The organism is Thermococcus sp. MAR1 (assembly GCF_012027305.1).
GTDB lineage: Archaea > Methanobacteriota_B > Thermococci > Thermococcales > Thermococcaceae > Thermococcus.
Map to the genome: position 1 here is coordinate 1,259,135 of NZ_SNUF01000001.1, position 53,846 is coordinate 1,312,980.

Here is a 53,846-nt window from a genome sequence, read left to right on the forward strand (position 1 = left end):
CCGATATATCGTTCGATATGTCATCCTTATAAACCTTCCCTCAGAGTACTCACGGGTGATGAGATGAGGCTGGTTCTCAAGCCCCTCTTTGAGGCCGAGCTGCCGGCCGATTTCAGCGAGGTCATAAAGAGCAAGCTCATGGGGGAAGAACTCAGGACAGGTGAGGAAATCGAAGTTGAGCTCCTCGGAAAGCCCCTCCGATTCGAGGTCGTCCTTGCGGAGCCCTCGCCGCTGAAAGTCAGAAGGAACACGAGGATAGAGTTCTCGCATGGGGAGGTTGAAGTCATTGATTTTGAGTTCGATGAACCGGTTAAGGAGGTTATCCCCTTCGATGGTGGCTTCGTTGTTGTGCTCGAGAGGAAGGTTCTGATTCTGAACCAGGACGGGCAAAAGATTTATAGCGATGAGTTCGAGAACCTTAACAAAGTTAGGGTTTCCAAAGGAAGGGTGGTGATAATCCATGGAGAAAGAAAAATCAGGCTCGTTAAGCCTTGAAAAGTTCACCTTCGATGAAAGCTGGGAGGAGAAGAGAAAGCGTGCGGAGAGAATCGTCGAGATTCTGATGGAAACTTATCCGAGGGAGAAGCTCCTCATCGGCGACCCCTACAGGACCTTAATCCACTGCATAATCTCACAGCGCATGAGGGACGAGGTAACCTACAAGGTCTGGGAGAGGCTGTTTGAGAAATACGGAGACATCCGGGAGATAGCCAACACACCGGTCGAGGAGATGCAGGAGTTTCTGAGGAAGAACGGGGTCGGCCTCTGGAAGACCAAGGGCGAGTGGATTGTAAAGGCCTCGCAGATAATCCTCGAAAAGTATGACGGAAAGGTTCCAGACGACATTAGAAAGCTGATGGAGCTCCCTGGAATCGGAAGAAAGTGCGCCAACATAGTCTTAGCTTATGGCTTCGGAAGGCAGGCCATTCCAGTGGATACACACGTGAACAGGATAAGCAAGCGACTTGGTTTGGCTCCGCCGCGCGTTCAGCCGGAGAAGGTTGAGGAGTATCTTGCAAAGCTGATTCCCTACGAGAAGTGGATTTACGTGAACCACGCAATGGTGGACCACGGGAGGTCAATATGCAAACCAATAAGGCCGAAGTGCGATGAGTGTCCCCTCAGAGAGCTCTGCCCCTACGCGAAGGGCCTGGTGACTGATGCGGACATAAAGGGAAATTCAAAGAAATGATTCACTCTTCCTCCTCCACTTCCTCGCCGGCCAGCTTCCTCAGCTTGTCGAGGTCGGAGCCAACCGCTATGAGAACGTCGCCCTCCTGTATTGTGTCGTTTCTGCCTGGATTGTAGATGTACCTGCTCCCGCGCTTTATTGCCAGTATCCTAGTTCCTATTTTACTGGGGAGCTTGAGCTGTTCAAGTGTCCTGCCGTGCAGAACCGAGCCCTTGTGAACAGTTACCCTGCCGAGCTCCTCCTCAGTGTCCTCCATAATCCTCCTGATTATCGGATGGGGCTCAACGTCCCTCAGCACGAGGTCAGAAATCTTGTAGGCGGCATCGCTTATCTGCTCGTTTATCTCGGCCATGTCCATGACGCTGAGAAGTCTGAGGGGGTCGTCCTCCTTCTTGGCCAGCAGGAGGGCCAGCTTCTTGACCTTGAGGGTCAGCTCGTCCATGCGCTCTTCGAGGAGATAGACCTCCTCAGCTATGTCCTCGCTGTTGTACATGACGGAGGAGAAGGCTAAATCCACCATTAGAGATGACAGGTCTTTCATCTCTATGAGGCAGTTCTTAATTTCCTCAAGCTCACTCATTGCCAATCACCTTGATGTTGCCCCTCGCTATCTCCTTAAGGTAGTCTATGGATGTGTTCGTACCCCTACCGATGAGTATGTCACCTGGGAAGATTTTGAAATCCCCGTCGGGGTCAAAAATCCAGCGTTTGCCTCTCCTCACCGCCACTATCCAGACGCCGGTGTTGGTTGCTAGGTCGAGCTCCTCAAGGGTTCTACCCACGAGTATTGAATCGGCGGAGACGTAGATTTTGCCTATTATCTCCTCGCTCCCCAGTATCGCCTCGGTGATCACGGGGTGGAGCTCGACGCCGTCGATGACCATTTTTGCGAGGTCAGCGGCGGCGTTCGACATGTCGTCTATGGCGTGCGCCATGTGGAGGATGGACGTTATCTGCTCCGCCTCCCTGGGGCTTCTCGCGGCCAGAACCGCGTGTACCATCAGGTGGTAGTTGAGCAGGTCGAGGTACTCCTCAAGCTCGAGTACCTCCTCGGCCATCTCCTCCTCGTTGAAGAGTATGGAGGAGTAGGCCAGGTCAACCATCAGCTCTGCGGTGTTCTTCATTTCAACGAAGATGTCCTTAACGTTCCTTGGAACCTCGATTTCGTCCCACTCTTCCACCCGGCTCTCACCGATGTGGGGAAGGAGGGGAAATCTTATTTAGTTTTCGCCTTCGAAAAGTTTAATACCCGCAAAGGTCAACGTCTACGGGGTGAGGGCTATGGAGAGTGATGGCAGTGATCGGCGAGATTACGGGGGAGCTGAAGGAAAAGGTCAAGGAAGCCTACAGGGTTACGCTACCGTCCCTGTTCACATCACAGATATTCGGCCTGTTCGGCGGTACGTTTCTGGGTAAGTACTTCGAGATCATGAGAACCCAGTTTCCAGGTCTTCTGGTGGTCCTGCCGGGTATAATGGGCCTTCGCGGCAACGTTTTCGGCTCGATGGCATCGCGCTTCTCGACCATGCTCTACCTCGGTGACCTCGAACCCTCCCTTCGGGACAGGAAGGTTCTCAAGGAGATAGTCCTGCGGATGCTCATCTCGCTCATCCCTATAGTTCTGCTGTGGGCCATAGGTGTTGCCACTGGGGTAAAGAAGAACGCCCTTGACGTCCTCCTCATAGTGGTCACCTCCACGATACTCGTGTCCTTCATCCTCGGCTACTTCACCTCCTTCGTCACGATATTCGCGTTCAAGCGCGGTACCGACCCGGACAGCGTTGCAGCACCGCTGGTCGCTTCAATGGGCGATTTCCTGACTGTTCCTTCACTGGTGCTGTTCATCCTCCTCATAGAACGCTCACCGGAGGGATTCAGGCTCTTCAACTACGCAGTGCTGGCTCTCTTTGCCGCCGTGGCTGCTATAAGCCGGGTCAGGAAGGCGGAGTTCGTTGAGCTCAAGCAGGTCTTCATAACGATAACCGGGCTGGCGCTCCTCTCGACGGTATCGGGTTCGATACTCGCGAGGTTCAGCGGGGTAATTCAGGCGTCGGTTATACTGAGCTTCATATACCCCTCTCTCCTCAGCAGCTTTGGAAACTATGGCTCTATAATAGCTGCAAAAACCTCTACCAAGCTCCACCTCGGTGAGATAGAGAGCTTCGTCTGCTGGAAGCCCCTCACAGACATCCTGGCGCTCTTCACGACGGCGCCCATCATTGGAGCGACGAAGCTCCTCATAGGTATCGCCCTGGTGAAGCTGACTACCGGGATGACGGTTCCGGGCTCCGCGTGGTTGATAGTTCTCACTTATCCGTTCATGGTACTGTTCATCATGCTCTACTCGTACACGGTCTCCTACTTCCTCTTCAGGAAGAACATAGACCCCGACCACGTGGCGATACCGCTCATCTCGAACAACAGCGATATATTCGGCACGATATACGTCGTGCTGATGGCCAAGCTCATGGTGGGTGGTTGAATGATAGGTCTCTCCATGACGGCCTATCCCGGAAGAAACCTCCTCGGATTTGAGGAATGGGTAGGCAGGGCGAAAAAGCTTGGCTTTGATTTCGTTGAGATCCTGAGTGAATGGCCCCACTACCTGACGGGGAACAGCTACCGCCTCTTCGCCGAGGTTCTTGATGGATGGGGTATGAAAAGAACGGTCCATGCACCCTTCAGCGACGTCAACATAGGCTCCTTCAACGACAGGCTGAGGAGAACCTCGCTGGAGATAATCCATGAAACAATCGAACTGGCGGCCGAGCTCGACGCACTCTCCGTCACGATACATCCCGGGCACTGTTCGCCGGTCAGCGTGAAGAACAGGAGAAAGTACCTGGAGATACACAGGAAATCCCTGAGGAAAATCTCCGAGTGGGGGCTTGAATACGGAATAAAGATTGGCGTCGAGAACATGCCCCGCTTCCCAATCCTCGATGCGCAGACCTGCGAGAGGCTGTGGGAAATACTCGATGACGTCGATATAGGGGTGACTTTCGACGTTGGGCACCTAAACACCACAACGAGGAACTTTGAACGTTTCCTCGATCTCTTTGGGGATAAAATCGTTCACGTCCACCTCCACGACAACTCCGGGGATAAAGACGAGCACCTGGCCCTGGGCGATGGAACTGTCCCCTGGGTCAGGCTGATTCCAAAGCTCCCAAGGGTGACGTGGGCGCTTGAAGTCAACGACATCGAATCTGCCAGGAGAAGCCTCGAATTTTTGAAAAGCCTGCATTGATGGACGTTTCAGTTCATTGGCGTCCAATTTTTACAAAACGCAACTCTTTTATACATTTAAAATGAAGTTCTTGCGAGAAGCAGTTTCTGACGGAGGGATACCAATGGCGGAAAAGATAGTTGAGGAAATGAGGCCCTTCTTCGACCCGAAGGCGGTCGCTATCATCGGCGCAACCAACAAGAAGGGTAAAGTTGGAAACGTCATCTTTGAGAACTTCAAGATGAACAAGGAGCGCGGAATCTTCAAGGGCAACATATACCCTGTTAACCCCAAGCTCGACGAGATAGAGGGTTACAAGGTCTACAAGAGTGTTGAAGAGCTCCCAGAGGACACGGACCTGGCGGTCATTTCGATTCCGGCCCCGTTCGTTCCAGATACAATGAGGCAGATAGCGAAGAAGGGAATAAAGTCAGTTATCATCATCACCGGCGGCTTCGGTGAGCTCGGCGAGGAAGGAAAGAAGCTGGAGCGCGAGATTCTTGAGATAGCCAGGGAGAACGGGATAAGGGTCATCGGTCCGAACTGTGTCGGTGTTTACGTCCCAGACACTGGCGTTGATACCGTCTTCCTGCCCGAGAGCAAGATGGACAGGCCGAAGAGCGGACCGATAGCCTTCGTCAGCCAGAGCGGTGCCTTTGCGGCAGCCATGCTCGACTGGGCGGCCATGGCGGGCATAGGAATAGGCAAGATGGTCAGCTACGGCAACAAGCTCGACGTTGATGATGCCGATTTGATGGACTACTTCATCCACGACCATGGCATAAACGTCGTCACCTTCTACATCGAGGGCGTCAAGGACGGAAGGAAGTTCATTGAAGCAGCAAAGAGGATAACCAAGGTCAAGCCGGTCATAGCCCTCAAGAGCGGAAGGACCGAGTACGGTGCCAAGGCAGCCTCTTCTCACACGGGTTCATTGGCTGGAGCCGACACTATTTACGATGCCGTCTTCAAGCAGACCGGAATAATCCGCGCCGAGGACTTCGAGCACATGTTCGACCTCGCAAAGGCCTTTGCCGCACTCAAGGACAAGCTCCCGAAGGGCGACAGGATAGGCATCATTACCGACGGCGGTGGAGCGGGCGTCATGGCCAGCGATGCGGTAGCGAAGTTCGGCCTCAAGATGGCCGACCTCAGCGAAGAGACGCTCAAGTTCCTCAGGGAGAACTTCCCGCCGCACGCCGTAGCTGGCAACCCGACCGACGTCGTCGGCGACACCGACGCCGAGAGGTATAGGATCGCCATCGAGGGCTTCGTCAATGACCCGAACGTCGATGCTATCCTCGTCATAGTCCTCTTCCAGGTTCCGCTCCTTGAGGAGGAAAAGATAATCGACATCCTAGCCGAGTACCAGAAGAAGAGCGACAAGCCAATCGTTGCCGTTGCCATGGGCGGTAAAAAGACCGACCACTACGCAAGGCTCCTGGAGGACAAGGGGGTTCCAGTTTACCCGACCCCCGAAAGGGGAGTTAGAGCCCTGGCGGGCCTTGTTAAGTACGCTGAATACCTCAGGAGGGGGGCCTAATCCCCCAATCTTCCGGTGGTGGTATCATGAAGGAGGAAGCCCTTAAAGTTATTGAAGAGGTTTTGAAGTCCGGAAGGACTTCGCTCGTTGAGTACGAGGCAAAGCAGGTTCTCAAAGCCTACGGACTCCCGGTTCCGGAGGAAAAGCTCGCCAAGACCCTTGATGAGGCACTCCGTTATGCGGAAGAAATCGGCTATCCCGTCGCTATGAAACTGATGTCCCCGCAGATTCTCCACAAGAGCGACGCCAAAGTCGTCCTTCTCAACATCAAGACCCCCGATGAGCTGAAGGAGAAGTGGGAGCTCATCCACGAGAACGCGCGCAAATACCGCCCGGACGCCGAGATACTCGGTGTCCTCATCGCACCGATGCTCAAGGTTGGAAGGGAGATAATCATAGGCGTCACCGAGGACCCCCAGTTCGGGCATGCAATAATGTTCGGCCTAGGTGGAATCTTCGTGGAGGTTCTCAAGGACGTCACCTTCCGTATAGTGCCGATAACCGAGCGCGACGCCAGGAAGATGATCCAGGAGATAAAGAGCTATCCGATTCTCGCCGGGGCGAGGGGCGAGGAGCCGGCCGACATAGACGCCATAGTCAACCTCCTCCTCAAGGTCAGCGACCTGGTCAACGACCTCAGGGACTACATCAAGGAGATGGATCTTAACCCGGTCTTCGTCTACGAGAAGGGCAAGGGTGCCGTTGTCGTTGACGCCAGGATAATCGTCAAGGAGCCGACCGAGAAGAAGGACGAGATAAACACTGAGTACAGGGAGAGGTGCGCCTGATCCCTCTTTTTTTCAGGTTTTCTTTCTTGAGCGGGAGAGAAGAAACAGTCCCAGTGAGAGGATTCCGAATATCCCTATGAACGTAAAACCTCCACTAAGGCCAAGGAACCCTATCAAAATCGGCCCCAGCGCCTGGCCGATGTCCTTTATGCTCTCCAAAAAGCCCAATGCAGTTCCACGAAGCTTCGAGACTTCCGTGGCCAGGGGCTTCGTTGAGGCCTCGCTTATCGAGGCGCCCACCGAAAAGACCACCGCACCCAGAACCACCAGCGGAAGGGAATCCGAGAGGGCAAGCATGAACATCGCCAGGCCAACCATCGTCATGCCCACCGCTATCGGCTTCGTCCTGCCAATCCTATCGCTGAGATACCCCGCGTAGGGTTTAACAACCGCCATTATGGCGATCTCCACCGTCAGTATCAGCCCGGAGAGCCATGCCTTGTTCTGGAGGTAGTAGAAGAGGGGCAGGAACGTTTCTATGCCCTGGTAGGCCATGTATACTGCCGCATCTAGGAGGCCAATCAAGAGAAGCTCCCCGCTGAACGTGAACTCAAACCTCTCGGGCTCGCCCCTAGTCTCAGGGAATCTGAAGGTGAGGACAAAAACGGCCAGTCCAGTCAGCGAACAGAGGATGAAGACGACGGAAAACCCAAGGAAGTAGATAATGCTCCCCGCGATGACGGGGGCAAGGGCGCGGCCGACGAGGGTTGACGAGCTCAGGAACCCCATAAAGGTGCCCTTACTATGGGGATAAAGGTCGCTGACCAGGGCAAAGGATACCGGGACGAAGATTGCGGTTGCGACGCCGTAGTAAACCCTGACAAGGGCGAGGGTTAAAGCATCGCCCGCAAGAAAGTACAGCAACGGTGCACTGAGAAAAACGAAACCGCTCATCTTGAGGAGCCTCTTTCTTCCGTAGAGATCGCTGAGAAGGCCCGATGTGAAGTTTATGAAGATCCCCGTCATGGTTGATGCGGCTGCAACGAGGCCAATTTCTCCCTTTCCGAGCCCTATGCTCTGAGCGTAGAGAGGAAGTGTTGGGGACTTGCTCATTGTGGAACCAAGTATCGCGAAGAATCCCGCAAGGAAGATCAGGTGAAGGGTTCTATTCCCCATCCACTTCATTTTCCGAGCTCCTTTCTGGCTCCTCTTCGGCTTCCTCTTCCTGTATCACCACCTTGATGTAGCTCAGGATGTCGTGGATTATGAAGAAGCTTATCGCCACCTCGACTAGGGCCATTGGGTTGCCGGCTATTAGGAACAGCAGGGAGAAGAAGAACGTTACACCGGCGTATATGAGGGCGACCTTGATTGCGGTCCTGTTTTCAACCCCCACACCGTATCCGAGTCCCATGTTGAATATCGCGAAGGTAAGATAAATCGGCGAGGCTAGGTAGTAGGTGTAGTAGAGGAGCAAAAAACCGCTGAGAAAAAGGAGAGAGGAAGCAACCCTAAGCCGTCTCATACCATCCCCAGGTAGCTTTCAAAGACCTCCACGTATTTAAACCCATCGTCCGGGAAGATGAGGACGTAGGTCTTCTCGCCGAGTTCTCCGGCGATCTTCCCATAGGCCCTGAAAACGGCACCGGAGCTTAGGCCTATGAGAAGGCCGTCGCCTCTGGCGACGCGGATAGCTCCTTCGATGGCCTCTTTTCTCGTTATCTCCACGACCCTGTCTATCTCAACCTGGAAGTACCACTTGGGCCTCGTCTCAAGGCGCTTGATCCCGGGTATCTTCTCACCCTTCGCTGGAACGACGCCGATAACCTGCGTGTCGTAGCGCTCCTTGAAGTAGCTCGCTATGCCTGCTATGTGGCCCGAAGTGCCTATGCCTGCTATTATGACGTCGGGGGTTTTCCCTATGCTCCTCAGCTGTTCCTCTATCTCCCTGGCGGTTAAGCGGTGAGCCAGAAAGTTGTCGTCGTTTTCGAACTGATTGAGGTTAGCTGCTCCGGCCTTCTTCGCCTCTTCGACGACGTACTGAACCATGGCAGGGTCTATGGTCTCGAAGTCACTCATGACGACCTCCGCACCGAGAACCTTCAGGAGAACCTGCGTGGCCTTGGGCGTTGGCTTCGGCAGATATGCCCTGAACTCGATGCCAAAAACGTTGCTCAAAGCCGCCAGAGAAATCCCGACGTTGCCGGAGGTTGCCTCAAAAAGTCTTTTCGTGCCGTTGATGTCCCCGCGCTCCAGGGCCTTCATAAGCATGTTAAAAACGGCCCTGTCCTTTATGCTCCTGCTGAAGGGGTTAAAGAACTCCAGCTTGGCAAAAGACATCCCCCCTCTCGGCTGAGAGTCTGACCAGGGGGGTCGGCTTGTACTTCTCGTAAAGCTCCAGTGTGCTGTTAAACACGTTCATTTGCCATCACCGGAAACGGGTTGGAAGGGGGCTTTAAAAACTTTCCTAAAACGAACAGTTATGGACAGAATTGGGTAATCAAAGCACCCCTTTCCTCACGAGCTTCTCCTTTATCCTCTCGAACTCTCCGAGCGAGCCCCTAACAACAGGATACCTTGGAACGAAGGGGCACGGCTCTTCAGGCTCGATACTTATCTCGAACGTCCCTATCTCCCTGGCGATTCCCACTATCTCCTCCTTGTCCAGCCCTATGAGCGGCCGCAGAATGGGCAAATCGCTCGCGATGCTTATTATCATGAGGTTGTCAAGTGTCTGGGAAGCCACTTGGCCAAGGCTGTCGCCGGTTACTATGGCCATGGCACCGATCTCATGTCCCACCCTGCACGCCTTCCTGAGCATCATGTATTTACAGAAGAGGCACGTCCACTTGGCCTTTCCCATCTCGGCGAGCTTTGAGAACACCGGAGCCTGCTCCTCGTAGGTATCAACTATAACTGGCTCGTTCAGTCTTCCGTACCTTCCAAGAATCTCGCAGAGCTCAAAAACCTTGGACTCCTTCTTGGAACTCTGCCTGAAGTGAACGGGGGTCACTTCAAAGCCCTTTCTAAGCATGAGATAAACTGCAACAGGCGAGTCAATGCCCGAACTTAAGAGCGCCACTGCCTTCATGATTGACGAAAGCGGGGGAATTATATATGAAGCTTTCCTCAACTTAAGGTTAAGGTCTCACGATACCCTCTTCAATCCTCCAGTCCTTTGACTCGTAGAGGGTTCCAAACATCAGGTAGAGCTCGTAAGGTACCTTCCACATTTTCAGAAACTCCTTGAAGCTGTAGGTGACCTCCACGGGGAGGAGAACCACCCACGGGGCGAGATAGCGTCCCCCCAGGTCTCTCAATATCCCAGTTTTTCCATCTCTACCCCTGAGTGCGAAGCTGAACTTGTTCTTTTCGTTTTTTGTCATTCCGCGGACATCGAGGATGAACAACGCATACCCCTCACCGTTCATCAACTCATGAAGGGGACGCCTCCTGATAAGCGAATAGCCGGTGATAATCAGCCCTGGAACGGCGAGGTAGTTCGGATCCCACATCTGCTCAAGGCTCATCGCCTTAACGTCCAGCCTTTCATGTGGGAATCCCCTGTCAATCAGCATCTCCTTGAACTCGAAGGCAAGTTCAAACCTCTCCACATCATTTGCTCCGGTGAGGAGCACCATGAAGTCGAGATCGTTTGGGGCTTCTTTCCCCTGAGTCACGGAGCCATAGAGGATCACGTCAAAGACCCTCTCATGCTTCCTCCTAAAGTCCTCCGCAACCTTTTCCAGTTCACTTAATCTTGTCGGCAAGTTTGAGAACCTCATTCCTCAACGCCCCCACCTCGTCCCTCGTGAGCCTCCTCTCATATGCATCCCTGTAGAAATCAAAGAACTTACTGACGATACGGTATAGGTCACGGTAATGGAGCCTCAAAATTGCAAATCGCTCACCGTGATTCTTGGGTTCTAGGTTCAAATCCCGCTTGATAATGTAGTCACATATTCCCACGAGAGCCTTGAAATACAGAATTGACGCGGAGTTGTACCTGCCCTTCTTGAAAGCGTCTTCTCCAGTTTCTATATACTCCCAGATGTTCTCCTTCAGGTCATCTAGGTTCACGGGCACGTCCTTCACCGTGTAGCCATTCCTACGGAATCACAGTATTTAAATGTTTCTGTAGGAATTCCTACGAACCTCGAGCTGGAGCAGGCCGATGTAGACGAACCACGAGAGTATTGTAAAAGCTCCAACCAGCTCTGGAATGGCTAAACCCCTGAAGACCCTCGCCTTAACGAGGTAGAGCATCAGGGCGAACGTAAAGACGGCCAGGGCAGACCAGATGTAGCCCGCCGAAATACCGCTCCGGCCGAGTTTTATTCCGACGAGGGCTATGTCCGCCAGTGCGAGGACGTAGAATAAGACCGCCGCCGGGGCGTGGGGTGCGTACTCCTCCGGAAAGACCCCCACAAGGAACAGGAAGACCATAGCGAGGGGCATCAGGTAGCTCAGGCCGTTTCTCAGGGCTCCGATGGCGGCTATGAAACCGAGAACCGCGAAGAGCATCAGGAAGCCGTTGAAGTAGTAGTTCACCGGGTTCCTTATTGAACCCATGTCGCTCAGGGCGTTGTCTGTGAAGGAGAACCATGGGTTCTGGCTGAGAACGATGAGCAGTCCCACGATGAAGATGAGAGGAAGGGAGAAGCTGATATATGCAGAGAGCTTGATTTGATCCATAACGTCATCACCCTATTTTACAAACTCCACATTTTCCATTCCTTCAAATTCCCTGTCGCCTGTCAGAAATCTAAGACCAAGGTCATTTGCTATGACATAGCCCAAGCAATCTATCAAAGACAATTTTTTGCCGTTACGTTTTTCTTTAAGTTTCATATCTGAGGCCTTTATATAGTGCTCCGTTGTCGGCGAGAGTATAATCAGCGTTGCCCTTACGAGAGTCAGAACACCCTTTGCCCGCTCCGACCCAAAGTCTCGTGTGAGAGCGTAAGAGAGTTCAAGGAGGTTGAATTCTGTGGAGTACAGTTCAAGGCCGGCGTATTTTGAATAGTTTGGGTTTCCCTTGAGAATTTCGATGAGCGCGTACGTATCGGCAAAGAACTTATCCATGAACCTCCCTCAGTTCATCTTTTACCCTTTGTGTGTCTACCTCCCATCCCCTCAGCAGGCCAAAGATTTCCACCCTGATGGTTACCTTCGTCTTGTCTGGAAGGTTGAGTTTTTTAAGGGGCTTGAACACTCCATCTTCATAGATTGCCTCAACGACGATTCCCATGCTCCCACCCGCCTCATTATCCGTAGAGGAATTATTTAACACTTAGCACTCTCTCTTCCCCGGCTCCTCTCCAAAGACGGCTTTGTAAATCTTCCTGAACTCCTCCCAGGAGCCCCGTATCACGGGGTGCTTCGGTATGAACGGAATCTCGTCCTCCGGCAGGGTTGAGAGCTCGAAGGTTCCTATCTCCTTCGCTATCCTCACGATTTCCTCCTTGTCGAGCCCAACGAGCGGGCGGTATATCGGCAGGTCCGTTGCCTGGCTGACTATGTACATGTTCTCAAGGGTTTGGCTGGCCACTTGCCCGAGGGAATCCCCCATGACTATTCCCTTCGCCCCGAACTCCCTCGCCACTCTATCCGCGTGCCTCACCATCATGTACTTGCAGAAGACGCAGGTGTACTTCTCCTTCTTCATCTCGCGCAGCTTCTCAATGATTCTCTCGCGCTCCTTAGGTTTAACCACTATCAGCTCGCCCTTTCCGCCGTAGCCGTACTTCTTCAGCTGGGCCCAGATCTTCCTGACCTTTTCGAGGGTCTTCTCGCCCATGTAGATGTGGACGGGAATAACCTCAACGCCGCGCTTCATCATGAGGAAGGCGGCAACCGGCGAGTCTATGCCGCCGCTTAGCAAAGCCACCACCTTGCCCTGGGTCCCTATTGGAAGGCCCCCCCAGGCGTAGATTTTGTCAACGAAGACGTAGGCTCTGCCCTCCATCAGTTCTATTCCTATCTCTATGTCGTACTCGTGCAGATTAACCTCGCTCCCCTCGTTCTCAAGGATGTATTCCCCAACCTTCGCCTGAACCTCAGGGCTCTTGAGGGGGAACTCCTTGGTGATTCTCCTCGCGGTGACTCTAAAGCGAGGCCTTTCAAGGCCGAGCTCGCGCTTCTTCCTCCTGAAGAGCTTGAGGGCCGTCCGGTTAATCTTATCCAGCTCGGCATCGACTTCCATCGCCGGGGAGAGCGACACTATGCCAAAAACCCTCCCAAGAACATCAACGGCATCTCTCGCTTTATTCGTCTTCACGAGAATCCTTCCGTGCTTCGCTTCGACCTTTTTGAACCCAATCCCCTCGCTCACCAAGGCCTCGCGGATGTTGTTCATGAGTATGCTCTCGAACCATCTCCTTGTCTGTCGGGATTTCGTTCCTATCTCCCCGTATCTGACTATGACGACGTTCATGCTCTCACCCCAGTGCGTGCGGGAACTTGATGACTATCTCCACGTACTTCTGTATGACGACGTAGAGAACCACCGATATCAGGTAGGACGAGAGAAGGATGAGCTCGTTCATCTCAAATATGTGCGCGGCTATGGCCTTGGCCCTCGGTGTGGCATCGACTATGGCGTGCATGTACTTCTCCTTGAGCCAGTGGTTTATCTGAATCGCCGCGACCAAGAGGAGCACACCCGCTAACCCCCAGGTCTTGCCCAGGGCCAGCATGAGGAAGAGGGTTGAGGCCACTATTATCCAGCCACCGATGACGCCCAGCAGTATCACGAACTCTATCATCCTTCCACCAGGAGGAGTTGAGGGGGAGGGAATAAAAACGTTTAGATGAAGACCAGCACCTCATCGAGGGTCTTTCTCCTCTTCCGGGGTTTGACTTTGCCCTTGGGATAGCCGACCGGGATGACTCCAACGAGGTAGTGGTTCTCATCGAGGCCCGAAAGCTCTCTGACCTCATCCTCTATTCCCGGGAAATTAGTAACCCCTATGTAAACCGTTCCGAGGCCGAGCTCAACGGCTTTGAGCATGAGGTTCTGAATCGCCATCGCAGCACTCTCAACGCTCCAGATGAACTCGGGCTCGTCGAATTCTTCCCCGGGGAGGAAGCGGACGTTCTTGTCGATAAAGACGGCGATGTATATGGGTGCACGATACATACCCTGTTCATACATACGCCTTCTGAGCTTCCCTATCTTCTCCTCCGGGAGGTTCACGGCGCGGTAGTATCGAGTCATACCCTCGGCTATGAGATTGTAGAGTTTTTCCCTCGCGTCCCTACTCTTGAAAACAACGAACTTCCAGTTCTCCAGGCCGCTCGCGGTGGGCGCCCTTATCGCCGCCTCGATCAGCGCCCTAATGTCCTCCTCCGGAACGTCTCTCTCTTCGAAATACCGCACGGAGGTTCTCTTCAGTATCGCATCCTCAAGCTCCACGGTATCACCCATGAAGCTTTCCCGCAGACCTTAATCAGCCTTTCCAAAACCAAAGGTTTAAGAGAATTCTAGAGTAATCCCAAGAGGTGAAAGCATGTACGGATGGAGAGGTAGGCTTGGACTCATAGTTCCCTCATCGAACACCACCATGGAGATGGAGCTTCATTCTGCAATTCCCAATGGGGTCTCGCTCCACACCGCGAGGGTTCCGCTGAGGAACGTAAGGGAGGAGGAGCTCATCAATATGAACGCCCTCTCCGTCGAGGCGGCGAAGCTTCTGCGCGATGCAGGTGTTGAGATGATCCTCTACGGTTGCACCAGTGGGTCGTTCATCGGTGGGAAGGATTACGAGAAGGAGCTTGAGTCCAAGATAGAGGAAGAAGTAAACGTCCCCGTTGTCAGCACCAGCACAGCCGTGGTGGAGGCCCTCAAGATGCTCGATGCAAGGGATGTGCTGGTCATAACCCCCTACATGGACGATATAAACGTCCGCGAGAGGGAGTTCCTGGAGGCAAACGAGTTCAACGTGCTCGACATAAGGGGACTTGGAATAGAGGACAACACCCAAATCGGAAAGCTCGAACCCTACGAGGCCTATCGCCTCGCCAAGGCCAGCTTCATGGACGAGGCAGACGCGGTCTTCATCAGCTGCACGAACTGGAGAACGTTTGAGATAATCGAGCCTCTCGAGGAAGACCTCGGCATTCCAGTCGTTACGAGCAATCAGGCATCTCTGTGGCTTGCTCTGAGAGAGATGGACGTCATGGAGCGGATCCCCTGGCTTGGAAGACTTTTCACAGAGTTCTGAGCCTTCAACATTTTCCCTCAACCGCTTCCGAAACCCTTTTAAGAATTCACCCGAATTTCTTAGACGTTAGTCACTGAGGGTGATACAAATGGAGCTCCTCGACGAGGCAAGGAAGCTTTCGATATATACCGCCTACAACACGAACGTTGATGCGATAACCTTTCTGACCGGCGAAACTGTGCAGAGGCTCATAGACGAGCTGGGGGCTGAAACCGTCAGGAAAAGGATGGAAGATTATCCTAGGGAGATAAACGAGCCCCTCGACTTCGTCGCAAGGCTGGTTCACGCCCTCAAGACCGGAAAGCCCATGGCGGTGCCCCTGGTTAATGAGGAGCTCCACACCTGGTTCGATTCTCACTTTAAATATGACATCGAGAGGATGGGCGGTCAGGCGGGGATCATAGCGAACCTCCTGGCCAACCTCGACTTCAACAGGGTAATCGTCTACACCCCCCACCTGGCCAGAAAGCAGGCCGAGATGTTCGTGGATAAGCCCAACCTCCTCTATCCAGTCATCGAGGACGGCAGGTTGGCCTTCAAACATCCCCGCGAGGCCTACAGGGAGGGCGACCCGCTAAAGGTGAACCGCATCTTTGAATTCCGTGCCGGAACGACTTTCAGGCTAGGGGACGAGACCATACAGGTTCCCTTCTCTGGCAGGTTCATCGTCTCGGCGAGATTCGAGAGCATAAGGATATACACCGAGCCCGAGCTTAAACCGTTCCTGCCAGAGATCGGCCTTCAGGTTGATGGGGCCATTCTCTCAGGCTACCAGGGGATAAAGCTCCGCTATTCCGATGGAAAAGATGCCAACCACTACCTAAAGGAGGCCAAAAAGGACATACTCCTGCTCAAGCGTGAGAAGGACGTGAAGGTTCACCTCGAGTTCGCCTCAATACAGAACCGCGAGCTCAGGAAGAAGGTGATCTACAACCTCTTTCCCCTGGTGGAGAGCGTGGGGATGGACGAGGCGGAGATAGCCCACGTCCTCAACGCCCTCGGCTACTCCAAGCTCGCGGAGAGGATATTCACTTACAACCGCATAGAGGACACAGTTCTGGGCGGAAAAATCCTCGTTGACGAGATGAACCTGGAGGTGCTCCAGATACACACGATTTACTACATCATGTACATCACCCACTCGGACAACCCGCTGAGCGAGGACGAGCTGAGGAGCAGCCTTGAGCTCGCAACAACCCTGGCCGCGGCGAGGGCTTCCCTCGGGGACATAAGGAGTCCTGAAGACGTAAAGGTCGGTATGAAGGTTCCGTACAACGAGTATGGAGAGTTCGTGAAGCTCCGCTTCGAGGAGGCGAAGAGGCGCTTGAGAACCAGGGAGTATAAGGTCGTGATTATTCCCACAAGGCTCGTCAAAAAACCTGTTTCGACGGTCGGCCTGGGCGATACAATCTCGGCCGGGGCCTTCACAAGCTATCTGGCAATGCTGGGGGAGAAGGGGGAGCTCTAACCCATATTACACTGTGGACAGTGACCTTTAAATACCATAACAGAGTATACTGTTAACAGTGGTACTATGAAAAAGAAAGTGCTTGCTATTCTGGTAGTCGGTTTAGTTTTTGGATTTTTCGTAAGAGCAAGCATTAATGAGCCTCCAGCAATAATGGCCATTGAGATCCAAAACTCAACAGAAGCAAAGATTTTTGCCAAGGCGCTGTATCCAGAGGGATTCAGGGAGATTAAACCCACTGCCGTAAGGGGAGAGACTTTGTACTTTGACCTTTCCGGACTGAGGAAAGCATGGGATGACAACATCAAAAAACACGGCTACGGTGCCGAGCCCTTTATCGTACTTACGATTGTGAAGGATGGCAAAGTCGCTGTTCAGGGAATTTCACTTAAGGGAGAGGGCCGATACCAAAAAATAACGGTCTATCCAGAGTACAAACCCCTGAAAACTACCAAAGAGGTCTCCTCGGAAACCATTTCCGATGGGAACGTCCAGCCAATGGACAACTACTGGCAGATACTGGAGGAATATCACGAAGAAACAATACCAGTGGTCGTTGCGGAGATAATCAACGCAGACTACAGCTGGGGCCAGATAACGTACAGCTACACGGCCAACGCACACGTTGGGTTTGGAGTTTACGCATTTCTAACCAGCGAATGGTCACATATTGGAACTCATTACACCTACAATGTGAATGGCGGGGGTTTATCCCATGCAGCTTTTGACCGCGGCCAAGACGTTTACATCTGGATGGACTTTATTTATAGGTACGAAAGGTGGAAAATCCACATTGACGGGCAAGACTTTTACGAGGAGTACGTCTTCGTGAAGAGCTTTGACCCAAACTCACTTTCATGGGCTTATTACAGGCCCTCAAACGTAAGACCGGCACCCATAAACTCGTGGGTCTTTGAGGTAAGAAATCTTTCAGAGACATACACACGTCCTTACTACCAGTTCTCCCTCGAAAATCTTAGTTCTGATGCATTTTCGATAGACGCTTTGGGTTTTATCTCAATCCTGTCCTCCGCTGGAATAATCTCCCCGCTGGCCGCAACGGCCGCAAACAGTGCAAACATGTTTATCGACGTAAATTATGAATACAGCAACATACAAGCATTTGTTTGCACTCTGGACTTATATGGAGAAACCGGAACATATCACAGGGTTTGGAGAGGACAATCGGAAACAACGGTGAACAACATAAACACAGTACCCGTTGTTGGGTTCTACATTTCCCAGGGATGATTCCTACATTTCAGCATTTCTTTCGACATTTTTACACCCATTGCAAATCTCGCTGGTTTGATGCATGTGATATGCAAAACTGTATACTTACCCCTGATCCCTGAGATAGTATGGCATGCCAAATGCTTTTAAAGTTTGGTCCAGCACAACGTACCATTTTCTACTCCATCAGCCCCTCTATCAGCCTCGCCTTCTCCTGAGCCTTTCTGAGGTGCTCAACGGTAACCTTGGTGTAAATCTGCGTCGTCGAGAGGTTCGAGTGGCCGAGGAGCTCCTGAATGGCCCTTATGTCAACGCCGTTTTCGAGCATGTGAGTCGCGAAGCTGTGGCGGAGCATGTGTGGCGTGACCCTGATGCCGGCCTTCTGCCCGTATTTCCTGAGGAGATACCAGACGGTCTTGGGTGATATCCTGTCCTTTTCCCTGCGCCCCTCCTCGACGATAAGGTACTCACTGTCGTCATCGCGGCTCTCAATGTAGGACTTGATCTCCTCCAGAAGGAATCCTGGAATAGGCACGACACGGTCCTTGGCACCCTTGCCGCCTCGCACAACTATCAGCGAGCGCTCGAAGTCAACATCCGATTTTTTGAGGTTACACAGCTCGCTTACCCTAAGGCCCGCCCCGTAGAGCAGGAGAAATATCAGCCTGTCGCGCCTTCTCGTCGGGGGTATTACCGAGAGCAGCTTTCTGACTTCCTCGCGGGTTAGGGCCTTCGGCAGACTCCTGGGGACCTTTGGGGGCTTAAGCTTCTCTGCTTCCTCTTCAGCACCCTCAAAACGGAAGTAGGAGCGCAAAGCTTGGACGACCAAGTTTAAGCTTTTGTTGGAGTAGCCTTCCTTTCTAAGCCTCGCGAGAAAACGGAGGGCGGAGCGGGAGTTAAGCTTTCCGCCCCACTTAAGGTAGCGCCTCACGTAGTATGAGTACATCCTAATCGTGTTGGGGCTCTTCCCCTCAAGGTCAAGGTACGTCTCATATTCTTCCAGGGTCTCATTGAGGTCCATATCACAGCCCCTTCAGGAGTCCCTCGATGTCGTCGGGCTTTACCTCGGCGTTCTCAACGACCTCCGGCTCGCTTCGCTCGGACTCCTGGGGCTTCGGCGGTTCTTCCACCGGAGGCCTGGGAGGCTTGGGAGACTCCTCCTTTATGCTTAGGCTAAGGTAAACCGTCCTGAGAAGTTCATCCACGAGAGCCTTGTCCTCGGCAAAGATGTAGCCCTGCCCGACTATCACCTTACCCGCAAGCCCGAGTTTCTCGACGGCCTTTCCGATGTACGCCTCGTCCGGGACCGGCTCGGCGGGGAAGAGGGACCTCCATGCCTCGTCAACGCGGTAAATGTTCTTGGCACTCTCTAAGAGGGCCTTAAGTCCTTCGTTCTCCTCCTTGAGCCTCGCGTTCTCCTCCTTCAGCTCTTCAAAGGCCTTTGTGACCGCCTCGTACTCATCCCTGAGCTTTCTGTACTCCTCACCAAGGCCGTCGTAGCGGCCCTTGAGGTCGAGAAGCTGGTTCCTGAGCGCCATATACTCCGGGAGTATCTGGAGGCTCTTGAGGCCCGCTCTGACGAGGGTGTTCTTGAGCTCCTTTCTGACGAGCTCAACGTCAACGTGCTCCAGATCGTGGCCGAGGGGGAGCTTCATCCTTTCAACATGCCCTACCATCTCCCCCAGCTCGCTGAAGAGCCTCTCGGCCAAGTCCCGTCCGACCCGGTCGGCGTCGGTCGCTATGATGAGGAGGTCCGCCCCGGCAGCTGCGCTCTTCGCTATCTCAACATTCGTCGTTGGGATTATCGAGGATATCGTTATGTTGTACTCGCTTCCCAAAGCGAGACCCTGAAGGGCTTTGCTTACGACCTCCACGTCGCTCGCACCTTCAACTAGGATTCTAACATCGACTATGGCCATTTTTATCACCTCAACCTCTCTGTAGTTTTTGTAATCACATGCTTAAAAATCCTCCCCAAGTTCAATCTCTAAGTTCGGCCTCTCAAGAACGACCCTTCCATCCCGCAGGAGGGAGATGCTGAGCGCATGGATTTCAACGCCCGCCCCCTCTGCCTCTTTAAGGAGCCTCGCTATCTTCGGGTCGCCCCTCTCGAAGGGCCTGAACTTCCTAACGCCGGGCATCGCACCTATGAAGAAAATCATGGCCCTCTTTCCGGCTTTTGAAAGCTCTATAAGCTCCCTGATGTGTTTCTGTCCCCTGACGCTCGGACAGTCCGGATACATCGCGTACTCCCCTTTTTCACCCCCGCGCAGGACAGCGCTCTTCATCTCGGCGTAGACCTCGCCATGGGGGCATTCGAAGAGGTAATCGAGGCGCGATTTACCAAGAGGTATTTCCTTCCGTTTTATCCGACAGTTCCTCAGCCACGGAACCAGACCGAGCTCCAAAGCCCGCTCGAAGGCTTTGGCCTGGGTTCTGGTGTCTATTATAGCACCTTTTCCCTCCAAGTCCTCGAAGGCAACCAGAACGAAGTCCGTCTTTCCACCGGACTTGGGCCTGCAGAAGGCCTTCCTGCCAGGAACCATGAACTCCTCCAAGCGACCGGTGTTGGTCACCAGGGCTCTCCTCTCCTGGCCCTCAACCTCGACCAGTGCCACGAAGCGGTTGAGCCTTTTGAGGAAGGTGCAGGGGACGACTTTGAGTTTGAGCAGAGTCGTCATTTTCACTCCCAGAGATTCTCCATGGGAGGACTTTTAACGATAGCGCCGTATCGGACACGGTGGGAACATGCTCCCAGAGGAGTTCATCAGATACGCTTTTGAGGAAAGGGTGGAGGGGATAAAGCGCCTCCTGAACGGAAAGTTTGGCCCGGAAGTCCTGATAAGCTTCACACGGCACAACGCGGCGATAATCACCTGCGGGCCGGCAGGGACGAACGGTTCCATTAAAGGCGTGGGCTTCATACACAGGGAGGAACTTCTCGCTGAGACAATCGAAAAGATGAAGGAGGAACTCAGAAGGCCTTACAACCCACTAAACGCAGGCAGGTTTCTCCTGGAGGAAATCTACGTGAAAGAAAGAATAGACTTCACAAAACTGGTGTCCCTCGAGCTCGCCAGAAAGCACACCTGGAAAAACCTAACCGAGGGAAGGAAAGAGGCAACGGTGCTCTTCTTTACCCCACCGAGCACATCCTACGAGGTCAGATGCGACGTGGAGATACACGAAGATGGCCCCGTGTGGGAGTACGCCAACGCCCTCCATGACATCTTCCACCGGCCAAAAAAGCCAAGGGACTGGAGCAGGACCCCGGCGTACCTCTTCAAGATCCGGGAGATATACGATAACGGCGAGGACAAAATGGGGGTTAGGATTTACCCCTGAGGCAACAGTGTGAATCCCACCTAAAACCTTAAATATCTCAGACATAAGCATTTAGATGGAAATCTAAACGGAAGGTGATGAAGATGGTTGACTACGAGCTTCTCAAGAGGATTATAGAGGCGCCGGGCGTTTCCGGCTACGAGTTCCTCGGAGTCAGGGACGTTGTTATCGAGGCCTTCAAGCCCTACGTCGACGAGATTAAGGTTGACAAGCTCGGCAACGTTATCGCCCACAAGGAAGGCAAGGGCCCAAAGGTCATGTTGGCTGGCCACATGGACCAGATCGGCCTTATGGTGACCCACATCGAGAAGAACGGCTTTTTGAGGGTTGCACCGGTTGGCGGTGTTGACCCAAGGACGCTTATAGCCCAGAGGTTTAAAGTCTGGGTCGGCCCGAACGAGTTCGTCTACGGCGTCGGTGGCTCAGTTCCGCCGCACATCCAGAAGCCCGAGCAGAGGAACAAGGCCCCGACCTGGGATGGGGTCTTCATAGACATCGGTGCCGAGAGCAAAGAAGAGGCCGAGGAGATGGGGGTTAAGATAGGCACGGTCATAACATGGGACGGAAGGCTTGAGAGGCTCGGCAAGCACCGCTTAGTCAGCATTGCCCACGACGACAGGATAGCGGTTTACACTCTTGTGGAAGCCGCGAGACAGCTGAGCGAGACCGACGCAGATGTCTACTTCGTCGCCACAGTCCAGGAGGAGGTCGGCCTCCGCGGTGCGAAGGTTTCGTCCTTTGGCATAGACCCCGACTACGGCTTTGCTTTGGATGTCACAATAGCAGCAGACGTGCCGGGAACGCCGGAGCACAAGCAGATAAGCCAGCTCGGAAAGGGCGTCGCGATTAAGATAATGGACCGCTCCGTCATCTGCCACCCAACAATCGTCCGCTGGATGGAAGAGATAGCCAAGAAGCACGAGATTCCCTACCAGTGGGACATCCTCACCGGCGGTGGAACCGACGCGGGAGCGATACACCTCAACAAGGCAGGCGTCCCGAGCGGCGGAATAAGCATTCCAGCGAGGTACATCCACTCCAACACTGAAGTCGTTGACGAGCGCGACGTCGATGCAGCCGTTAAGCTGACCGTCAAGGTTCTTGAGGAGATTCCGGGGCTGAAGCTCTAACCTCTTCCCGTTCTTCTTTCTGCACCTCTTCGCCCGTAGTCTCACCGCCGTTCTCGGTTTTGTTTGAGTCCGAGTCGATGTGATCCTCCTTGAGAGCCACGGGCAGAACCGATTTTAGGGGTACCTCCTTCCTTCCCTCAAGCTCGCGCTCGAATTTTGCCCACTCGTACCAGAAGAACAGCGCTGCAACAACGATTCCAGCCACCAGGAAAGGCAGTTTAGAGGGGAGCGGCAATCCCCGGTGCCAGCTGTGGAGCAGGTAATTCTGATAGAAGAACAGGTACGCGAGCCACGCTATTATAACAGCCTCGATGGAGTACTCAACCAGTCTCTGCTCCTTCTCGTCCACACCGCTCACCTGGGGAAAAGTTAAAAGCGAGCCGTTAAAACTCTTTCCCATGAGCGAAAGCGGAACACCGGAGTACTTTCCCTACGAAGAACTCAGGCCCCATCAGCGAGAGTTCATAGAGCTCGTCTCAGAGGCCGTTAAAAACGGAGAAAACGCTATAATCGAAGCCCCTACCGGCTTTGGAAAGACCGTGAGCGTTTTAGCCGGAATCCTGCCTTACGCCAAGGAGATGGGTTACAAGGTTCTCTATCTGGCCAGAACCCACAGGCAGATGGACAGAGTCATTGAGGAGCTGAAGGCAATAAACAAGAAGGACCCCGTCTCTGGAGTCGAGCTGAGGAGCAGGAAGGACCTCTGCCTTCACACATACCTCACCCAGTTCACGAGCGACGCCTACACCGCCATGGTCGTCTGCAAGAACCTCAAGAAGCTCGGCAAATGTGAGTTCTACGAGAACGAAAAGAAGAAAAAGACGGAGTTCGACGAGCTAGTGAAGTTCTTCCTGAGCGAGCCGAGTCATCCGGCCGAGATTCTGAGCTACGCGGAAACCTTAGAGCTGTGCCCCTACGATCTGACCAAGAGGATAGCGGAGAGGGCAGACGTCATAGTGGCCAGCTACCTCTACCTCCTCAGCCCAACCATTCGGGAGAACTTCATAAGCTCCCTCGACGTTGACTACTCAGACCTGATAGTGGTTTTTGATGAGGCCCACAACCTGCCTGACCAAGCCATCTCAGCCTTGAGCGACCGGATAAGCATACATACGGTAAACAGGGCGATAAAAGAGGCCGACGAGTACAACGAGCACGAGATAGCCAACTTCCTCAGCATTTTCGGCCGCGGATTGGAGATGCTCTACGACGAGAAGCTCAAGGACAGGGACGTGCATGAAACCCCCATCCAGCCGGAGCTGGTCTTCGCGCACGTCGTTGATATCCTGAGCCTCGACACCCGTGGCCTCGTCAGGATTCTCAACGACATGGTCGCCGTTGGCGACGCCATAAGGGAGGACAGGATAGAGAAGGGCAAGCCGCCGCGCTCTTACATCGGCAGGATAGGCGAGTTCCTCCTCTTCTGGATCTCGCTCATTGGACGGGAGGACTACCTATTCCTCATGAGTAGGGACAAAGGGCTGAGCCTTGAGCTGGTTGCTTTAGATCCATCGAAAGCTCTGGGCTTCATCAGAAACGTCCAGAGTGCGGTTTTCATGTCCGGAACCCTCACCCCGATGGAGGCGTTCCGCGACGTCATGGGAATCGAAAACGCCCGAATGAAGAAGTTCCCGAGGATGGTAAAGAGAGAGAACGCACAGGTTTTAGTGGCTAAAGACGTATCGACGAGGGGTGATGAGCGCTCGCTCCAGGTTTACAGGCGCATGGTGGACTACATCGTCGAGGCGGCCAGACTCATACCGAAGAACGTCGGAGTCTTCACTGCTTCCTACGAGGTTCTCCAGGGCCTTCTCTCGGCGAACCTTCAAGTCAGGCTTGAGGAAACGGGAAAGGCGATATTCATTGAGAAGCAGGGCGCCAGCTCAGCAGAGAACGATGCGATGATAGCGAGCTTCAAGGCCCACGCCAGGGGGAAGGGAGCGGTGCTCCTCGGAGTCATGGGTGGAAGAAACAGCGAGGGGCAGGACTACAGCGGCGATGAGATGAACGGTGTGATCCTCGTTGGAATACCCTATGCGAGGCCGACGCCGAGGGTTCAGGCCCAGATAAGGTACTTCGAGGGGAAATTCCCCGGAAAGGGCCGATACTACGGCTATTACCTGCCGGCCCACAGGAAGCTGGTTCAAGCTGCCGGAAGGGTTCACCGCTCAGCCGAGGAAAAGGGGTCAATCATAGTCCTCGACTACCGCCTCCTCTGGAGCTCGATAAAGAAGGACCTGCCGGACTGGATGAAGGAATCTTTAAGGCCGGTTGATTTACCAAGGATGAGGCTGTATTTGAGGAGGTTCTGGGGTTAGACATGCCGATAAACTACACACTGGAGGAGATAATGAAGGAGATAACGTTAATTCTGGATTCTTCTTAGCTACGCCCTAATTCTCAAGGCCGCTTCCTGATAAAAGCCATATTTGAACCGGTAGATGCTCACCACCTTACTCTTGGATTCCTTTTCAACTATCCCCATTTCCAGAAGGGTCTCGAGCGTGTTAACGACGCTGACTTCCGTCAATCCAGACAGCCTTGCAAGTGACGATGGCCTGGAAACACCCTCACCCATGGCGTTTAAGAGCGCTATCACTTTTCTTTGATACTCCCTTTGTGGGCGCAACCCGACAAAACTCTTGAGTTCACTCATGGCTCTCTTAACGGCTTCTTCATGGGCGTTTTTAAGGGCCCTTCCGTGAGTCAGCCCATCAATCCTCCCCCTGCCGTAAGATGAGAGGTAACCCGGAAAACCACCCAGTTTAATAGACGCCTCCCGAAGCTCGTCAATGGAAAAATCCACGTTTCCCGCCGCGAGGAGGCCTCTTTTTAAGAACTCAATCCCAGTTTGAACGTCCCAAGGCTCAACGTCCACCCTTACCGGAGCACGTCCATAGAGATAATCGTCGTATTCGGGATTCAGAAGCTTCTTGAAGAGCCCCATGGCGGAGCCCGTGAAGATTATTATGGGTCTTTTCTCCGCCAGAACGTTATGAAGCCTCCACAGTGCAGCGAGGAGCTTGTTTCTTTCCGTCCGCATGTCCTGAACCTCATCCCATACCAGCAGGCTTCCCTCGGGAAGAGCCCTCATGACTTCATCAAAGAGGGCCGCGGGATTCTTGGGGGCTATGGAGATGTTTTCCTCCCTTTCGAGAACCGCTTCGAAGAACTTAATACCCAAAGAGACCCTCCTGAGCTTGAGTTTATCCTCGTGCACTAAATTCATTACGTCCAGCCCGAACCTCTCCACGAATTCGGTAAAGTTGTGAATGCCAGCAAAGTTTGAATAAACCGCGGGGTTACCCGTTGTGGAAGAATAGTGGGTTGCGAACGCCCTCGCGAGGCTGGTCTTCCCAACGGCCCTTGGCCCTATGATCGCCACCCACCGTTTCTTTTCGAGGACAAGCTGATGCAACTGGGAAACTTCCCTCTCCCTGCCATACAACTCCTCAACTTTAATTATCGGGGTTTCTGGAAAGGGTTTCATACCATCCACCACATTTTTTAAGATTAAAAAATCTGTTATTTAAGTGTTTTGAAGCTTTGAAATGGCCTAAGAGAGGATTGGAAAGCCCATTACAGAGGACTTTTAACGTGCTCAAAAAATTGGGTAATAATGAACATTAAGATTCATACAAAATCCAAAGGAGCGAGCGAAACCCCTAAATACCCCCACGCATACAATCTCCTGAGACAGTACGGCGCCGAGGCGCTCTGAGCTTCTTATTTTCCTTCCAGACAAGGCCTTAACCAAGTTTTTCTTTCAAACTGGCAGGAGCCAAAGCGTGCAATCTAAAATTTGCCCGTGAAGAGGGTTTGGCTTTAAAATAGGCCATTAATCAGGTTTCAACTTTGTTCTGGCGTCCAAAGGACGCCTTGTGGGGGTGAAACTCTTCAGAGCTGTAATTGTGGAATAAACCCGTAGCAAAATCGCCCGTTTTAACGTGCACGAACTATAAAATCTGCCCCACAAACAGTCAGAACCTTTTGATGAAACTTTGCGTCAGCAAAGTTTCAATGGTGCCGGGGCGGGGCTTTGAACCCCGGACCTCTCGGTTTCTCAGGCTCCCCCGAAGGGAAGCGGCCCTATGAGCCGAGCGCTCTGACCAGGCTAAGCTACCCCGGCACTGCCCGAGCGCCCGGGTTATACCTTCAGGAGGGCATTTTTAAATCTTTCGATGGACACGAACCCGATGCTCTTTCGCTGGGGAACTGTTTTATAATCCCTCCCTCCAAGTTGGTTCATGATGGGAAGGTTCCTCGCGGCGTTTGCCATCGCGTTCATTGTCATCATCGCGGGCTGCCTCTCGGCCACTCCGGAGACCGGAACGCCCGAAAGTACCGCATACCAATCTACAACTTCAACCACTCCGTTCTCCACTCCAACGCCTGGTTCATCCCCCGCAACCTGGACTAATCCCCTTGTGAGCTGGGAGAACGTGACCGTGTCTCTCCCGGGCCAGGACGCCGAGCTCAGCTGTCCGGGAATCCTCTGGCGCTACATCCTCAGGGATGCACTTTCCTGTATGCTGGGCAGGGAAGAGCTTGAGGTCATATCACCCCTCGCGGAGGAGCTCAAGGGTGAAGACCTCGCCCAGAGTGCCTGGAACGTCCTAGCCTGGGAAGGAGAGTGGCTGAGCTACGACTGGGAGAAGGCCAAACAGCCCTTCGCCAAGGTCATAATATACCCCGACGGAAGAGAGGAGGTTGTTGAGGGGCAGAACAACACCATTCAGACCCCCTACGAGACGATAATGCGGAGAACCGGTATATGCACCGACTACACAGTTCTCACGGATGCCCTGCTCCTGGCCATGAACTACTCGCCGGTCTACGCGATGGCCATAAACCTCACCGATTTGGGGCACGCCACGGCGTTGGTAAAGATAAACGGATGGTACTTCACCCTCGACCAGCACCTCCCGCCCATGGATTTAGGTGCCTACTACCACTACTGGGAGCGGCAGGGGAGCAGGATAGTTAACGCCACCCTCTACGAGATAACACCGGGCGAAGAGAAGGCCAACATAAAGGTTCTGGGCGTCGTTGCCGGCGAGGAGTTCCTCAACCAGGACTACACCATGGGTGATGCCGACGCGAGGAATTTAGCCGTTTCCATGATGAATCTGCTCTATGAGGGATTCGGCCTGAAGGCCGACGAATCCCTGAAAAGACTCTCCGACGGAAAGCTCCCGAGGGGGTACAGGGCCGGCTGGACGTGGGGGGTTACCTACTACAACCTGGCCGACTACTACCACCCCTTCTTCCATGAAGAGTACGCCGAGTGGCTGGTCTCCCAGATGCTTTCTGACCAAGAGTTCGCGGGCTACGTCCAGAAGAGCGACGCGGTCTGGATAGAGGTCCGGATAGAGGGCGAGGATTTAATCCTCACCATCTACCTCGGGAGCTCTTAGAATAGCCCCGGGAGTTCCTTGGATAGCGGGAGTTTCTTCTTCCGCTTCTCCCGTAGTAACCGGAGCGATCACTTTCATACCTCTCGCGGTACTCCCTCGGGATCTCCTCGCTGAGCTCGGACTTCCTTATCTCCACGCCGGCTACCTGTGCAATGTAGCGCAGCCTCTTGAACTCACCGGGCATTATGAAGGTTATCGCCCTTCCCCGCTTGCCCATCCTGCCGGTTCTCCCTATCCGGTGGACGTAGTCCTCGGCAGTCATGGGCAGGGAGTAGTTGACGATGTGGCTTATGTCCTGAACGTCGAGGCCCCTCGCCGCAACGTCGGTCGCAACTAAAATCCTTGTTCTCTTCGTCTTGAAGCGCCAGAATGTCCTTTCCCTCGAGTTTTGGCTCATGTCGCCGTTTAGAGCCTCGGCGCTGTAGCCGGCTCTCCTGAGCCTCTCACTCAGCTCCCTGGTTTCCCTCTTGGTGGCGCAGAAGACTATGCCGTAGAAGTCGTTGCCGAGTATCTTCTTCAGCACCGTGAACTTCCGCGCTGGGACGACCTCCACGTACTCCTGATCCACCATTTCCGGAACCAACTCGTCGCTGCTGACGCTTATCACCTCATGGTTCTTCATGTAACGCCTCGCGAGCCTTCTAATCTCTGGGGGCATGGTGGCAGAGAACATCAGCACCCTCTTCCTCCGTGGCGTCTCCCTGAAAATCGCCTCTATGTCGTCTATGAAGCCCATGTCGAGCATCCTGTCGGCCTCGTCAAGGATGAAGAACTTCACCGAGCTTAAATCGAGGGTTCCGCGCCTTATGTGGTCGAGAACCCTGCCGGGAGTTCCAACGACGACGTGGGTTCCCCTCTCAAGGGCCCTTATCTGCGGCCCTATCGGCTGGCCGCCGTAGACGGCATATACGTAAACCCTCTTCCTCCCGCGGAGGCTCTTGATTTCATCCGCCACCTGGAGGGCAAGCTCCCTCGTGGGGGTCAATATTATCGCCTGAACGGCCTTTATATTCGGATCAATCGCCTCGATTATTGGAAGCGCAAAGGCGGCAGTCTTTCCCGTCCCGGTCTGGGACTGGCCGATTATATCGACGTCGCCCGATAGAAGGCGGGGGATTACCTCCCTCTGAATGTCCGTTGGGGTCTCAAAACCCTTCTCTCTAACCGCCACTAACGTGGCCTCTGATAAGCCCAATCTTTCAAAACTCATTTTCCTAACTCCTTACGTTGCTCAAACGCATCCCTTCTCAAGCGGAACGCGTCGAGAAGAAACGCGGTCTGGCGGGCCGGGGGGGATTCGAACCCCCGACCACGGGATTAAGAGTCCCGCGCTCTAACCATGCTGAGCTACCGGCCCTCAACCCGAAGTCATAGACGGGAGGTTGCTTTATAAATTTTTTGGTCAGAGGCCGGAAATTGGACAGGGAAAACTTTATAAAGCCTCTCCGAGCGTTATACTTTGGCAACGCGGGGGTTGCCGAGCCTGGTCAAAGGCGCGGGATTGAGGGTCCCGTCCCGTAGGGGTTCCGGGGTTCAAATCCCCGCCCCCGCACCAGAAACGTTTCTGTCTCGAATTATCATTTGAATCACAAAATTCTCACAGCCTTTCTCGGTCGATAACGAAAAAAACAGTTAGATTCCCAGAACACACGTCCTGGTTAGCCCGCTATCCAGTTGAGGCCCTATACAGTTCCATTCTACTCAAAACGACTTTTGGCGCATAAAAACGGAAATGTAAAAAACGGGTTGCTCATGAGGGAATTACCATCCGTAGCCGTACATCCTCGCCATCAGGTGCCTCTTGATTTGCCTGCCGTAGTAGTAGCCTATGGCCATTCCAACGAGGAGCCCGCCCAGGTGGGCGTAGACGTTGACGCCCGGCAGGATGCTGTTTATCAGGAAGAGCACGAAGGCGTTTATCAGCGCGGCCTGCATGTTGCCTCCGACGACGCCCGTTATGAGTATCAGCGCCCCGACTATGCCGAAGAGGGCTCCACTCGCACCGGCGCTGGCCGAGTTGGCTGGCAGCAGGAGGAGCGTCAGCAGGTTTCCGGCTAAACCAGAGACGAGGTAGACCATGACGAGCCTCTTCGGCCCGAGGATTCCCTCAAGCTGTCTGCCCATCATCAGGAGGAAGTACATGTTGAAGCCTATGTGGAGTATGCCGACGTGCACGAACATCGCGGTTATTAGTTGCCACCAGGCACCATTGATGACGGCGTAGTTCCACTGGCCGAGCCTTGCAAGGACTCCGATGCTTATACTGAGCGGGTTCCCGCTGAGGATTGCCTCGACTATGTAAACGGCCACGTTTATCAGGAACAGCGTAAACGTCGCCTTCCCGTAGCGGGCAAAATACTTCTCAAGACTCATTTTCCAGCTCCTCCAGAATCATGTCGAGCAGGTAGCGGTCGTTGACGGCTATTACGTTTGTCTTGCTCGTTGCGTCGAGCCTCAGCTCCAGCTCCTTCCCCCTCTCGTCCGTGACTATCGCCCCCGCCTCCCTCGCTATCAGCACTCCTGCCGCTATATCCGTCGTCCTCACGTAGTTCCTTATGTCCAGGACACCGTCGAGGGCCCCCTTTGCCAGGTAGGTAAGCTCAACGGCTATCGCACCGAGGACGCGGACGCGTTTGACTCTCCTTATTAGGCCCAAACACCTGCCGCGCGTGTAGAAGCTGAGTGCCTCCTTTCCGCGCTCGGGTTTCCTGACTCTTATGGGCTTTCCGTCCATGTAGGCGCCTTCCCCAGGCAGGGCCTCGTAAAACGTCTTTGTGGCGAACTCGTATATCGCACCATAGATGGGCTTCCTTCCTTTAAAGACGGCGAAGCTGAAGGCGAATATTGGTATGCCTGCGGCGAAGTTGTACGAGCCGTCTATGGGGTCAACGATGACCGTGTAGTCGCTCCCGTTGTCTATGAAGCCTATCTCCTCGCTGACGACATTAACGCCCAGGGGCTGAAGTCTGCTAAGAACAACGTCTTCAGCCACTTTGTCAACGTATTTGGTAACGTCTCCGCTGACGTTCTCTCCTATCGCCTCCCCTGCCTTGGGAGTGCCGAAGAGGGGCATTACTTCCTTTTCAACCTCCCTCGCGGTTTCGAGGGCGACCTCGTTCCACGGGATTTCCGTATTAGTTTTCATACTAACCACCCATCAGCATTATCAACAGGTTCCTCGTTCCCGGCCCGAAGCCGAGGATGAACATCGTGAGCTTCACGAAGTTGATCAGATCTGGATCCTCGTCCTTCATCCACCTGTCGAGTATCCACACCACAGGCAACAGTATTAGGAACTTCTCGGCGTATATAACCGCCGGCGTCCCGAAGGCATCCATAAGCCACCTTGCGAGGACGTGCTGCTCCCAGAAGCCAAGGAACTGGATTCCTACAAATGTGGTTGTAGCGTCGTAGAAGTGGGTGTAAAAGAGGAGCGAGTTGTCCCTGACGAGGGTGAGCTTCTTTGAGACGAGCCATATAAATGCCTCGGCTATTATCAGCGCCGGAATGAAGTACTTGAAGACCTCCGGGTTGAAGTTAACCCTTCCCAGGTTTATTATCAGGACGAAGACTAACCCACCGAGCAGAACCCAGCCGAAGTCCCTATAGAGAGGATAAAACTTCTCTCCGGAGCAATGCCTCCACACGGCGTAGAGAGACGCTATCGCAAAGGCCGCTATGACGAAGTAGCCGCCGGGGCTGACGGTCAGGTAAGTCCTTGGGAGGATTCCAACGTCGGTCATGCTCCGCATCAGCGGGCCAAGGATTATGTACGGAATGAGCGCTTTGAAGAAGCGGTCGTCAACCTTTATTCCCATCCGTTTGAGCATCTTGTAGAGGAGCATCACAGCTATGCCCAGGATTATGGCGTAGACAACCGTGTTCACGGGATTGTAACCCTGGTTTTCCTGTATCGGTTTTATGAAGTACTCGTAAAAGAACTCGTAGAGCCCCATTCGACCACCATAGACCGTTGTTCCGATAGCCTTAAAGCTTTTCCCACCCATTATCTATCTGGACGGTGGTTGAGATGCATCTGATGCAGCTGCCCAGAGAGGTGCTGCTGGGCGAAAATCTGAAGGGAGAGGCCGTTAACGTCGCGAAGAGGCTTGGTCTGGGTGAGAGAGCTTTAGTGCTCTATGGGCCGAAGACGAAAGAGATAGCCGGAAAGGACATCGAAAAGAGTCTCAGGGAGTCGTTTGAGGTGAGCGCGCTGGTAATCCGGGAGGCCAACATGGAGGAGGTCGAGAAGACCCTGACTAAAATTAGGGACGATAACTCTGACTGGCTCATAGCCGTTGGAGGGGGTAGCATAATCGACGTCGCCAAGCTTGCCTCGTTTAAAGCCGGAGTTCCCTTCATCAGCTTTCCCACTACAGCTTCCCACGACGGCATAGCGAGTGCAAACGCATCCATCAAGGACCTCGGGACCAAAACGTCGGTCAAGGCCGTGCCTCCGGTGGCGGTGATAGCCGACGTGAGGGTCATCAAGACCGCCCCCTACCGCTACCTCGCGGCTGGCGTTGGCGACATGATAAGCAACCTAACCGCTGTAAAGGACTGGCAGCTGGCCCACAGGATAAAGGGCGAGTACTACAGCGAGTACGCGGCTTCACTGAGCCTGATGAGCGCCAAGATGGTGATAAAGAACGCGGACATAATACGCCTCGGCAACGAGGAGAGCGTGAGGAAGGTTGTGAAGGGTCTTATTTCGTGTGGCGTGGCCATGAGCATAGCCGGCTCTTCAAGGCCAGCCAGCGGTGCGGAGCACCTCTTCAGCCATGCGCTCGATGCCATAGCGCCAAAACCGGCCCTGCACGGTGAGCAGGTCGGAGTTGGGACGATAATAATGGCGTATCTCCACGGGCTCAAGTGGGAGCGGATTAGGGAAACCTTAAAGAAGGTCGGGGCGCCAACTAACGCATACGAGCTTGGGATCGACCCGGAGTATATAATTGAGGCCCTCACGATTGCCCACACGATACGGCCCGAGAGATACACGATCCTCGGAAAGGACGGCCTCACGCGAGAAGCCGCCGAAAAGGCCGCTAAAATCACAGGGGTCATCTGAAGATCACCGCTTCAAAAACGGAGGTGTTTGGAATGGCAATAATCACGTTAGTTGGGGAAAAGCTGGCAAGACCTGGGGTTGAGTTCATATATTACGGCCCGGCAGAACCGTGCAAGACGTGCAAATTAGCTGGAGTCTGCGTCGGAAACCTGGAACCCGGCAGGAGGTATAAAATTCTCAGGGTAAGGAGCATGCCCTCTCACTCCTGCCCGCTTCACGAGGGCAAGGTTCGCGTCGTCGAGGTCGTCGAGCCGAGCATCGAGGTCGCGATAGAGCCGAGGCTGGCCATAGCCGGTTCCGTGATAAAGCTTCACTTCGCGGACTGCAGCGACAGGGAAAAAGCGGATCTGTTCAGGCCGGAGGGCCTCTTCGAGGGCGACCACGTGAAGATAATAGAGATCCTCGACGATGTCGAGTGCGGTGGCAGGACATACAAGGTCGTCAAGGTCATGCGCAAGAAGGACTGACCTCATTCTTTTTCCACTTTTGTGAACGCAATCAGCTCTTCTTCCCCCGTTCTTATTCTGTAAATGCGCATCTTCCCATCGAGGAAGTTCCTAATGGCCATCAGAGTTTTCTCGCGCCTAATCAGCAGCTCCCAGGCTTCGTCAACACTCACCGCCTCAAACCTCAGCCTCTCCCCCGGCCTGCTCTGTGCAACTATGGGAAGATCGGCCGTTGAAACGACGGCTATCTTGGCGTAGCCGCCGGTTGTCTGGGCGTCGTGAAGCATCACTATCGGCTTTCCGCTGGACGGCACCTGAACCGTTCCAGGCAGCAGGGGCTCCGTAACGATGTCCGCGCCCCTCTCGGAGTGTTCTATGGTCTTTCCATCGAGGCGGTAGCCCATCCTGTCGGACTCGGGAGTTACGGTATAGGACTCGCTCAGGAAGGTCTCTATCCCCTCTTCGGTGAAGTGGTCGAGGCCGGGGCCGAGGACGACGCGGACGGTCTTTTCCTTAGAAGAATAGTCCGGCCTCAGCTCGGAGGGAAGGTATCTCCCTTCCTTCCCGGCTAGTATCGCGTAGCCGAGGCTTAGCCTATCGCCGGCCTCCAGTGGCCTTCCGAGACCGGCCTTGGGATAGGCCGAGCAACTGCCAAGGAGCCTTTCGCACTTTATCCCGCCGGCGAAGGCTATGTATCCGTAGAGGCCGCTCTTCAAGGCGCCAACCTCAAGGATGTCGCCCCTCTTGGCCCAGTAACTCCTCCAGGGTTCAATTGGGACGCCGTTTAGCTTCACCTCAACATCCCCAGCGATAGCAAAGACTGCCGAGGAATTGAATCTAAGCGTTGGGCCGGCCAGAAGGAACTCAAGGAGCGGAGCATCGCCGGGGTTTCCGACGAGGTAGTTCGCTATCCTCGCGGAGTAGTCGTCCATGAAGCCTGAAACCGGAACGCCGAGCTTTCGGTAGCCTCTCCTGCCTGAGTCCTGGACGGTTAGAAGCGAGGGCACTTTTAGGAGCTCAATCATTCCTTTCACCCCATTCACGCTCGTAGAGCTCCCTGAATTCATCTTCGTCTACTGGGACGAACCTCACCCTGTCACCCGGCTGGAGAAGAGTTGGCGGCTCTTTCGATGGATCGAAGAGTCTCAGGGGAGTCCTGCCTATAAGCCTCCAACCCCCGGGGCTTTCGAGGGGGTAAATACCGGTCTGCTTTCCCGCTATTCCCACAGAGCCTGCTGGCACTTTCAGGCGAGGCTTTTCAAGTCTTGGTGTCGCTATCCTATCGTCCATTCCGCCGAGGTATGCAAACCCTGGGAGGAAGCCGAGGAAGTAGACGCGGTAGACCGGCCTCGAGTGAATTTCTATGACCTCATCAACGCTCAGGCCATTGTATTCCGCCACGAACTCCAAATCGGGACCGTATTCACCGCCATAAACGACTGGAACCTCCACGAGTTTCCCCTCGAAGCGCTCTGAAGTGAACTCGACCCCCTCAACGGCCCGCTTGACGCTTTCGAAGTCTATCAACACAGGATTGTAAATTACAGCGAGGGATGAATAAGCCGGAACGACTTCGACGAGCCACTCAAAGTTGGCCTTCTCTATTGCCCTCGCGAGGGAGTGTATTTTCTCGTTTAGCTCCTCGTCTATAACCTCGCCGAAGGAAATCAGCAGGGCGGAATCGCCGAGGGGTTTGAATTTCATGGTCTCACCTTTTGCGGTCAAATTCCTTCCGAATCTCCTTCGGATTAAAATCCTTCTCAAAGATTCCGAACGCAGATTCTAGGTCTCGCTGGAACGCTTCAATCTTTTTCTTATCCCAAGTCCTCTTGGGTTTCATCGTATAAACTCCCCCATTGGCACTATCTTAACGCCCTCCTCCTCAAGAACCTCCCTGATGTGCTTTGCTATCTCAACAGCTTTTGGATTGTCGCCGTGCACGCAGATGGTATCAGCTTTCAGCTCAATCCACTCGCCGTTTATCGCTTTCACCCCCCCATCCTTGACCATCGAGATAACGCGCTCGGCTATCTCTTCTCTGTCGTGAATTACTGCCCCGGGTTTCGAGCGCGGGACGAGTGTTCCGTCCGGGTTGTATGCCCTGTCGGCAAAAACCTCGTGGGCCACCTTAACTCCCATCTCCTCCGCTATTTCAGCCGGCCTTGAGCCCGAGAGGGTAACGAATATCAGGTTCTTATCGAAGTCCGCTATACCTTCTATCACAGCTCTCGCGAGTTCCTCTTCTCTGACTAGGGCGTTGTACAAAGCACCGTGTGGCTTGACGTGCTGTAACTCAAGGTCCTCAGCCCTCGTGAAGGCATAAAGCGCCCCAATTTGATAGAGGATGTAGTTCCTCGCTTCCTCCGGTGAAAGCTTCATGTACCTCCTTCCGAATCCGAGCAAATCCGGGTAGCCCGGGTGAGCACCGAGGGCCACGCCCTTCTCCTTCGCGAGCCTCACGGTTTTTCTCATGACCAGCGGGTCGCCGGCGTGCCAGCCGGTAGCTACGTTGGCGCTCGTGATGTGGTTCATGACCTCCTCATCGAGACCAAGCTTGTAACGGCCGAAGCTCTCCCCGAGGTCAGAGTTCAGGTCAACCTTCATGCTCTCACCACTTTCATTTCGACGGAAATCTAAAAAAGGGTTTCTCCGAGTTAGGGGTATGAAGGCCCAGGTCATAGACACCGCGATATTCATCCAGGGGGTTGATGTTGAGGGCGTTACGACGCCGAAGGTCGTCGATGAGGTGAAAGACCCGGAGTCGAGGCTTTTCTTGGAGGGACTGATTAGTGCGGGCAAGGTCAGGGTTCTCCAGCCGTCGAGGGAAAGCATTAGAGCCGTAATGGAAGCTGCCAAAAAGACGGGAGAACTTGGAGAACTCAGCGAGGCAGACCTTGAGGTTCTTGCCCTGGCGTACGAGCTTAAAGGGGTTCTCCTCACAGATGACTACAACCTCCAGAACATAGCGAAAACCCTCGGTATGGAGTTTAAAACCCTCAAAAGAGGGATAAAGCGCGTAATCAGGTGGAACTACGTCTGCATTGGCTGTGGGAAGCGCTTCAAGGAGATGCCCCCCGAAGGAGTCTGTCCCGACTGTGGGAGTCCGGTAAGGCTAATCCCTAAGAGAAAACGAAAAAAGAGGAGGTTTCATCCGTAGATATCGACGACTATTCTATCCGGGCCGCTCAGCGTGAAGTCCCTGTATGGAAGGTATGGAGTGTTCAGCTCAACGACGATGAATACGTAACCGCTGCTCTCGGTGGCGTATATCACAGGGGCGATGTAGGAACCCGTGTAGGTGTACTGCCAGTTGCCGTAGGTCTGCCAGCCGAGGTCTGAGAGTCTGGCGTTATCAAGTTGGATAACGAGATGGTAGCCGTTCGAGTAGGAGGTGTAGTAGGTGTGGTAGCTAACCGCCTTGCTGAGATCAACCACCAGCCTGAAGTAGCCGTCGTGCTGGGCGAACCTTATGCCCATAACCGTCGGAACCGGGTCGTGAACCGGAACACCAAAGTACCGCTGAACCCCGTGGAGTATCGCGTAAGCGTAGCGCCACTGGTAGTTCTCGTCGGTTATTACCCTCACGTCGTAGGTGTTCGTCACAAAGCCGGTCTCGATGAGTATTGCCGGCATGGAGGTATACTTGAGGACGTAGAAGCCGGCCTCCTTAACGCCCCTGTTGTTGAGCGGGATCACCTTGGCTATTTCCCCATCAACGTAGGTCGCGAGGAGGTTGCCCCTGTACGAGCCGTAGTAATGGTAGACCTCAAAACCGCTCGCAGAACTCGGCCCGGAGTTGGCGTGTATGCTGATGAAGATATCGCAACCGGCGGAGTTTGCTATCTGCACCCTTCCGGAGAGGGTGACGAAGTAGTCACCGTCCCTGGTGAGGACAACCCGCGCGCCGTCATCTTGGAGAACCTTAGCGACTTTGAGCGCTATTGCAAGGTTGATGTCCTTCTCCTGAACGCCGTTGGCGACCGCTCCGGGGTCCGTTCCTCCGTGTCCGGCATCGACGCAGATGGTGTAGCCACTCAAATCCGTCCCCGAGGCGGAAGTGGGAACCGGGACTATGGCGAGTGCCAGCAGAACTACACCCAAAACCACGGCAGCTTTCCTCATATTTTATCCCCCCAGATAGCGAAACTAACTTCTAAATCCCTTTCCAAGCTTTATAAAACTTGTCAGAATTGTTCTGTTCATGGCATTGATGGATAAAAATGAGCATGAATAAAGACATGGAACTAATTAGAAATGGCAGATTGGCGTCCCGGACGGGCTCGGCGCTCATAGGGTACGTCACCGCTATTGCTCAGCCCGTCTTGGAATCGTCACGGCCCGTCCGGGACGGCGTCAGGGCCAGTCCTCGTCATCACAACGCTCGGTGCAATTCGCTGTCATCATCCGCGGTTCAACCTTGGAGGTAGTAGGATATAAGCTTTCTCAGCTCGACGTTGCGCTCGGGCTTCATTCTCAAAAACCTCTTAAGCTGGCTGTTCTCGGCAAGTAATCCGGAAAGCTCGATGGCGAGTATCTTGTTGTCCTCGCTCAGGCCGTAGGCCTTGAAGCGGAGCGGGGCGTACTCCTTCTCAAGCTCCCACGTCCTTTCCTCAAGCTCCCGTGCTTTTCTTTCAAGCTCCTCAAGGTTTCCCTTCGGCTCACGGAACTCGCCGGTCAGGGCTATCTCAATGACCCGCTCAACGGGAACTCCATACCTCTCACTGAGGCGCTTGAGTTCTCCCCACAGCTCTTCGTTTATCTCGGCCTCAATTTTTCCAAAGCCCTTGTTCGGCTTGATGATGAGCCTCATCTCGTTCACACTCCGTGAACGATTTGTTCACGATCCGTGAACCTCCTCAAGCTCTCTCCTTTTCTCCTCGACCCTCTTCCTCAGTTCAGCGTTTTCCACCCTGAGCCTGTCGCGCTCGGCCATCATGAACTCCTTATCCCTCAAAGCCTTCTCGTAGAACTCCTTAAGATCTTCAATCTCACCCTCCATCTCGCGGAGCTTCTCCTCCAGCTTGGAGACCTTCTCCCTCAGGAGATCCTCACGCTCTGCCTGGAGGGTCTCTTCAACTCTGGGGAGGCTCTCGCGGAGGAAGGAGGTGATATCTTTGCCCTTGAGGGCTTTGAACCTTTCCTTGGGCAGGATAATCCTGATTTCGCTCATTTCTTCTTCCTCTCCATCTCGGTCTTCCTGTCGTAGCAGAGGATGTAAAATGCCAGAAGCCCCTTCCACTTCCCGTAGGGTTCAATGACCTCGCGGACGTCTTTCTCCTTAACCTCTTTAAGGCTCCTCCCAAAAATCTTTGCTATCCCGCGCCTCAGCCCGAGGTCTCCGGCAGGGTAGACGTTCTTTCTGAGGCCATACGCGAGGAAGAGCTCGGCGCTCCACTTCCCTATGCCCCGGAACTCTGTGAGGTACCTGATAGCCTCATTAACGCCCCAGTCCCAGAGTTCGAGGTCGAGCTTTCCGGCAAGGTAAAGCTCCGTCAGGGACTTTATGTAAGCGGCGCGATAGCCGAGCTTGGCCCTTTTCAGCTCCTCCTCGCTCAGGGACGCTATCCTCTCCGGAGAGGGGAACGCGTGTAAATCCCCCACCTGCCTGCCCGCGAGCCTCACGAGGTTCTCTATGGTCCTCTGGGCGAACTCAAAGCTCACCTGCTGCTGGGCTACCGTCTCAACCAGCGCCTGGTAAGGGCTCGGCGCGGCAGGGACGGTCAGACCGTAGAACTCGTCAATCAGGAAGGAAAATGGGGAGTCGATTATTTCGGCGTAGAAGGAGTCCAGATTTGTGTTAAGGCCGAGGATGAAGGTCAGCTTTTCCTTCGCGGATTTTCGTTCCCTTCTGCCCCACGAGTCGGGAAAAATGAAGTTCCCTCCATCGTAGCCGGCGATACCGCTCTCAAAAGCTTGATAGAAAACACCGTCTTCGAACTTCCACGTGCCGTTGCGTATCATCTCGCCTGTGGTCTTCTTCAGGTCAATCTCAGCCATCGGTCGAGCCTAACGGGGTTCTCCCTTATATCCTTTAGGGTCGAGACGTAAAGTCTCTTACCGTCAATGGAGCGTTTGATCTGGAGCTCCCCCTTTTCTTCGAGGAAGCGGAGGGCGTCTTTAACGTCCTCGGCACGGACATCAAAGTTCTGCTTGAGGAACTCCCAGTACGGCTCGCGGTTGGAATATCTAGCCGCCTCCCTCACGAGCTTCCAGGCTCGTTCAACCTTCTCATCACCCCTGGCGACGCGATAGAGCTTGGCGAGGGTCTTCAAATTCATATTAGAAGATTGGCGTCCAACATATAAATCACTTTTGGCGAGCAGGCAAAAGATTTAAACCATTGAGTGGTATTATTATCAGGCGATAGGAATGAGACTGAAAATTGCCCTGGTTGCTCTGATGATGCTCGTCATGCTCCTGCCGAGTGTCCATGGCCAAGGCAACGTGGTTTACGTGGCCAAAGTTGACGGTATGATTACTGGCTACACCGTTGACCAGTTTGACAGATACATCAGCGAAGCCGAGAGGAACAACGCAGAGGCAATAATAATCGAGCTCAACACCCCAGGTGGCCGCGCCGATGCAATGCAGGCCATCGTTACGAGAATCCAAAACTCAAAGGTTCCTGTCATAATCTACGTTCATCCCTCCGGAGGGATGGCGGCCTCTGCAGGCACTTACATAGCACTGAGCTCCCATCTGATAGCGATGACACCTGGCACTGTCATAGGGGCCTGTAGGCCTATACTCGGCTACGGCCAAAACGGGAGCATTGTCGAGGCCCCGCCAAAGATAACGAACTTCTACGTGGCCTACCTCAGGGAGCTCGCGAGGATGAGCGGGAGAAACGAGACACTCGCCGAAGAGTTTATAACGAAAGATAGGAGCGTCACTCCGGAGGAGGCACTGAGATACGGTGTCATCGAGGTTATTGCAACTAACGTTGACGAACTTCTCCAGAAGGCCGATGGAATGGAGACAAAGATACCCGTGGCTGGAAGGGGGAAGGTAACCCTGCACCTCAGGAACGCGAGACTCGTCTACATCGAGCCGTCCTTCAGGGACACGGTAGTCAAGTACATAACTGACCCGACGATAGCGTACCTCCTCCTCAACCTTGGATTCATCGGCCTAATATTCGGCTTCCTCACACCCGGCTGGCACGTTCCTGAAACAGCAGGTGCCATAATGCTCGTTCTCGGCCTCATAGGCCTGGGATATTTCGGTTACAGCAGCGCGGCATTAATACTCATCGTGCTCGCCATGATATTCTTCATAGCCGAAGCACTGACGCCGACCTTTGGCTTGTTCACCGTAGCGGGCGTCATAACCTTTATTCTGGGTGGAATCATGCTCTTCAGCGGAAACGGGGGTGAATACCTGGTGACCGGTGAAACGTACTCGATACTCAGAATAGCCATCATCGTCATGGCAATACTCCTTGGACTGTTCTTCCTCTTCGGTGCGGCGACAGTGATCAAAGCACACAGGAAGAAGCCAGAGGCCGGAAGGGAGGAGCTCGTGGGAGAGGTCGGTAAGGTAGTCGAGGACCTCGACCCTGAAGGAGTCGTCAAGCTCCACGGTGAACTCTGGAAGGCGGAGAGCAAGGATGGAAATAGGATACCCGTTGGAGAAAAAATTAGGGTTGCTGAAGTCAAGGGGCTCACCCTTATCGTTGAAAGAATTGAGGACAGGAGGGAGGAATGAGTATGGCCCTTGTAAGCGCCGGAAATGTTGTGTTGGCCATCGTTTTGTTGTTTGTGTTAATTATACTGGCAAGCGCCATAAAGATAGTCAAGGAGTACGAGAGGGCAGTGATATTCCGTCTCGGAAGAATAGTTGGGGCCAGAGGGCCTGGACTGTTCTTCATAATCCCGATATTCGAAAAGGCAGTAATAGTTGACCTTCGTACCAGGGTCCTGGACGTGCCCGTCCAGGAGACCATAACCAAGGACAACGTCCCCGTCAGGGTCAACGCGGTCGTTTACTTCCGCGTTATAGAGCCAGTCAAAGCGGTTACCCAAGTCAGCAACTACATCATGGCCACCAGCCAGATCGCCCAGACGACGCTGAGAAGTGTCATCGGTCAGGCGCACCTCGACGAACTGCTCAGCGAGAGGGAGAAGCTTAACCTCCAGCTCCAGAAGATAATTGACGAGGCCACCGACCCATGGGGAATAAAGGTCAGTACGGTCGAGATAAAGGACGTTGAGTTGCCAAGCGGAATGCAGAGGGCAATGGCGAGGCAGGCAGAGGCTGAGCGTGAGAGACGTGCTAGGATACTCCTTGCTGAGGCCGAGCGCCAGGCCGCCGAGAAGCTCCGTGAGGCCGCTGAGATAATCTCGGAGCACCCCATGGCACTCCAGCTCAGGACGCTCCAGACCATAAGCGATGTTGCCAGCGACAAGAGCAACGTCATCGTACTCACCCTGCCGATGGAGATGCTGAAGCTCTTCAGGAGTCTCGCCGACACTGCAGAGGTCGCCAAGGTAAAGCTTGAGAAAGAGGTCCGTGAGGAAGCTGAAAAGGAAGCCGAGACGAAGGCTGAGCAAGAGTAAGGTGTGAATGGCTTTTCTTCCATCTTTTCTTTTCCGTCCTGGATGAACCGCAAAAAATAAAAGCATTGCCTGCATACTTCATACACACAGAGACACCACTCCGTATAAAATTGAAGAACTTCAGGAACGCTTTATGGGAAAGAGCGCCAATGCTCATACCGGGGGTGTTAACTTTGGAAGGTCGTTCGATTGTTTTTGCATCGGGAAAGGGTGGAACGGGTAAAACAACGACTGTTGCCAATCTGGGTGTTGCCCTTGCCCAGTTTGGAAAGGAGGTTATCCTGCTGGATGCTGATATAACCATGGCAAACCTCAGCCTTGTTCTCGGTATGGAGGATATTCCAATAACACTCCACGATGTTCTGGCAGGAGAGGCCGATCTCAGGGATGCGATCTACGAAGGCCCGGCCGGGGTTAAGGTCATCCCCGGTGGGCTGAGCCTTGAGAAGATAAAGAAGGCCAAGCCAGAAAGGCTCAGGCAGCTTATCAGAGAAATCGGCCAGATGGCGGATTTTGTCCTCATCGATGCCCCAGCGGGCCTTGAGATGACGTCAGTTACAGCACTCCTCATTGGAAAGGAGCTTATAATCGTTACAAACCCCGAGATATCGGCCATCACGGACTCTCTCAAGACAAAACTAATCGCCGAGAAACTTGGAACCCTTCCGCTCGGTGCGATACTCAACAGAGTCACCAACGAGAAGACCGAACTGACTCAGGAGGAGATAGAGGCCATACTTGAAGTTCCAGTCTTAGCCATGATACCCGAGGATCCGGAGGTCAAGCGTGCTTCCGCCTACGGTGTGCCCCTCGTCATCAAGAACCCGACCAGCCCTGCTGCCATAGCGATCAAGCAGCTCGCGGCCAAACTCGCGGGAATCAAGTGGCAGGCACCCGAGCCAGAGAGCCCGATAAAGAGGGTGTTCAAAGCACTGTTTGGAGGGAGGAAGTAATGGCCAGCGTGTTGCTCTATGGAATAGTGGTCATTCTCATAGTGCTCAACATCGTCCTCCTCATGCTCTACTACTCAGCCAAGAGCAACCCGTACTACGTCGTTTACGACGAGGAAACCAAGAGCGCCCTCAAAAGGCGTGTCACCAGCCTCAAGGAAGACCTTGAGAGTGAGCTCGTTGACTTCGATGTCGAGGAGTGGGAGAGAACCCTCGAGGAGTCGATAGACGAAGAGGTCAGGAACCTCTGAACTTTTCCGTTCCTTTTGTTATTAAACATTTCTGGGGCGTTAAATTTTAAAAACCCATCAGTATTAATTCCATTCTGGGGGTGGGGCGCTATGAAGGTTAGACTCGGCTATCCAGATAGGATAGTCGAGGTAGAAGACAAGATGGTCCGTGTTTTTAAGGGCCGACTCGTAAGCGCCCCGCTGAGCGAGGTCATCGGCTACTACCTCAGGGGAGAAGGACTTCTGCCGCCGGCGGTAAGGGAGATAGTCCCCGATGTCGTGAGGGTTCTCCTCAGCACCGGCGAACTCCAGAACAAAGTAGCTCCGGTGGTCGAGTACAGCCAAGGCCTCAGCGGCTGACCTTTTTACATTTCCCTGCCAAGCTTTATGAATGACTGTGCTCATTTTGACGACCAATCAGTTGAAAACATTTAAGTACTCTTCTGACCAATACTGTGAACTCGTGTGTGAAAGGGAGGGATGATAATGAAGGCCAAGGTTAGGATACTCGACATGTACAGCGGGAGGTATTCAGTCTTTATCAACGAGAAGGAAGCCAAGAAGGCCAAACTCCACCCGGATGACCTCGTGAAGATAGAGGCCGGAAAGAAAACCGTCTACGGAAGCGTTGTCGTGAGCAACCTCGTGAAGGAGGGGGAGATTGGGATAAGCAGGGACATACTCGGGCTCCACAGCTTCTCCGAGGGAGAGGTCGTCACCGTCATACCCAGCGGTACCCCCGAGAGCGTCCGCTACATAAAGAAGAAGATGCACGGAGGAAAACTCAGGAAAGTCGAGATAGAGGCGATAATCAAGGACATCGTGGACAGAAAGCTCCGTGACATCGAGATAAGCTCTTTCGTTACCTCGCTTGAGATAAACGGCCTCGACATGGATGAGATTGCCGCACTGACGATAGCGATGGCCGAGACCGGAGACATGCTCGACATAGACAGAAAGCCGATCATGGACGTCCACAGCATCGGAGGCGTCCCCGGAAACAAGACCAACATACTCGTCGTGCCGATAGTTGCAGCCGCGGGATTGACGATACCCAAGACCAGCTCGAGGGCAATCACTAGCGCCGCAGGCACCGCCGACGTGGTTGAGGTTTTCGCAGAGGTTAGCTTTTCCCTCGACGAAATAAAGCGCATCGTGGAAAAGATAGGCGCCTGTATGGTCTGGGGCGGTGCTCTGAACCTCGCCCCTGCCGACGACATTACGATAAAGTCCGAACGCGCGCTGAGCATCGACCCAACTGGCCTCATGCTGGCAAGCATAATGTCAAAGAAGTATGCGATGGGAAGCCAGTACGTCCTCATCGACATCCCAACGGGCAAGGGCGTCAAGGTGGAAACGGTCGATCAGGCGAGAGCCTTGGCCAGGGACTTCATAGAGCTAGGCAGAAGGCTCGGCCAGTACGTAGAGGTGGCTATAACCTACGGCGGTCAGCCGATAGGCCACACCGTCGGTCCCGCCCTAGAGGCCAGAGAGGCCCTTTCAGCACTCATGACCGGGAAGGGCCCAGGAAGCCTGATAGAGAAGGCCACCGGGCTGGCAGGCATTCTCCTTGAGATGGGCGGAGTTGCTCCGACAGGGATGGGCAAGAAGATGGCGAGAGAAATCTTGGAGAGCGGAAAAGCCTACGAGAAGATGAGGGAGATCATAGAGGAACAGGGTGGAAACCCCGACATCAAGCCGGAGGAGATACCGATAGGCGATAAGACCTACACCTTCACGGCCCCTATCAGTGGCTACATAACCGGAATAGACAACAAGGCAATAACTGCGATAGCCAGGGCCGCCGGTGCCCCCGAGGACAAGGGGGCTGGAATAGAACTATACGTCAAAGTCGGAGAGAAGGTCAAGGAAGGCGACCCCCTATTCACGATACGCGCCGAGAGCGAGGCCAGACTCGACCAGGCAATAGTCCTTGCCAGGAGAACAGAGCCGATAAGGATAGAGGGAATGGTGCTACAGAGGATAGGGAACATCTGAGTTATTCCCTCTTTCCGTGTCTCTCGTACCATCCCCATTCTTTTTTGGAGCCAAAGGCACGAACACCTTTCTGGACTAGGGTTATACGGAGCTCTTTGGCCATCTCGTGGGTTATCTCCCCGTGCTCCTCCATCCAGTTGATTATCTCAAGCGCCTCGTCGTCGGTCTCGCATCTCCTGAGAAAGTCTATGACGGTTGGATTGTAGCCGGAGAAGTCCCTCGCTTCCTCGTCGATGACCTTCTTCTCATCGGTTCTGTAAGCGTCTATTGGAACCCCTTCCTCCTCGAGTTCTTTCGCCAGGGCAGGAAAACGCTCCTCAAACTCCTCTTTGTCGTACTCCTGCCAAGCAAACTCGTCTATAGCTCTCTTTTTCTTTTCGTCCATTCTCCACACCTATGGAGAATTAGGCTTGAGAGTTTATAAACTCTGAGTGAGAGTCACTTCCATGAAGGGTGCGTACTTCCTGGTTATCCATCTGCCCAAGGAGAGCGAAATAACCACGAAGGGACGCAGATTCCCACTAAAGGGTGGATACTACGTCTACGTCGGCTCCGCCATGAACTCCCTCGAGAAAAGAGTCGCCAGGCACTTCAGGAAAAACAAGAAACTTCACTGGCACATAGACTTCCTCCTGAAGGATGCGGAGCTCTTGAGGGCATACCTCATTCCCAGTGGGGAGCGGTTGGAGGAAAAGCTCTCCGCTGAGGTCTCCAGGCACGGAGAGGCCGTGAAAGGCTTCGGTGCGAGCGACGTTGGGGTGGAGACGAACCTCTACAGATTCGAGGAAGAGCCGGACGCAGTTCTGGTTGGGATACTCGAAAATCTCCGTCTGAAATGGAAAAGAATTAAAAGCGAGAGGGAAGCTATAGAATTCGGTGGAAAAAATGAAGCTTGAACTGGGGAGAGTTGAGTCGTACATCCATGAAAAGCTCAAAAATGAGAAGCTTCACTTTGTTCTCCTCGATCCCGATGACGTGACGCCCGAGGAAGCCGCCAGGATAGCGGAGATGAGCGAGGAGATAGGGGTAGATGCCATAATGATAGGCGGCTCGACGGGGGCCGAGGGGGATGTCCTCGACGGCGTTGTAAAGGTCATAAAAGAGAGCTCAAACCTTCCAACGATACTCTTTCCCGGTTCCCATGGCGGGATAAGCAGGCACGCCGATGCCATATTCTTCATGAGCCTGCTGAACTCTACCAACCCCTTTTTCATAACCGGCTCCCAGGCCCTAGGAGCCTTCACCGTCAAGCGCTACGGCATAGAGCCCATACCAATGGCGTATCTGATTGTTGAACCCGGGGAGACGGTGGGCTGGGTAGGCGATGCAAAGCCAATCCCAAGGCACAAGCCGAAGATAGCTGCCGCTTACGCATTAGCCGGCCAGTACCTCGGCATGAGGCTCGTTTACCTCGAAGCGGGAAGCGGGGCACCGCAGCCTGTTCCCCCCGAGATGATAGCGCTCGTGAAGCGCGTCATAGACGTTCCCCTCATAGTCGGGGGAGGGATAAGAACCGGGGAGCAGGCAAAGAAAGCTGTTGAAGCCGGGGCAGATATAATTGTTACTGGAACTGCCATAGAAAAAGCAGGTTCACTTGAGAAGGCCAGAGAGAAGCTGGAGGAGCTCAATAAGGGGATAAAGGGTTAGGCCTCTGAGAGAACCCTGAAGGTTACCTTTCCGTTCTTGATTATCCTTTTGAGTTCGGAGAGGAGCTTTGGAGCGTCATCTTCGACTATCTCCATCCTGATTTCACTAATTCCCTCTGCATCGGGCGGGAAGAAGTGTATGTCCCGAATCTTGCCCCTAACCTTCTCATAAAGACGGCCCAGAATCTTCCCCCTTCCTTCGTAGGGCAATTTAATGTTGAGTTCAACGATTTGCATGCATATCACCACTCTATTCTATGAAAGCAGGCCTATATAACCCTTTTCATGAACGGGAATTATCGAATTTTGTCCTGTGTATTCCCACCAGTTATGTCATCGACCACAAGACTTATCTTTTATCGCTTCGATTTTTATCGTGGTGATGCCGATGCGTGCATTCATATCCCTCGACCTTGAGGGCCTGCCATATATAGTCAGCAGGGAGCATCTCTTCGTGAAGGGAGCACTCTACTCAGAGGCCAGGAAGATAGCGACCGAGATAGTAAAGGTCACCGCGGAAACACTACACCACGAGCTGGGTTTCGAGGAAATCATCATAGCCGACAGTCACGGTCCTATGGTAAACATACTGCCCGAGGACACACCGGACTACATCGAGCTGGTGAGGGGCTTTCCAAGGCCGCTCAGCATGGTGGCCTTTGCAAGGGGGAGTGACGCAGCCCTCTTCCTTGGCTACCACGCCAAGGCGGGTACCGATAGAGCGACCTTCGACCACACATACAGTGGAGCATCAATAGACAGTCTGGAAATCAACGGCGTTGAAGTGAGCGAGTTCCTCCTCAACGCCTACCTCCTCGGCAGCTGGGGAATTCCCGTGATACTGGTGGGTGGAGACAGGAGGCTCATAGAGACCGACGTTAAAACCTTCACCCCCTGGGCAGTTGGTGTCCCCTTCAAGGAGTCCCCCTCGCGCTACGCCGCCAAGAGCCCCGGAATGCGCAGGATAAAGGCCATGCTGAGGGAGGGAGTTATAGAAGCCGTTGAAAGACTGAAGAAGGAGGAGGCAAAGCCGCTCGTGACTGAGGAGCCCGTCCACGTCAGGGTTCGCTTCCTCAGAAGCGACATGGCTGACACGGCCGAACTGCTGCCCTTTGTGAAGCGCCTTGATGGAAAAACGGTCGAGTTCGAGGCCAAGACCGTAGAAGAGGCATACAAGGTGTTCGAGCTGCTAACCTTGGCCGCGGCTGGTGTGAACGCGATAGTGACGAGGTAACCGAGAAGTGTGCCCCCGGGGAGCGAAGGGGAATCACAGCTCGCCGAGGCGCTCATCCCCCGCGGTTTCCCGGGGGCAGTGTAATCTCCCCGAATCCAGACTTAAGCTTTGTCCTCGTCCTCCACGTAAGGTGCTGTTATCACCTTCCTTATCTCCCTCGCCTTCTTTTTGCCTATTCCCTCGACTTCTTGGAGCTCCTCCTCCGTGGCGGTGAAAACCCGTTCAACGTTTCCAAAGTGCCGGAGGAGCCTCTTCGCAAGTGTGGACGAGACATAGGGAAGGCCCTCAACGATGAGCCTCTGCCTCTCGGCGAGGGTTAGCGCCTTCTTCTCGCTCCTCAGCCTTACCTCCTTCTTTCTCTCCTCCTGCTCGCGCTTGGCCATGAGATATATGAACTGGGCGGTCTCCTCGGTTCCGGATGAAAACAGTATCGGCACACCCCAGTCGAGGGTCACGGCGGCTATGGCACCGCGGATGGCGTTGGGATGGACGTTCCTTATACCGTAAAGCTCGCCCTCTATGATTATCACCGGCTTCTCGTAGGCCTTCTTTAAGCGCTCAACCTGGTCGAAGAGCCTGCCGTCTATGATGGACTGTATGAAGTCGTTGGCGCTCTTCCTTTCTATCCCGACCTCCTCGCTCACGACGTAGTCGGCAACGTCGAGGGTTCTGACCTCTATCTCCGCCCCGAGCTCCTTCAGGTGCTTTGGAACGCCGCTCCTCAGCTCGCGGCTGTCAACGTAGACGACTATCCCCTTCGGTTTTTTCACAAAGACTGGCTTTATCGGGAGCTTCTCATAGACCCCCTCCTTGGAAGGCGTGGGTTTCTCGGCCTTTTCCACTTTCTTCTCAGCTTTTTCGGGCTTTTCCTTCGGCTTCAGGAACTCATCGAGCGGGGTTATCTTCCCCTTCGAAGGCATCTCAACACGCTCCGGAACATTTTCCCTTATTTCAGCCCGGTTTGGATGAGCTTTTTCAAGTTCACGCGCTATCTTTTTTATAGCCTCGAACATGCCCTTTTCTTTTCTCCTTGAGCTCCAGTAGTAGGCTTCATCGCGCGTCCCCCTGGCCATCAGTATAACTACCCTTCCCGGCCTGTGCCTCCCGGTCCTTCCGCGCCTCTGGATGCTCCTTATGGCAGAAGGCACCGGCTCGTAGAAGACGACGAGATCGACCTCTGGAACATCGAGGCCTTCCTCGCCAACGCTCGTGGCCACCAAAACGTTGAACTCGCCGCGCGAGAACCTGTCGAGGACTTCTTTCTGCTCCCTCTGGCTCATCCCCCGGTCGTTGCTCCTGCTCGCCTGGCCGATGAAGCGCTCGGCAGTTACTCCCTCACCGTGGAGAACCTCGACGATCTTCCTCCCGGTGTCGCGGTAGTTGGTGAAAACTATGATTTTTGAGTTCGGCTTTTTCTTCAGTTGCTCCTTAACCATCTCCAGCATGCTCTCCATCTTCGGGTGGTCGAGGCCGAGCTCCTTCGCCTGGACAAGGAGGTATATCACCTTCCTCATGCGCGGGTCTTCCATGAGCTGCCTGCTGGATTTCGTCCTCTTATCTTCGCGGAGCTTCTTGAGATAAGCCCTCAGCGCAGTCAGCCCCTGCGTCTCAAGCAGTTCTATCGCGTGCTGCAGCTTCACCGCCTTGGCCTGGTACATTCTAAGCCGGCCGAGCTCGTAGTTGCCCCGCGCGACCTCCTGGTTTATCTTCGAGCCCGCCTGGAGGACTTCCCTCTTTGAGATGTCCGGCGAGTAAGTCGAGACAAGCCCGAACTGGGCGAGGGGCTTGAGGCTCTCCTTGAGCATCTCTCGGAGGAGCTTCCGCACCTCTTTGTAGATGCCGGGAAGCTCGACCTTCACCCATTCAAAGCTCATTCTTTGCACGTAGGGTTTGACGTCGGGCGAGCTCTCCGTCCTGATCTCGATGCGCTCTATCCCGAGGTTCCTGATTATCTCGCGTATCCTCTCCTCGTCGCTCCCGGGGGATGCCGTGAGGCCGAGCACGAGCGGGTGTTTAGCGGTTTTAAGGTACTCCCTGGCTATGAAGACGTAGGAATAGTTCCCCACCGCCCTATGGGCCTCGTCAAAAACGAGCAGAACAACGTCCTCCAAGGAGATTTTTCCGGTGAGGATGTCGTTTTCAACGGTCTGGGGCGTAGCCGTCACGATGACACTCCTCTCCCACAGCTCGGCCCTCTGCTTGGGCGAGAGCTCGCCTGTAAGGACGTTTATCTTCTCCGGGGAGATGTCAAAGAGCCGCCTGAAGCTCTCGGCGTGCTGGACTGCCAAAGGCTTCGTCGGGGCGAGCATGAGGACTTTTCCCCCGTACTTCGAGAGCCTATAATCGGCTATGAGCATGGCTATAAGCGTCTTTCCTAACCCCGTCGGAAGAACCACGAGGCAGTTGGTGTCCTTACAGCGGGCGTAGATTACCTCCTGATAAACGCGGGGCTCGATTATATCGCGGCGGAGATACATGTGCCTATATCCTCGGCGAAGTTTATAAATTCTCGGACGAAGTTAGGTCATGCTCCTCACGAGACACGCCCGGGAGAGGCTCGTCAAAAGGCTGGCGAAGAGGAGAAGACCTGAAAGGATGTATTCTGCACTGTGGGACTTCCTCGACCGCTCGCAGAGAATTGACGTGAACGAGAGGGTGGTAATCTTCACGGACGGGAGGAGGAGCCTGGTCTGTGCCAGGTTAGAATGCGAGATGCTGTCCCTTGAGGAAATCAGGCAGAGGGTTTCCGGGATTTCCGAGGCCTACGAGTGCGTCTTCTTCGATGGGAGGATTGCCAGGCATACAGTCCCCAGGAAATTTGTGGAAGGCCTTCCGGACGGAAGGTACTGCCTCTACATGAACCGGGAAAAGAAGAGCCTTTACATAGGAAGCGAAGAACCAATGCTGGTGATAACGATAAGACCGGCAAAGAGGGAGGAAAGAAATCAGGCCTCCCCCACAGGCACGACGAATATCTCCCCAAAGGGCTCCTCCTGAATGAGGTCAACCTTGCCCATGTTGGAGAGGAACAGCAGGTAGAGGAAAGTTCTGGCCACTATCTTCGGCGTCGGATCAAAGACCAGGTCCCAGAAGTTTATCGGCTCCCTGGTTTCCCTGTACATGTTCACGACTATCTCGTGGAGCCTGTAAACGTGCTTCTCGATGTCAACGCGGAAGTCGTCGACGACGAATACCTCCTCCTCTATCTCGACCTTCTTCCTCTTCCGCGGCTTCCTCTTCTCGGCCTCCTCAAGGGCGTCCATGAGTGCATCAAGCAGGTCGTCGAAGGTGTAGTAGCGCTCGACCCTTCTGAGCGGAGGTGCCAGGGGTTCAACCTCCACCCTTATGCGCTCCTCGTGGTGCTCCTCCTCTTCCTCCTCGTCGGCGTGGAGCAGGGCTTCACTCTTCATCCTGACGAGGATTGACGCCGCTAAGATGGCCCTCGCCGAAACGCGGAGGTCGAGCTCCTTCATTTCCCTGAGTCTCTCGATGTACTTCTCGGTCAGGTCCACTATGTCTATGTTCCAGGGGTCGACCTTGCCCATCTGAACGAGCTGAAGGAGAATGTCGACGGGCGTTATCTCCTCCTCACGGCGAGATTCCATCTTTATCACCCGCTCAAATGCCCGAACATCTCAGCATGCTCGGCCTCACTCCTCTTCCTTGCCTCTTCCAGGATCTTCATGGCCTTCTCAAGGCTGAGCGCCACAACTCTTGACACGCCGTTCCTCATGCTGACGCCGATTATCTTGTCCGCGTTGGCCATCATGACGTCCCTGAGGGTTATCACGATGAACTGGCTGTTCTGCGAGGCTTCTTTGATGAGGTCTGCGACGCGCTTGACGTTGGCATCGTCGAGGTGGGCATCAATCTCGTCGAAGAGGTAGAACGGCGCCGGCTTGTAGCGCTGTATCGCGAAGACGAAGGCGAGTGCCGTTAGTGCCTTCTCACCGCCGCTCATGGCCTCTATGCGCTTGACGTCTTTTCCAGCGGGCTTGGCCTCTATCTCAAGACCGCCCGCGAAGGGGTCGTCCGGGTTCTCAAGGATGAGCCTGGCACTTCCTCCAGGCGAGAGCTTCGCGAAGAGCTCCGAGAAGTTTCTGGCTATCTCGCTGAGGGTCTGCATGAAGACGTTCCTCTTCTGGCCCTCTATCTCCTCGATGAACTCCTCTATGCTCTCCTTCTCAGCCAGAACCTGCTCGCGCTTGCTCTTCAGCTCAAGGTATCTCCTCTCAACGACCTCGAAGTCCTCTATGGCCTTCATGTTGACGGGCTCAAGGGAGCGTATCTCCTCCTCCATCTTCTCTATCTGCTCCCTCAAAGCCTCAAGCTCCAGCGGGACTTCCTTGATGCTCCTTATGAGCTTGGTGTCGTGGTGCTTCAGCTCGTCCTGCTTCTCCTTCAGCGTTGCCTCGTACTGGGCGAGCTTTATCTTGAGTGTGTTGGCCTCGATGCGCAGCTCCTGGAGCTTGGAGTTGAGCTCGTCCTTCTCTGAGCGAAGGTCTATTATCTCGTTCTTGACCTTCTCGCGTCTCTCGCGGAGCTCCTTGAGCTCGTCCTTGACGCTCTCCTCAGCCTTCCTGAGCTCCTCTAGTTCCTTCTCGAACTCCTTTATCGCGTTCTCGTTCTCGGCGATGTTGGCCTTGAGGGCGTTTATCCTGTTCACGAGCCCCTCTATCTCCTCCTCAAGGTCAGCCTTCCTCGGGAGGAGCTCCTCGTTTATCCTTATCTCAAGGTTCTCAAGCTTACTCTCAACCTTGCTCAGCTCTTCCCTCAGCTTGCTTATCTCGTGCTCCACTTCCCTGATCTTCTGGTTCAGCTCCCTCGCCTCGGGGTTCTCAAGGGCCCTTTTGAGCTTCTCCCTCTTCTTCTCAAGCCGCTCTATCCTTCCGCGGAGCTTTGCCATGTCGCCCTTAGTTCCGTGAATCCTCTTCTCAAGAACCTCGATGAGCCTCTCGCTCTCCTCGATACCCTCCTTGAGGGCCTTATCTTCAGCGAGAAGACGCTCCATCTCCCTCTGGACTACCTGTAGGTCCTTGCTCAGGTCGCTCTTTCTCATGCGGAGCTCAAAGAGCTCGTTCTGGAGGCCTTTAATCTCAATCTTGAGCGCATTAATTGAGGATTCCAAAGCTTCTTTCTCGCGTTCGAGCCTCTCGACCCTCTTCCTTATCTCGTCGACGTTTACCCCGAGCTTGCCCCTCGGCCTGTAGTGGCCGCCGGTTATCGCCCCGCTCCTCTCAAGGAGCTCGCCGCCCAGGGTCACCATGCGGACCTTCCCAATTCCCACGGTTCTGGCTTCGTCCATGTCGCTCACGATGAGCGTGTCCCCAAGGGCGTAAGCTACCGCGTTTTTGAAGCGCGGGTCGTACTGAACGACGTCCATCGCAGGGATGCCGAGCGAAGGCCTCTCGCGCATAGAACGGGGCTTTATCTTGTTGAGCGGGAGGAAGGTCAGTCTTCCGAGCTTTTTCTCCTTGAGGAGCTTGATGGCCTTCTCGGCGACCTTATCGTCCTCGACCACAACGTTGTCGTAGTTTCCGCCGAGGGCGACCTCCACGGCTAAAGCATAGTCCTTGTCCTCGACAGTTATCAGTTCCCCGAGGGGCCCGTAGAGGCCGGGGATGTTCTGGTTTTTGAGGAACTCCACGGCACGGTTGCCCCTCACCTCACGCTGGGCCTCGGCCTTGATGAGTTCTTCCCTGGCTTTGGAAAGCTCCCCTTCGACCTTTCTGAGGGCTTTGGTCTTTTCCTCAAGCTCCTTCTCGGCCTTTCTAAGCCTCGCCTCCGCCTTCGACATCTTCCCGTCTATCTCCCCGAGCTCGGAGCGCTTGGCCTCAAGGGATTTCTTTGCCTCCTCGATTTTGGACTTGAGTGCATTCCTCTTGGCGTTATCCTGGGCAATCTTGGTCTTAAGGCGCTCTATTTCCTCCTCGAACTTGCTGATATCGCTCTCCTTCATGTAGAGCTCCTTCTTGGCCTCTTCAAGTTCGTCAACGACCTTGTCGAAGTCCTGTTTGGCTATCGCAAAGTCCCTGTCTATCTCGCCGAGCTTGATGACCAGTTCGTTTTTGACGACCTCCTTCTCCTTTATCTCAGCCTTGAGCTTCTCGCGCCTCTTCGTCCAGCGCTGAATGGCATTTCTGCTCTTCTCTATCTCCTCTGAGACCTTTTTCAACTCCTCCTTGGTCTTGGCAAGTCGGTGC

Annotated in this window: 62 protein-coding genes and 3 tRNA genes (1 of these 65 cut by a window edge); 27 read left to right on the forward strand and 38 right to left on the reverse strand. The window is 54.1% G+C overall.

All coding sequences use genetic code 11. The features are described from left to right. The first annotated feature begins 63 nt into the window (after positions 1-63). Both E3E25_RS07140 and nth read left to right on the forward strand, forming a co-directional pair. Positions 64-495, forward strand: coding sequence for an ATPase (locus tag E3E25_RS07140; RefSeq protein ID WP_167892406.1), 432 nt, complete (start codon positions 64-66; stop codon positions 493-495). Beyond that, a complete protein-coding gene (nth, locus tag E3E25_RS07145; RefSeq protein WP_167892407.1) occupies positions 461-1,192 on the forward strand; it encodes an endonuclease III in 732 nt (243 codons plus the stop codon). Before E3E25_RS07140 ends, nth begins: the two co-directional genes overlap by 35 nt. Before the next feature lies 1 nt (position 1,193). Here nth and E3E25_RS07150 read toward each other — a convergent pair whose 3' ends face one another. Next, entirely contained in the window at positions 1,194-1,772 is a 579-nt protein-coding gene (locus tag E3E25_RS07150) for a potassium channel family protein (protein ID WP_167892408.1), read from the reverse strand. Continuing rightward, positions 1,765-2,373, reverse strand: coding sequence for a potassium channel family protein (locus tag E3E25_RS07155; protein WP_167892409.1), 609 nt, complete (start codon positions 2,371-2,373; stop codon positions 1,765-1,767). The genes E3E25_RS07150 and E3E25_RS07155 overlap by 8 nt, the downstream gene beginning before the upstream one ends. A 110-nt stretch (positions 2,374-2,483) precedes the next feature. Between E3E25_RS07155 and E3E25_RS07160 the strand changes: the two genes are divergently transcribed. The 4 genes from E3E25_RS07160 to E3E25_RS07175 all read left to right on the forward strand — a co-directional run bounded on the left by E3E25_RS07160 (position 2,484) and on the right by E3E25_RS07175 (position 6,752). Next, positions 2,484-3,674, forward strand: coding sequence for a magnesium transporter (locus E3E25_RS07160; RefSeq protein ID WP_167892767.1), 1,191 nt, complete (start codon positions 2,484-2,486; stop codon positions 3,672-3,674). After that, complete coding sequence (locus tag E3E25_RS07165) at positions 3,675-4,442, forward strand: sugar phosphate isomerase/epimerase (RefSeq protein WP_167892410.1); 768 nt, start codon at positions 3,675-3,677, stop codon at positions 4,440-4,442. A gap of 103 nt (positions 4,443-4,545) precedes the next feature. Further along, positions 4,546-5,964 (forward strand): acetate--CoA ligase family protein, encoded by a 1,419-nt coding sequence (locus E3E25_RS07170; RefSeq protein WP_167892768.1) that lies wholly within the window; start codon positions 4,546-4,548, stop codon positions 5,962-5,964. A gap of 26 nt (positions 5,965-5,990) precedes the next feature. Then, on the forward strand, positions 5,991-6,752 hold the full coding sequence (locus E3E25_RS07175; RefSeq protein ID WP_167892411.1) for an acetate--CoA ligase family protein: 762 nt from the start codon (positions 5,991-5,993) through the stop codon (positions 6,750-6,752). Between the two features lie 12 nt (positions 6,753-6,764). Here E3E25_RS07175 and E3E25_RS07180 read toward each other — a convergent pair whose 3' ends face one another. The 12 genes from E3E25_RS07180 to E3E25_RS07235 all read right to left on the reverse strand — a co-directional run bounded on the left by E3E25_RS07180 (position 6,765) and on the right by E3E25_RS07235 (position 14,109). Continuing rightward, positions 6,765-7,877, reverse strand: a complete 1,113-nt coding sequence (locus E3E25_RS07180; protein ID WP_167892412.1) for an MFS transporter — start codon at positions 7,875-7,877, stop codon at positions 6,765-6,767. Continuing rightward, positions 7,858-8,217, reverse strand: coding sequence for a hypothetical protein (locus tag E3E25_RS07185; protein ID WP_167892413.1), 360 nt, complete (start codon positions 8,215-8,217; stop codon positions 7,858-7,860). Before E3E25_RS07185 ends, E3E25_RS07180 begins: the two co-directional genes overlap by 20 nt. Next, positions 8,214-9,032 (reverse strand): cysteine synthase family protein, encoded by an 819-nt coding sequence (locus tag E3E25_RS07190; RefSeq protein WP_167892414.1) that lies wholly within the window; start codon positions 9,030-9,032, stop codon positions 8,214-8,216. Before E3E25_RS07190 ends, E3E25_RS07185 begins: the two co-directional genes overlap by 4 nt. A 160-nt stretch (positions 9,033-9,192) precedes the next feature. Beyond that, a complete protein-coding gene (locus tag E3E25_RS07195) occupies positions 9,193-9,783 on the reverse strand; it encodes a hypothetical protein (RefSeq protein ID WP_167892415.1) in 591 nt (196 codons plus the stop codon). A 49-nt stretch (positions 9,784-9,832) separates the two neighbouring features. Continuing rightward, positions 9,833-10,477 (reverse strand): nucleotidyltransferase domain-containing protein, encoded by a 645-nt coding sequence (locus tag E3E25_RS07200; RefSeq protein ID WP_167892416.1) that lies wholly within the window; start codon positions 10,475-10,477, stop codon positions 9,833-9,835. Then, entirely contained in the window at positions 10,443-10,787 is a 345-nt protein-coding gene (locus E3E25_RS07205) for a hypothetical protein (RefSeq protein WP_370456658.1), read from the reverse strand. The genes E3E25_RS07200 and E3E25_RS07205 overlap by 35 nt, the downstream gene beginning before the upstream one ends. 30 nt (positions 10,788-10,817) lie before the next feature. Continuing rightward, on the reverse strand, positions 10,818-11,387 hold the full coding sequence (locus E3E25_RS07210; protein ID WP_167892417.1) for a DUF998 domain-containing protein: 570 nt from the start codon (positions 11,385-11,387) through the stop codon (positions 10,818-10,820). A gap of 12 nt (positions 11,388-11,399) precedes the next feature. Beyond that, positions 11,400-11,777: a PIN domain-containing protein gene (locus tag E3E25_RS07215; protein ID WP_167892418.1), complete on the reverse strand. Its 378-nt coding sequence runs from the start codon at positions 11,775-11,777 to the stop codon at positions 11,400-11,402. Further along, the gene (locus tag E3E25_RS07220) at positions 11,770-11,943 is read right to left on the reverse strand and encodes an antitoxin family protein (RefSeq protein WP_167892419.1); all 174 of its coding nucleotides are present in this window, start codon (positions 11,941-11,943) and stop codon (positions 11,770-11,772) included. The genes E3E25_RS07215 and E3E25_RS07220 overlap by 8 nt, the downstream gene beginning before the upstream one ends. Positions 11,944-11,985: 42 nt before the next feature. Beyond that, complete coding sequence (gene thiI / locus E3E25_RS07225) at positions 11,986-13,128, reverse strand: tRNA uracil 4-sulfurtransferase ThiI (protein ID WP_167892420.1); 1,143 nt, start codon at positions 13,126-13,128, stop codon at positions 11,986-11,988. A 4-nt stretch (positions 13,129-13,132) separates the two neighbouring features. Continuing rightward, the gene (locus tag E3E25_RS07230; RefSeq protein WP_167892421.1) at positions 13,133-13,459 is read right to left on the reverse strand and encodes a hypothetical protein; all 327 of its coding nucleotides are present in this window, start codon (positions 13,457-13,459) and stop codon (positions 13,133-13,135) included. Between the two features lie 41 nt (positions 13,460-13,500). Beyond that, a complete protein-coding gene (locus E3E25_RS07235; protein ID WP_167892422.1) occupies positions 13,501-14,109 on the reverse strand; it encodes a nitroreductase family protein in 609 nt (202 codons plus the stop codon). Between the two features lie 94 nt (positions 14,110-14,203). On the opposite strand from E3E25_RS07235, the gene E3E25_RS07240 reads away from it, so the two are divergent. The 3 genes from E3E25_RS07240 to E3E25_RS07250 all read left to right on the forward strand — a co-directional run bounded on the left by E3E25_RS07240 (position 14,204) and on the right by E3E25_RS07250 (position 17,636). Further along, a complete protein-coding gene (locus tag E3E25_RS07240; RefSeq protein ID WP_167892423.1) occupies positions 14,204-14,917 on the forward strand; it encodes an aspartate/glutamate racemase family protein in 714 nt (237 codons plus the stop codon). Between the two features lie 88 nt (positions 14,918-15,005). Next, complete coding sequence (gene pfkC, locus E3E25_RS07245) at positions 15,006-16,385, forward strand: ADP-specific phosphofructokinase (RefSeq protein WP_206204620.1); 1,380 nt, start codon at positions 15,006-15,008, stop codon at positions 16,383-16,385. Between the two features lie 66 nt (positions 16,386-16,451). Then, the gene (locus E3E25_RS07250) at positions 16,452-17,636 is read left to right on the forward strand and encodes a hypothetical protein (protein ID WP_167892424.1); all 1,185 of its coding nucleotides are present in this window, start codon (positions 16,452-16,454) and stop codon (positions 17,634-17,636) included. Between the two features lie 160 nt (positions 17,637-17,796). Here the strand turns inward: E3E25_RS07250 and xerA are convergent, their stop codons facing one another. The 3 genes from xerA to sfsA are packed head-to-tail and all read right to left on the reverse strand — an operon-like array spanning position 17,797 to position 20,299. Beyond that, on the reverse strand, positions 17,797-18,639 hold the full coding sequence (xerA, locus tag E3E25_RS07255; RefSeq protein WP_167892425.1) for a site-specific tyrosine recombinase/integron integrase: 843 nt from the start codon (positions 18,637-18,639) through the stop codon (positions 17,797-17,799). A 1-nt stretch (position 18,640) separates the two neighbouring features. Continuing rightward, a complete protein-coding gene (locus E3E25_RS07260) occupies positions 18,641-19,537 on the reverse strand; it encodes a toprim domain-containing protein (RefSeq protein WP_167892426.1) in 897 nt (298 codons plus the stop codon). A 42-nt stretch (positions 19,538-19,579) separates the two neighbouring features. Next, positions 19,580-20,299 (reverse strand): DNA/RNA nuclease SfsA, encoded by a 720-nt coding sequence (sfsA, locus tag E3E25_RS07265; RefSeq protein WP_167892427.1) that lies wholly within the window; start codon positions 20,297-20,299, stop codon positions 19,580-19,582. Between the two features lie 67 nt (positions 20,300-20,366). Between sfsA and E3E25_RS07270 the strand changes: the two genes are divergently transcribed. Both E3E25_RS07270 and E3E25_RS07275 read left to right on the forward strand, forming a co-directional pair. After that, positions 20,367-20,963 (forward strand): hypothetical protein, encoded by a 597-nt coding sequence (locus tag E3E25_RS07270; protein WP_167892428.1) that lies wholly within the window; start codon positions 20,367-20,369, stop codon positions 20,961-20,963. 83 nt (positions 20,964-21,046) lie between these two features. Next, positions 21,047-22,093, forward strand: coding sequence for a M42 family metallopeptidase (locus E3E25_RS07275; protein WP_167892771.1), 1,047 nt, complete (start codon positions 21,047-21,049; stop codon positions 22,091-22,093). On the opposite strand, the gene E3E25_RS11510 is transcribed toward E3E25_RS07275, so the two are convergent. Continuing rightward, positions 22,056-22,451 carry a hypothetical protein gene (locus tag E3E25_RS11510; RefSeq protein WP_206204621.1) on the reverse strand — a complete coding sequence of 132 codons (396 nt, stop codon included), beginning with the start codon at positions 22,449-22,451 and terminating at the stop codon, positions 22,056-22,058. The two genes, E3E25_RS07275 and E3E25_RS11510, sit on opposite strands and share 38 nt — an antisense overlap. Before the next feature lie 40 nt (positions 22,452-22,491). Here E3E25_RS11510 and E3E25_RS07285 point away from each other — a divergent pair, with 40 nt between their 5' ends. After that, positions 22,492-24,411 carry a helicase C-terminal domain-containing protein gene (locus E3E25_RS07285; protein WP_167892429.1) on the forward strand — a complete coding sequence of 640 codons (1,920 nt, stop codon included), beginning with the start codon at positions 22,492-22,494 and terminating at the stop codon, positions 24,409-24,411. A 68-nt stretch (positions 24,412-24,479) separates the two neighbouring features. Here the strand turns inward: E3E25_RS07285 and E3E25_RS07290 are convergent, their stop codons facing one another. Both E3E25_RS07290 and E3E25_RS07295 read right to left on the reverse strand, forming a co-directional pair. Beyond that, a complete protein-coding gene (locus tag E3E25_RS07290) occupies positions 24,480-25,583 on the reverse strand; it encodes an ATP-binding protein (protein WP_240910795.1) in 1,104 nt (367 codons plus the stop codon). A 531-nt stretch (positions 25,584-26,114) separates the two neighbouring features. Then, positions 26,115-26,222, reverse strand: a tRNA-Met gene (locus E3E25_RS07295). A 118-nt stretch (positions 26,223-26,340) separates the two neighbouring features. Here E3E25_RS07295 and E3E25_RS07300 point away from each other — a divergent pair. Continuing rightward, the gene (locus E3E25_RS07300; protein ID WP_240910755.1) at positions 26,341-27,510 is read left to right on the forward strand and encodes a transglutaminase-like domain-containing protein; all 1,170 of its coding nucleotides are present in this window, start codon (positions 26,341-26,343) and stop codon (positions 27,508-27,510) included. Here the strand turns inward: E3E25_RS07300 and E3E25_RS07305 are convergent. Together E3E25_RS07305 and E3E25_RS07310 are read right to left on the reverse strand one after the other, a co-directional pair. Next, on the reverse strand, positions 27,485-28,720 hold the full coding sequence (locus E3E25_RS07305; protein ID WP_167892431.1) for a DEAD/DEAH box helicase: 1,236 nt from the start codon (positions 28,718-28,720) through the stop codon (positions 27,485-27,487). The genes E3E25_RS07300 and E3E25_RS07305 overlap by 26 nt on opposite strands. Positions 28,721-28,789: 69 nt before the next feature. Next, a tRNA-Lys gene (locus E3E25_RS07310) sits at positions 28,790-28,867 on the reverse strand. Between the two features lie 110 nt (positions 28,868-28,977). Between E3E25_RS07310 and E3E25_RS07315 the strand changes: the two genes are divergently transcribed. Beyond that, positions 28,978-29,065 (forward strand) — tRNA-Leu (locus E3E25_RS07315). A gap of 206 nt (positions 29,066-29,271) precedes the next feature. On the opposite strand, the gene E3E25_RS07320 is transcribed toward E3E25_RS07315, so the two are convergent. Genes E3E25_RS07320 through E3E25_RS07330 form a run of 3 tightly spaced genes read right to left on the reverse strand, consistent with a single transcriptional unit; the run spans position 29,272 to position 31,466 of the window. Beyond that, on the reverse strand, positions 29,272-29,883 hold the full coding sequence (locus tag E3E25_RS07320; RefSeq protein WP_167892432.1) for a rhomboid family intramembrane serine protease: 612 nt from the start codon (positions 29,881-29,883) through the stop codon (positions 29,272-29,274). Beyond that, positions 29,873-30,655 (reverse strand): bifunctional fructose-bisphosphatase/inositol-phosphate phosphatase, encoded by a 783-nt coding sequence (locus E3E25_RS07325; protein WP_167892433.1) that lies wholly within the window; start codon positions 30,653-30,655, stop codon positions 29,873-29,875. The genes E3E25_RS07320 and E3E25_RS07325 overlap by 11 nt, the downstream gene beginning before the upstream one ends. Before the next feature lies 1 nt (position 30,656). Next, positions 30,657-31,466, reverse strand: a complete 810-nt coding sequence (locus E3E25_RS07330; RefSeq protein WP_167892434.1) for a DUF63 family protein — start codon at positions 31,464-31,466, stop codon at positions 30,657-30,659. A 74-nt stretch (positions 31,467-31,540) separates the two neighbouring features. On the opposite strand from E3E25_RS07330, the gene E3E25_RS07335 reads away from it, so the two are divergent. After that, positions 31,541-32,581 (forward strand): NAD(P)-dependent glycerol-1-phosphate dehydrogenase, encoded by a 1,041-nt coding sequence (locus tag E3E25_RS07335; protein ID WP_167892435.1) that lies wholly within the window; start codon positions 31,541-31,543, stop codon positions 32,579-32,581. Between the two features lie 32 nt (positions 32,582-32,613). Next, complete coding sequence (locus E3E25_RS07340; protein ID WP_167892436.1) at positions 32,614-33,048, forward strand: UPF0179 family protein; 435 nt, start codon at positions 32,614-32,616, stop codon at positions 33,046-33,048. A gap of 2 nt (positions 33,049-33,050) precedes the next feature. On the opposite strand, the gene E3E25_RS07345 is transcribed toward E3E25_RS07340, so the two are convergent. From E3E25_RS07345 to E3E25_RS07355, 3 genes are all read right to left on the reverse strand, one after another. Next, positions 33,051-34,052 (reverse strand): biotin-dependent carboxyltransferase family protein, encoded by a 1,002-nt coding sequence (locus E3E25_RS07345; protein WP_167892437.1) that lies wholly within the window; start codon positions 34,050-34,052, stop codon positions 33,051-33,053. Beyond that, the gene (pxpB, locus tag E3E25_RS07350) at positions 34,045-34,731 is read right to left on the reverse strand and encodes a 5-oxoprolinase subunit PxpB (RefSeq protein ID WP_167892438.1); all 687 of its coding nucleotides are present in this window, start codon (positions 34,729-34,731) and stop codon (positions 34,045-34,047) included. The genes E3E25_RS07345 and pxpB overlap by 8 nt, the downstream gene beginning before the upstream one ends. A 132-nt stretch (positions 34,732-34,863) precedes the next feature. Continuing rightward, positions 34,864-35,631, reverse strand: a complete 768-nt coding sequence (locus tag E3E25_RS07355) for a LamB/YcsF family protein (RefSeq protein ID WP_167892439.1) — start codon at positions 35,629-35,631, stop codon at positions 34,864-34,866. Between the two features lie 58 nt (positions 35,632-35,689). On the opposite strand from E3E25_RS07355, the gene E3E25_RS07360 reads away from it, so the two are divergent. After that, positions 35,690-36,184 carry a type II toxin-antitoxin system VapC family toxin gene (locus E3E25_RS07360; RefSeq protein WP_167892440.1) on the forward strand — a complete coding sequence of 165 codons (495 nt, stop codon included), beginning with the start codon at positions 35,690-35,692 and terminating at the stop codon, positions 36,182-36,184. Here the strand turns inward: E3E25_RS07360 and E3E25_RS07365 are convergent. The 5 genes from E3E25_RS07365 to E3E25_RS07385 all read right to left on the reverse strand — a co-directional run bounded on the left by E3E25_RS07365 (position 36,175) and on the right by E3E25_RS07385 (position 39,305). Further along, positions 36,175-37,149 carry an N-acetylmuramoyl-L-alanine amidase gene (locus E3E25_RS07365; protein WP_167892441.1) on the reverse strand — a complete coding sequence of 325 codons (975 nt, stop codon included), beginning with the start codon at positions 37,147-37,149 and terminating at the stop codon, positions 36,175-36,177. The two genes, E3E25_RS07360 and E3E25_RS07365, sit on opposite strands and share 10 nt — an antisense overlap. Positions 37,150-37,438: 289 nt before the next feature. Next, entirely contained in the window at positions 37,439-37,837 is a 399-nt protein-coding gene (locus tag E3E25_RS07370; protein ID WP_167892442.1) for a hypothetical protein, read from the reverse strand. A 27-nt stretch (positions 37,838-37,864) separates the two neighbouring features. Further along, positions 37,865-38,197, reverse strand: coding sequence for a hypothetical protein (locus E3E25_RS07375; protein WP_167892443.1), 333 nt, complete (start codon positions 38,195-38,197; stop codon positions 37,865-37,867). Beyond that, positions 38,194-39,024 (reverse strand): DNA-3-methyladenine glycosylase, encoded by an 831-nt coding sequence (locus E3E25_RS07380; protein WP_167892444.1) that lies wholly within the window; start codon positions 39,022-39,024, stop codon positions 38,194-38,196. The genes E3E25_RS07375 and E3E25_RS07380 overlap by 4 nt, the downstream gene beginning before the upstream one ends. After that, entirely contained in the window at positions 39,006-39,305 is a 300-nt protein-coding gene (locus tag E3E25_RS07385) for a hypothetical protein (RefSeq protein ID WP_167892445.1), read from the reverse strand. Before E3E25_RS07385 ends, E3E25_RS07380 begins: the two co-directional genes overlap by 19 nt. Before the next feature lie 91 nt (positions 39,306-39,396). Between E3E25_RS07385 and E3E25_RS07390 the strand changes: the two genes are divergently transcribed. The 6 genes from E3E25_RS07390 (at position 39,397) to E3E25_RS07415 (ending at position 44,763) form a co-directional block, all read left to right on the forward strand. Further along, positions 39,397-40,734, forward strand: coding sequence for a nodulation protein NfeD (locus tag E3E25_RS07390; protein ID WP_167892446.1), 1,338 nt, complete (start codon positions 39,397-39,399; stop codon positions 40,732-40,734). Continuing rightward, a complete protein-coding gene (locus E3E25_RS07395) occupies positions 40,731-41,585 on the forward strand; it encodes a slipin family protein (protein WP_240910756.1) in 855 nt (284 codons plus the stop codon). Before E3E25_RS07390 ends, E3E25_RS07395 begins: the two co-directional genes overlap by 4 nt. Before the next feature lie 173 nt (positions 41,586-41,758). After that, complete coding sequence (gene minD, locus E3E25_RS07400) at positions 41,759-42,538, forward strand: cell division ATPase MinD (RefSeq protein WP_167892447.1); 780 nt, start codon at positions 41,759-41,761, stop codon at positions 42,536-42,538. Next, the gene (locus E3E25_RS07405) at positions 42,538-42,786 is read left to right on the forward strand and encodes a hypothetical protein (RefSeq protein WP_167892448.1); all 249 of its coding nucleotides are present in this window, start codon (positions 42,538-42,540) and stop codon (positions 42,784-42,786) included. The genes minD and E3E25_RS07405 overlap by 1 nt, the downstream gene beginning before the upstream one ends. Positions 42,787-42,876: 90 nt before the next feature. After that, positions 42,877-43,125 carry a hypothetical protein gene (locus E3E25_RS07410; protein WP_167892449.1) on the forward strand — a complete coding sequence of 83 codons (249 nt, stop codon included), beginning with the start codon at positions 42,877-42,879 and terminating at the stop codon, positions 43,123-43,125. Positions 43,126-43,251: 126 nt separating this feature from the next. Further along, positions 43,252-44,763: an AMP phosphorylase gene (locus E3E25_RS07415; protein ID WP_167892450.1), complete on the forward strand. Its 1,512-nt coding sequence runs from the start codon at positions 43,252-43,254 to the stop codon at positions 44,761-44,763. Between the two features lies 1 nt (position 44,764). On the opposite strand, the gene E3E25_RS07420 is transcribed toward E3E25_RS07415, so the two are convergent. After that, positions 44,765-45,148: a DUF2095 family protein gene (locus E3E25_RS07420; RefSeq protein ID WP_167892451.1), complete on the reverse strand. Its 384-nt coding sequence runs from the start codon at positions 45,146-45,148 to the stop codon at positions 44,765-44,767. A 61-nt stretch (positions 45,149-45,209) separates the two neighbouring features. On the opposite strand from E3E25_RS07420, the gene E3E25_RS07425 reads away from it, so the two are divergent. Then, a complete protein-coding gene (locus E3E25_RS07425; RefSeq protein WP_167892452.1) occupies positions 45,210-45,659 on the forward strand; it encodes a DUF123 domain-containing protein in 450 nt (149 codons plus the stop codon). Continuing rightward, positions 45,649-46,410 carry a geranylgeranylglyceryl/heptaprenylglyceryl phosphate synthase gene (locus E3E25_RS07430; protein ID WP_167892453.1) on the forward strand — a complete coding sequence of 254 codons (762 nt, stop codon included), beginning with the start codon at positions 45,649-45,651 and terminating at the stop codon, positions 46,408-46,410. The genes E3E25_RS07425 and E3E25_RS07430 overlap by 11 nt, the downstream gene beginning before the upstream one ends. Here E3E25_RS07430 and E3E25_RS07435 read toward each other — a convergent pair. Then, positions 46,407-46,646, reverse strand: a complete 240-nt coding sequence (locus tag E3E25_RS07435) for a hypothetical protein (RefSeq protein ID WP_167892774.1) — start codon at positions 46,644-46,646, stop codon at positions 46,407-46,409. The genes E3E25_RS07430 and E3E25_RS07435 overlap by 4 nt on opposite strands. A gap of 151 nt (positions 46,647-46,797) precedes the next feature. Between E3E25_RS07435 and E3E25_RS07440 the strand changes: the two genes are divergently transcribed. Next, a complete protein-coding gene (locus tag E3E25_RS07440; protein ID WP_167892775.1) occupies positions 46,798-47,643 on the forward strand; it encodes a M55 family metallopeptidase in 846 nt (281 codons plus the stop codon). 101 nt (positions 47,644-47,744) lie between these two features. Here E3E25_RS07440 and E3E25_RS07445 read toward each other — a convergent pair whose 3' ends face one another. Continuing rightward, positions 47,745-50,120, reverse strand: coding sequence for a DEAD/DEAH box helicase (locus E3E25_RS07445; RefSeq protein WP_167892454.1), 2,376 nt, complete (start codon positions 50,118-50,120; stop codon positions 47,745-47,747). Between the two features lie 49 nt (positions 50,121-50,169). Here E3E25_RS07445 and E3E25_RS07450 point away from each other — a divergent pair, with 49 nt between their 5' ends. After that, positions 50,170-50,640, forward strand: coding sequence for a hypothetical protein (locus E3E25_RS07450; protein WP_167892455.1), 471 nt, complete (start codon positions 50,170-50,172; stop codon positions 50,638-50,640). Here the strand turns inward: E3E25_RS07450 and E3E25_RS07455 are convergent. Continuing rightward, entirely contained in the window at positions 50,589-51,248 is a 660-nt protein-coding gene (locus E3E25_RS07455) for a ScpA family protein (protein ID WP_167892456.1), read from the reverse strand. The genes E3E25_RS07450 and E3E25_RS07455 overlap by 52 nt on opposite strands. Before the next feature lie 5 nt (positions 51,249-51,253). Then, positions 51,254-53,846 carry the 3' portion of a chromosome segregation protein SMC gene (gene smc, locus E3E25_RS07460; protein ID WP_167892457.1) on the reverse strand. 974 nt of this gene lie beyond the right edge of the window, so the window shows 2,593 of its 3,567 coding nt (coding positions 975-3,567); its start codon lies off the right edge, out of view; its stop codon occupies positions 51,254-51,256.

Coding starts and splice junctions, on each gene's coding strand:
- E3E25_RS07140 (WP_167892406.1), top strand. CDS start 64: ATGAGGCTGGTTCTCAAGCCCCTCTTTGAGGCCGAGCTGCCGGCCGAT.
- nth (WP_167892407.1), top strand. CDS start 461: ATGGAGAAAGAAAAATCAGGCTCGTTAAGCCTTGAAAAGTTCACCTTC.
- E3E25_RS07150 (WP_167892408.1), bottom strand. CDS start 1,772: ATGAGTGAGCTTGAGGAAATTAAGAACTGCCTCATAGAGATGAAAGAC.
- E3E25_RS07160 (WP_167892767.1), top strand. CDS start 2,484: ATGGCAGTGATCGGCGAGATTACGGGGGAGCTGAAGGAAAAGGTCAAG.
- E3E25_RS07165 (WP_167892410.1), top strand. CDS start 3,675: ATGATAGGTCTCTCCATGACGGCCTATCCCGGAAGAAACCTCCTCGGA.
- E3E25_RS07170 (WP_167892768.1), top strand. CDS start 4,546: ATGGCGGAAAAGATAGTTGAGGAAATGAGGCCCTTCTTCGACCCGAAG.
- E3E25_RS07175 (WP_167892411.1), top strand. CDS start 5,991: ATGAAGGAGGAAGCCCTTAAAGTTATTGAAGAGGTTTTGAAGTCCGGA.
- E3E25_RS07180 (WP_167892412.1), bottom strand. CDS start 7,877: ATGAAGTGGATGGGGAATAGAACCCTTCACCTGATCTTCCTTGCGGGA.
- E3E25_RS07185 (WP_167892413.1), bottom strand. CDS start 8,217: ATGAGACGGCTTAGGGTTGCTTCCTCTCTCCTTTTTCTCAGCGGTTTT.
- E3E25_RS07190 (WP_167892414.1), bottom strand. CDS start 9,032: ATGTCTTTTGCCAAGCTGGAGTTCTTTAACCCCTTCAGCAGGAGCATA.
- E3E25_RS07195 (WP_167892415.1), bottom strand. CDS start 9,783: ATGAAGGCAGTGGCGCTCTTAAGTTCGGGCATTGACTCGCCTGTTGCA.
- E3E25_RS07200 (WP_167892416.1), bottom strand. CDS start 10,477: ATGAGGTTCTCAAACTTGCCGACAAGATTAAGTGAACTGGAAAAGGTT.
- E3E25_RS07210 (WP_167892417.1), bottom strand. CDS start 11,387: ATGGATCAAATCAAGCTCTCTGCATATATCAGCTTCTCCCTTCCTCTC.
- E3E25_RS07215 (WP_167892418.1), bottom strand. CDS start 11,777: ATGGATAAGTTCTTTGCCGATACGTACGCGCTCATCGAAATTCTCAAG.
- E3E25_RS07220 (WP_167892419.1), bottom strand. CDS start 11,943: ATGGGAATCGTCGTTGAGGCAATCTATGAAGATGGAGTGTTCAAGCCC.
- thiI (WP_167892420.1), bottom strand. CDS start 13,128: ATGAACGTCGTCATAGTCAGATACGGGGAGATAGGAACGAAATCCCGA.
- E3E25_RS07230 (WP_167892421.1), bottom strand. CDS start 13,459: ATGATAGAGTTCGTGATACTGCTGGGCGTCATCGGTGGCTGGATAATA.
- E3E25_RS07240 (WP_167892423.1), top strand. CDS start 14,204: ATGTACGGATGGAGAGGTAGGCTTGGACTCATAGTTCCCTCATCGAAC.
- pfkC (WP_206204620.1), top strand. CDS start 15,006: ATGGAGCTCCTCGACGAGGCAAGGAAGCTTTCGATATATACCGCCTAC.
- E3E25_RS07250 (WP_167892424.1), top strand. CDS start 16,452: ATGAAAAAGAAAGTGCTTGCTATTCTGGTAGTCGGTTTAGTTTTTGGA.
- xerA (WP_167892425.1), bottom strand. CDS start 18,639: ATGGACCTCAATGAGACCCTGGAAGAATATGAGACGTACCTTGACCTT.
- E3E25_RS07260 (WP_167892426.1), bottom strand. CDS start 19,537: ATGGCCATAGTCGATGTTAGAATCCTAGTTGAAGGTGCGAGCGACGTG.
- sfsA (WP_167892427.1), bottom strand. CDS start 20,299: ATGACGACTCTGCTCAAACTCAAAGTCGTCCCCTGCACCTTCCTCAAA.
- E3E25_RS07270 (WP_167892428.1), top strand. CDS start 20,367: ATGCTCCCAGAGGAGTTCATCAGATACGCTTTTGAGGAAAGGGTGGAG.
- E3E25_RS07275 (WP_167892771.1), top strand. CDS start 21,047: ATGGTTGACTACGAGCTTCTCAAGAGGATTATAGAGGCGCCGGGCGTT.
- E3E25_RS07285 (WP_167892429.1), top strand. CDS start 22,492: ATGAGCGAAAGCGGAACACCGGAGTACTTTCCCTACGAAGAACTCAGG.
- E3E25_RS07290 (WP_240910795.1), bottom strand. CDS start 25,583: ATGAAACCCTTTCCAGAAACCCCGATAATTAAAGTTGAGGAGTTGTAT.
- E3E25_RS07300 (WP_240910755.1), top strand. CDS start 26,341: ATGATGGGAAGGTTCCTCGCGGCGTTTGCCATCGCGTTCATTGTCATC.
- E3E25_RS07305 (WP_167892431.1), bottom strand. CDS start 28,720: ATGAGTTTTGAAAGATTGGGCTTATCAGAGGCCACGTTAGTGGCGGTT.
- E3E25_RS07320 (WP_167892432.1), bottom strand. CDS start 29,883: ATGAGTCTTGAGAAGTATTTTGCCCGCTACGGGAAGGCGACGTTTACG.
- E3E25_RS07325 (WP_167892433.1), bottom strand. CDS start 30,655: ATGAAAACTAATACGGAAATCCCGTGGAACGAGGTCGCCCTCGAAACC.
- E3E25_RS07330 (WP_167892434.1), bottom strand. CDS start 31,466: ATGGGGCTCTACGAGTTCTTTTACGAGTACTTCATAAAACCGATACAG.
- E3E25_RS07335 (WP_167892435.1), top strand. CDS start 31,541: ATGCATCTGATGCAGCTGCCCAGAGAGGTGCTGCTGGGCGAAAATCTG.
- E3E25_RS07340 (WP_167892436.1), top strand. CDS start 32,614: ATGGCAATAATCACGTTAGTTGGGGAAAAGCTGGCAAGACCTGGGGTT.
- E3E25_RS07345 (WP_167892437.1), bottom strand. CDS start 34,052: ATGATTGAGCTCCTAAAAGTGCCCTCGCTTCTAACCGTCCAGGACTCA.
- pxpB (WP_167892438.1), bottom strand. CDS start 34,731: ATGAAATTCAAACCCCTCGGCGATTCCGCCCTGCTGATTTCCTTCGGC.
- E3E25_RS07355 (WP_167892439.1), bottom strand. CDS start 35,631: ATGAAGGTTGACCTGAACTCTGACCTCGGGGAGAGCTTCGGCCGTTAC.
- E3E25_RS07360 (WP_167892440.1), top strand. CDS start 35,690: ATGAAGGCCCAGGTCATAGACACCGCGATATTCATCCAGGGGGTTGAT.
- E3E25_RS07365 (WP_167892441.1), bottom strand. CDS start 37,149: ATGAGGAAAGCTGCCGTGGTTTTGGGTGTAGTTCTGCTGGCACTCGCC.
- E3E25_RS07370 (WP_167892442.1), bottom strand. CDS start 37,837: ATGAGGCTCATCATCAAGCCGAACAAGGGCTTTGGAAAAATTGAGGCC.
- E3E25_RS07375 (WP_167892443.1), bottom strand. CDS start 38,197: ATGAGCGAAATCAGGATTATCCTGCCCAAGGAAAGGTTCAAAGCCCTC.
- E3E25_RS07380 (WP_167892444.1), bottom strand. CDS start 39,024: ATGGCTGAGATTGACCTGAAGAAGACCACAGGCGAGATGATACGCAAC.
- E3E25_RS07385 (WP_167892445.1), bottom strand. CDS start 39,305: ATGAATTTGAAGACCCTCGCCAAGCTCTATCGCGTCGCCAGGGGTGAT.
- E3E25_RS07390 (WP_167892446.1), top strand. CDS start 39,397: ATGAGACTGAAAATTGCCCTGGTTGCTCTGATGATGCTCGTCATGCTC.
- E3E25_RS07395 (WP_240910756.1), top strand. CDS start 40,731: ATGAGTATGGCCCTTGTAAGCGCCGGAAATGTTGTGTTGGCCATCGTT.
- E3E25_RS07405 (WP_167892448.1), top strand. CDS start 42,538: ATGGCCAGCGTGTTGCTCTATGGAATAGTGGTCATTCTCATAGTGCTC.
- E3E25_RS07410 (WP_167892449.1), top strand. CDS start 42,877: ATGAAGGTTAGACTCGGCTATCCAGATAGGATAGTCGAGGTAGAAGAC.
- E3E25_RS07415 (WP_167892450.1), top strand. CDS start 43,252: ATGAAGGCCAAGGTTAGGATACTCGACATGTACAGCGGGAGGTATTCA.
- E3E25_RS07420 (WP_167892451.1), bottom strand. CDS start 45,148: ATGGACGAAAAGAAAAAGAGAGCTATAGACGAGTTTGCTTGGCAGGAG.
- E3E25_RS07425 (WP_167892452.1), top strand. CDS start 45,210: ATGAAGGGTGCGTACTTCCTGGTTATCCATCTGCCCAAGGAGAGCGAA.
- E3E25_RS07430 (WP_167892453.1), top strand. CDS start 45,649: ATGAAGCTTGAACTGGGGAGAGTTGAGTCGTACATCCATGAAAAGCTC.
- E3E25_RS07435 (WP_167892774.1), bottom strand. CDS start 46,646: ATGCAAATCGTTGAACTCAACATTAAATTGCCCTACGAAGGAAGGGGG.
- E3E25_RS07440 (WP_167892775.1), top strand. CDS start 46,798: ATGCGTGCATTCATATCCCTCGACCTTGAGGGCCTGCCATATATAGTC.
- E3E25_RS07445 (WP_167892454.1), bottom strand. CDS start 50,120: ATGTATCTCCGCCGCGATATAATCGAGCCCCGCGTTTATCAGGAGGTA.
- E3E25_RS07450 (WP_167892455.1), top strand. CDS start 50,170: ATGCTCCTCACGAGACACGCCCGGGAGAGGCTCGTCAAAAGGCTGGCG.
- E3E25_RS07455 (WP_167892456.1), bottom strand. CDS start 51,248: ATGGAATCTCGCCGTGAGGAGGAGATAACGCCCGTCGACATTCTCCTT.